60 protein-coding genes, 6 pseudogenes and 1 riboswitch (1 of these 67 running past the window's edge) are annotated in these 57671 nt (G+C 38.0%); of the genes and pseudogenes, 5 read left to right on the top strand and 61 right to left on the bottom strand.

The genetic code is table 11. The annotated features are described in order from the left end of the window. Window positions 1-135: the start of an RNA polymerase sigma factor gene (locus NDM98_RS23120; protein WP_251611878.1), read on the bottom strand. 654 nt of this gene lie to the left of the window's left edge; 135 of the gene's 789 nt are visible here — the first part of the coding sequence; the start codon lies at window positions 133-135; its stop codon lies beyond the left edge, outside the window. Between the two features lie 92 nt (window positions 136-227). Then, window positions 228-629 (bottom strand): Rrf2 family transcriptional regulator, encoded by a 402-nt coding sequence (locus tag NDM98_RS23115; RefSeq protein ID WP_251611876.1) that lies wholly within the window; start codon window positions 627-629, stop codon window positions 228-230. Between the two features lie 181 nt (window positions 630-810). Here NDM98_RS23115 and NDM98_RS23110 point away from each other — a divergent pair, with 181 nt between their 5' ends. Further along, window positions 811-1698, top strand: a complete 888-nt coding sequence (locus tag NDM98_RS23110) for an NAD(P)/FAD-dependent oxidoreductase (protein ID WP_308807803.1) — start codon at window positions 811-813, stop codon at window positions 1696-1698. Window positions 1699-1734: 36 nt separating this feature from the next. On the opposite strand, the gene NDM98_RS23105 is transcribed toward NDM98_RS23110, so the two are convergent. The 3 genes from NDM98_RS23105 to NDM98_RS23095 are packed head-to-tail and all read right to left on the bottom strand — an operon-like array spanning window position 1735 to window position 4210. Then, window positions 1735-3063 (bottom strand): TrkH family potassium uptake protein, encoded by a 1329-nt coding sequence (locus tag NDM98_RS23105; RefSeq protein ID WP_251611893.1) that lies wholly within the window; start codon window positions 3061-3063, stop codon window positions 1735-1737. Window positions 3064-3109: 46 nt separating this feature from the next. Next, entirely contained in the window at window positions 3110-3766 is a 657-nt protein-coding gene (locus NDM98_RS23100) for a potassium channel family protein (RefSeq protein ID WP_251611874.1), read from the bottom strand. A gap of 33 nt (window positions 3767-3799) precedes the next feature. Then, window positions 3800-4210 (bottom strand): adenine nucleotide alpha hydrolase family protein, encoded by a 411-nt coding sequence (locus NDM98_RS23095; RefSeq protein ID WP_251611872.1) that lies wholly within the window; start codon window positions 4208-4210, stop codon window positions 3800-3802. Between the two features lie 88 nt (window positions 4211-4298). Further along, window positions 4299-4458, bottom strand: a riboswitch (cyclic di-AMP (ydaO/yuaA leader). Between the two features lie 136 nt (window positions 4459-4594). Between NDM98_RS23095 and NDM98_RS23090 the strand changes: the two genes are divergently transcribed. Further along, complete coding sequence (locus tag NDM98_RS23090; RefSeq protein WP_251611870.1) at window positions 4595-5056, top strand: SAM-dependent methyltransferase; 462 nt, start codon at window positions 4595-4597, stop codon at window positions 5054-5056. Window positions 5057-5058: 2 nt separating this feature from the next. On the opposite strand, the gene NDM98_RS23085 is transcribed toward NDM98_RS23090, so the two are convergent. From NDM98_RS23085 to NDM98_RS23050, 8 genes and pseudogenes are all read right to left on the bottom strand, one after another. Then, window positions 5059-5250 carry a hypothetical protein gene (locus NDM98_RS23085; RefSeq protein ID WP_251611868.1) on the bottom strand — a complete coding sequence of 64 codons (192 nt, stop codon included), beginning with the start codon at window positions 5248-5250 and terminating at the stop codon, window positions 5059-5061. An 83-nt stretch (window positions 5251-5333) separates the two neighbouring features. Beyond that, window positions 5334-6063 (bottom strand): annotated as a pseudogene (locus NDM98_RS23080) (AAA family ATPase). Window positions 6064-6239: 176 nt separating this feature from the next. Beyond that, a complete protein-coding gene (locus tag NDM98_RS23075) occupies window positions 6240-7277 on the bottom strand; it encodes a LacI family DNA-binding transcriptional regulator (RefSeq protein ID WP_251611866.1) in 1038 nt (345 codons plus the stop codon). A gap of 95 nt (window positions 7278-7372) precedes the next feature. Next, a pseudogene (locus NDM98_RS23070) lies at window positions 7373-9023 on the bottom strand (alpha-glucosidase). A 29-nt stretch (window positions 9024-9052) separates the two neighbouring features. Next, complete coding sequence (locus tag NDM98_RS23065) at window positions 9053-9895, bottom strand: sugar ABC transporter permease (RefSeq protein WP_251611864.1); 843 nt, start codon at window positions 9893-9895, stop codon at window positions 9053-9055. 5 nt (window positions 9896-9900) lie between these two features. Continuing rightward, window positions 9901-11193: a carbohydrate ABC transporter permease gene (locus NDM98_RS23060; RefSeq protein ID WP_251611862.1), complete on the bottom strand. Its 1293-nt coding sequence runs from the start codon at window positions 11191-11193 to the stop codon at window positions 9901-9903. Then, the gene (locus NDM98_RS23055; protein ID WP_251611860.1) at window positions 11194-12030 is read right to left on the bottom strand and encodes a sugar ABC transporter substrate-binding protein; all 837 of its coding nucleotides are present in this window, start codon (window positions 12028-12030) and stop codon (window positions 11194-11196) included. It lies immediately after the preceding gene. Further along, on the bottom strand, window positions 11969-12454 hold the full coding sequence (locus NDM98_RS23050) for a sugar ABC transporter substrate-binding protein (protein WP_251611858.1): 486 nt from the start codon (window positions 12452-12454) through the stop codon (window positions 11969-11971). Before NDM98_RS23050 ends, NDM98_RS23055 begins: the two co-directional genes overlap by 62 nt. A gap of 212 nt (window positions 12455-12666) precedes the next feature. Here NDM98_RS23050 and NDM98_RS23045 point away from each other — a divergent pair, with 212 nt between their 5' ends. Then, window positions 12667-14061, top strand: a complete 1395-nt coding sequence (locus tag NDM98_RS23045; RefSeq protein ID WP_307728946.1) for a glycoside hydrolase family 13 protein — start codon at window positions 12667-12669, stop codon at window positions 14059-14061. Further along, window positions 14045-14422 (top strand): hypothetical protein, encoded by a 378-nt coding sequence (locus NDM98_RS24420; protein ID WP_307728945.1) that lies wholly within the window; start codon window positions 14045-14047, stop codon window positions 14420-14422. Before NDM98_RS23045 ends, NDM98_RS24420 begins: the two co-directional genes overlap by 17 nt. 67 nt (window positions 14423-14489) lie before the next feature. Here the strand turns inward: NDM98_RS24420 and NDM98_RS23040 are convergent. The 22 genes and pseudogenes from NDM98_RS23040 to NDM98_RS23705 form a co-directional block, all read right to left on the bottom strand. Next, window positions 14490-15222 (bottom strand): annotated as a pseudogene (locus tag NDM98_RS23040) (MerR family transcriptional regulator). A gap of 63 nt (window positions 15223-15285) precedes the next feature. Continuing rightward, the gene (locus NDM98_RS23035) at window positions 15286-15738 is read right to left on the bottom strand and encodes a hypothetical protein (protein WP_251611856.1); all 453 of its coding nucleotides are present in this window, start codon (window positions 15736-15738) and stop codon (window positions 15286-15288) included. Next, entirely contained in the window at window positions 15739-15933 is a 195-nt protein-coding gene (locus NDM98_RS23030; protein WP_251611854.1) for a helix-turn-helix transcriptional regulator, read from the bottom strand. It lies immediately after the preceding gene. An 85-nt stretch (window positions 15934-16018) separates the two neighbouring features. Beyond that, window positions 16019-16471 carry a GNAT family N-acetyltransferase gene (locus NDM98_RS23025; protein ID WP_251611852.1) on the bottom strand — a complete coding sequence of 151 codons (453 nt, stop codon included), beginning with the start codon at window positions 16469-16471 and terminating at the stop codon, window positions 16019-16021. Beyond that, on the bottom strand, window positions 16464-17699 hold the full coding sequence (gene fabF, locus NDM98_RS23020; protein ID WP_251611850.1) for a beta-ketoacyl-ACP synthase II: 1236 nt from the start codon (window positions 17697-17699) through the stop codon (window positions 16464-16466). The genes NDM98_RS23025 and fabF overlap by 8 nt, the downstream gene beginning before the upstream one ends. 18 nt (window positions 17700-17717) lie before the next feature. Beyond that, on the bottom strand, window positions 17718-18281 hold the full coding sequence (locus NDM98_RS23015) for a TetR/AcrR family transcriptional regulator (RefSeq protein WP_251611848.1): 564 nt from the start codon (window positions 18279-18281) through the stop codon (window positions 17718-17720). Window positions 18282-18326: 45 nt separating this feature from the next. After that, the gene (locus NDM98_RS23010) at window positions 18327-18962 is read right to left on the bottom strand and encodes an HAD family hydrolase (protein ID WP_251611846.1); all 636 of its coding nucleotides are present in this window, start codon (window positions 18960-18962) and stop codon (window positions 18327-18329) included. 255 nt (window positions 18963-19217) lie between these two features. Further along, window positions 19218-20066, bottom strand: coding sequence for a hypothetical protein (locus tag NDM98_RS23005; protein ID WP_251611844.1), 849 nt, complete (start codon window positions 20064-20066; stop codon window positions 19218-19220). A gap of 272 nt (window positions 20067-20338) precedes the next feature. Beyond that, on the bottom strand, window positions 20339-20560 hold the full coding sequence (locus NDM98_RS23000) for a hypothetical protein (protein ID WP_251611842.1): 222 nt from the start codon (window positions 20558-20560) through the stop codon (window positions 20339-20341). Continuing rightward, entirely contained in the window at window positions 20550-21626 is a 1077-nt protein-coding gene (locus NDM98_RS22995) for an NAD(P)H-dependent flavin oxidoreductase (protein WP_251611840.1), read from the bottom strand. The genes NDM98_RS23000 and NDM98_RS22995 overlap by 11 nt, the downstream gene beginning before the upstream one ends. 107 nt (window positions 21627-21733) lie before the next feature. Further along, window positions 21734-22285: a GrpB family protein gene (locus tag NDM98_RS22990; RefSeq protein ID WP_251611838.1), complete on the bottom strand. Its 552-nt coding sequence runs from the start codon at window positions 22283-22285 to the stop codon at window positions 21734-21736. A gap of 2 nt (window positions 22286-22287) precedes the next feature. Next, complete coding sequence (locus NDM98_RS22985) at window positions 22288-22857, bottom strand: LOG family protein (protein ID WP_251611891.1); 570 nt, start codon at window positions 22855-22857, stop codon at window positions 22288-22290. Window positions 22858-23728: 871 nt separating this feature from the next. After that, entirely contained in the window at window positions 23729-24328 is a 600-nt protein-coding gene (locus NDM98_RS22980; RefSeq protein ID WP_251611836.1) for a response regulator transcription factor, read from the bottom strand. Further along, complete coding sequence (locus tag NDM98_RS22975) at window positions 24325-25473, bottom strand: sensor histidine kinase (RefSeq protein ID WP_251611835.1); 1149 nt, start codon at window positions 25471-25473, stop codon at window positions 24325-24327. Before NDM98_RS22975 ends, NDM98_RS22980 begins: the two co-directional genes overlap by 4 nt. Before the next feature lie 43 nt (window positions 25474-25516). Beyond that, window positions 25517-26378, bottom strand: a pseudogene (gene desA / locus NDM98_RS22970) (Delta(5) desaturase DesA). A gap of 260 nt (window positions 26379-26638) precedes the next feature. Further along, complete coding sequence (locus NDM98_RS22965; protein ID WP_251611833.1) at window positions 26639-26827, bottom strand: DUF1272 domain-containing protein; 189 nt, start codon at window positions 26825-26827, stop codon at window positions 26639-26641. Between the two features lie 63 nt (window positions 26828-26890). After that, complete coding sequence (locus tag NDM98_RS22960) at window positions 26891-27745, bottom strand: STAS domain-containing protein (RefSeq protein WP_251611831.1); 855 nt, start codon at window positions 27743-27745, stop codon at window positions 26891-26893. Between the two features lie 67 nt (window positions 27746-27812). After that, window positions 27813-28304 (bottom strand): GNAT family N-acetyltransferase, encoded by a 492-nt coding sequence (locus NDM98_RS22955; protein WP_251611829.1) that lies wholly within the window; start codon window positions 28302-28304, stop codon window positions 27813-27815. A 113-nt stretch (window positions 28305-28417) separates the two neighbouring features. Beyond that, window positions 28418-29137 carry a hypothetical protein gene (locus NDM98_RS22950; RefSeq protein WP_251611827.1) on the bottom strand — a complete coding sequence of 240 codons (720 nt, stop codon included), beginning with the start codon at window positions 29135-29137 and terminating at the stop codon, window positions 28418-28420. Between the two features lie 281 nt (window positions 29138-29418). Then, the gene (locus NDM98_RS22945; protein ID WP_251611825.1) at window positions 29419-30135 is read right to left on the bottom strand and encodes a Na-translocating system protein MpsC family protein; all 717 of its coding nucleotides are present in this window, start codon (window positions 30133-30135) and stop codon (window positions 29419-29421) included. A 215-nt stretch (window positions 30136-30350) separates the two neighbouring features. Next, window positions 30351-30599 carry a hypothetical protein gene (locus NDM98_RS22940; protein WP_251611822.1) on the bottom strand — a complete coding sequence of 83 codons (249 nt, stop codon included), beginning with the start codon at window positions 30597-30599 and terminating at the stop codon, window positions 30351-30353. Window positions 30600-30615: 16 nt separating this feature from the next. Next, window positions 30616-30738 carry a hypothetical protein gene (locus NDM98_RS23705; RefSeq protein WP_285804129.1) on the bottom strand — a complete coding sequence of 41 codons (123 nt, stop codon included), beginning with the start codon at window positions 30736-30738 and terminating at the stop codon, window positions 30616-30618. A 196-nt stretch (window positions 30739-30934) separates the two neighbouring features. Between NDM98_RS23705 and NDM98_RS22935 the strand changes: the two genes are divergently transcribed. After that, window positions 30935-31183, top strand: coding sequence for a hypothetical protein (locus NDM98_RS22935; RefSeq protein ID WP_251611820.1), 249 nt, complete (start codon window positions 30935-30937; stop codon window positions 31181-31183). A 51-nt stretch (window positions 31184-31234) separates the two neighbouring features. Here the strand turns inward: NDM98_RS22935 and NDM98_RS22930 are convergent, their stop codons facing one another. From NDM98_RS22930 to NDM98_RS22805, 26 genes and pseudogenes are all read right to left on the bottom strand, one after another. Beyond that, window positions 31235-32251, bottom strand: a complete 1017-nt coding sequence (locus NDM98_RS22930; RefSeq protein ID WP_251611818.1) for a serine hydrolase domain-containing protein — start codon at window positions 32249-32251, stop codon at window positions 31235-31237. Window positions 32252-32410: 159 nt separating this feature from the next. Continuing rightward, window positions 32411-33649 (bottom strand): alpha-L-fucosidase, encoded by a 1239-nt coding sequence (locus tag NDM98_RS22925; protein WP_251611889.1) that lies wholly within the window; start codon window positions 33647-33649, stop codon window positions 32411-32413. A gap of 32 nt (window positions 33650-33681) precedes the next feature. After that, a complete protein-coding gene (locus NDM98_RS22920) occupies window positions 33682-34743 on the bottom strand; it encodes a Gfo/Idh/MocA family protein (RefSeq protein ID WP_251611816.1) in 1062 nt (353 codons plus the stop codon). A gap of 29 nt (window positions 34744-34772) precedes the next feature. Continuing rightward, window positions 34773-35639 (bottom strand): sugar phosphate isomerase/epimerase family protein, encoded by an 867-nt coding sequence (locus NDM98_RS22915; protein ID WP_251611814.1) that lies wholly within the window; start codon window positions 35637-35639, stop codon window positions 34773-34775. A 2-nt stretch (window positions 35640-35641) separates the two neighbouring features. Then, entirely contained in the window at window positions 35642-35923 is a 282-nt protein-coding gene (locus NDM98_RS22910; protein ID WP_251611812.1) for a Gfo/Idh/MocA family oxidoreductase, read from the bottom strand. 22 nt (window positions 35924-35945) lie between these two features. Then, window positions 35946-36635 carry a Gfo/Idh/MocA family protein gene (locus NDM98_RS22905; RefSeq protein ID WP_251611810.1) on the bottom strand — a complete coding sequence of 230 codons (690 nt, stop codon included), beginning with the start codon at window positions 36633-36635 and terminating at the stop codon, window positions 35946-35948. Continuing rightward, window positions 36632-36883: a Gfo/Idh/MocA family oxidoreductase gene (locus NDM98_RS22900; RefSeq protein WP_251611809.1), complete on the bottom strand. Its 252-nt coding sequence runs from the start codon at window positions 36881-36883 to the stop codon at window positions 36632-36634. The genes NDM98_RS22905 and NDM98_RS22900 overlap by 4 nt, the downstream gene beginning before the upstream one ends. Before the next feature lie 37 nt (window positions 36884-36920). Then, a complete protein-coding gene (locus NDM98_RS22895) occupies window positions 36921-37550 on the bottom strand; it encodes a Gfo/Idh/MocA family oxidoreductase (RefSeq protein WP_308807804.1) in 630 nt (209 codons plus the stop codon). Window positions 37551-37619: 69 nt separating this feature from the next. Continuing rightward, window positions 37620-38492 carry a sugar phosphate isomerase/epimerase family protein gene (locus tag NDM98_RS22890; protein WP_251611807.1) on the bottom strand — a complete coding sequence of 291 codons (873 nt, stop codon included), beginning with the start codon at window positions 38490-38492 and terminating at the stop codon, window positions 37620-37622. A gap of 6 nt (window positions 38493-38498) precedes the next feature. After that, entirely contained in the window at window positions 38499-39833 is a 1335-nt protein-coding gene (locus tag NDM98_RS22885; protein WP_251611887.1) for a glycoside hydrolase family 125 protein, read from the bottom strand. Window positions 39834-40157: 324 nt separating this feature from the next. Further along, window positions 40158-42419, bottom strand: coding sequence for a helix-turn-helix domain-containing protein (locus NDM98_RS22880; protein WP_251611806.1), 2262 nt, complete (start codon window positions 42417-42419; stop codon window positions 40158-40160). Window positions 42420-42696: 277 nt separating this feature from the next. Then, window positions 42697-44988, bottom strand: coding sequence for a glycoside hydrolase family 3 N-terminal domain-containing protein (locus NDM98_RS22875; RefSeq protein ID WP_251611805.1), 2292 nt, complete (start codon window positions 44986-44988; stop codon window positions 42697-42699). 21 nt (window positions 44989-45009) lie between these two features. Then, window positions 45010-45207 carry a glycosyl hydrolase-related protein gene (locus NDM98_RS22870; RefSeq protein WP_251611884.1) on the bottom strand — a complete coding sequence of 66 codons (198 nt, stop codon included), beginning with the start codon at window positions 45205-45207 and terminating at the stop codon, window positions 45010-45012. Window positions 45208-45492: 285 nt separating this feature from the next. Then, window positions 45493-47408 (bottom strand): annotated as a pseudogene (locus NDM98_RS22865) (alpha-mannosidase); the annotation flags it as partial. Window positions 47409-48172: 764 nt separating this feature from the next. After that, window positions 48173-49546: an alpha-L-fucosidase gene (locus NDM98_RS22860; protein ID WP_251611804.1), complete on the bottom strand. Its 1374-nt coding sequence runs from the start codon at window positions 49544-49546 to the stop codon at window positions 48173-48175. A 112-nt stretch (window positions 49547-49658) separates the two neighbouring features. Continuing rightward, window positions 49659-50195 (bottom strand): type 2 periplasmic-binding domain-containing protein, encoded by a 537-nt coding sequence (locus NDM98_RS22855; protein ID WP_251611803.1) that lies wholly within the window; start codon window positions 50193-50195, stop codon window positions 49659-49661. Further along, window positions 50143-51261, bottom strand: a complete 1119-nt coding sequence (locus NDM98_RS22850) for an extracellular solute-binding protein (RefSeq protein ID WP_251611785.1) — start codon at window positions 51259-51261, stop codon at window positions 50143-50145. The genes NDM98_RS22855 and NDM98_RS22850 overlap by 53 nt, the downstream gene beginning before the upstream one ends. Before the next feature lie 94 nt (window positions 51262-51355). After that, window positions 51356-52262 (bottom strand): annotated as a pseudogene (locus NDM98_RS22845) (carbohydrate ABC transporter permease). Between the two features lie 12 nt (window positions 52263-52274). Continuing rightward, on the bottom strand, window positions 52275-53204 hold the full coding sequence (locus NDM98_RS22840; RefSeq protein WP_251611882.1) for an ABC transporter permease: 930 nt from the start codon (window positions 53202-53204) through the stop codon (window positions 52275-52277). A 339-nt stretch (window positions 53205-53543) separates the two neighbouring features. After that, window positions 53544-54143: a YesL family protein gene (locus tag NDM98_RS22835; RefSeq protein WP_251611783.1), complete on the bottom strand. Its 600-nt coding sequence runs from the start codon at window positions 54141-54143 to the stop codon at window positions 53544-53546. 31 nt (window positions 54144-54174) lie between these two features. Then, window positions 54175-54642 carry an ASCH domain-containing protein gene (locus NDM98_RS22830; protein ID WP_251611781.1) on the bottom strand — a complete coding sequence of 156 codons (468 nt, stop codon included), beginning with the start codon at window positions 54640-54642 and terminating at the stop codon, window positions 54175-54177. A gap of 25 nt (window positions 54643-54667) precedes the next feature. Next, window positions 54668-55045 (bottom strand): VOC family protein, encoded by a 378-nt coding sequence (locus NDM98_RS22825; protein WP_251611779.1) that lies wholly within the window; start codon window positions 55043-55045, stop codon window positions 54668-54670. A 23-nt stretch (window positions 55046-55068) separates the two neighbouring features. Beyond that, window positions 55069-55602: a 5' nucleotidase, NT5C type gene (locus NDM98_RS22820; RefSeq protein WP_251611777.1), complete on the bottom strand. Its 534-nt coding sequence runs from the start codon at window positions 55600-55602 to the stop codon at window positions 55069-55071. 25 nt (window positions 55603-55627) lie between these two features. Beyond that, complete coding sequence (locus NDM98_RS22815) at window positions 55628-56035, bottom strand: NUDIX hydrolase (protein WP_251611775.1); 408 nt, start codon at window positions 56033-56035, stop codon at window positions 55628-55630. Between the two features lie 160 nt (window positions 56036-56195). Beyond that, a complete protein-coding gene (locus NDM98_RS22810; RefSeq protein WP_251611773.1) occupies window positions 56196-56489 on the bottom strand; it encodes a hypothetical protein in 294 nt (97 codons plus the stop codon). A 237-nt stretch (window positions 56490-56726) separates the two neighbouring features. Then, window positions 56727-57671, bottom strand: a 945-nt coding sequence (locus tag NDM98_RS22805) for a hypothetical protein (protein WP_251611771.1), incomplete at its 5' end; no start/stop codon positions are given.

Below are 57671 nucleotides of genomic sequence, written 5' to 3'. Positions count from 1 at the left end.
CATTAAGTCTTCTGCATCCCATTTGGAGCGAGTCACATAATGACAGTAGGAATGAAGAGACTGCAAATATGGTGAAACTAATTTCTCAAAGTCCTCGTGGTTTGTTTTCGGAGCAATTTGAACAAGCGGCCGCATGTTACCCTCCTTTAATTGTGACTTCACTTATATAGACGAAAAAACCGCTCAAAAAGATACGGTTTTAAAAAAATTCTTCTTTTATATAAAAACTACATTGATTGATTCGCTTGATCAGCTACATGACCAATCGTTTTAGATAGTAGATACTCATCCATTTTTTGTTCTGATTCTTCCATGACCGCTTCAATTAAGCAGCCAGGTGCATTTCTCTCGCAGCCTTTAAATAAAGGAGCATTGCCTTCAACTGCCTGTATGATGTCCAAAAAAGAAATGGTGTATTTATCACGACTTAAACGGTAGCCACCTTGCGCACCAGAATGTGATTCAATTAAGCCTTGTTTTGTAAGCTTCGTTAAAATTTTTGACAAATATGAAGGAGAGACAGATTGATGGTCTGCTAATTCTTGCACACCTACAATCAAATTTTCTTTTTGAGTAGCCAAATACAGCATAGTGTGTAGGGCATAGTTCGTTCCCTTTGAATAATTCATTGTTTTATCACCTAAGTCATTATGATTTACTTATAAGTATTATCTCAACAGGTTTTGAGAACGTCAACAAACATGAGCGTCTTATTTGTGCTTACGATTTATAACGACTATTATAGATATAGAGTATCTTTAATATATATGAAAGAAGGAGATTATATGCATTCTGAGAAGATCTTTGATTGTGCGATTATTGGAGGAGGACCAAGCAGGACTCAGCTCGGCACTTGTACTTGGAAGAGCTCGAAGAAACATTTTGTTATTTGACGATCACACAAACCGAAATCAAGTCACCCATGAATCACATGGTTTTATCACTCGAGATGGCACCACTCCATCCGAATTTAGAAGAATAGGTAATGAAGAATTAGCAACCTATCCCTCCATTTCTACTATTAACAGAACAGTAACAAGTATCCTACGATCTAAGAACGAATCATCCTTTATGATTACAGCATCTGGTGGACAAACGTTTTATGCTACAAAAGTCATACTAGCAGTTGGTTTTAAAGAGTCCCTTCCTCCAATTGACGGAATAGGTGGTTTATATGGAAAGAGTCTATTTAACTGCCCTTACTGCGATGGCTTGGAATTAAGAGATAAACCTCTTGTGATCATTAACGATACCGAACACGCCATGCATATGGCCAAACTACTTTATAACTGGTCTAAAGATTTGGTTCTTGCTACTAATGGTCATTCTTTGAATACCGAGGATAGAAAGAAACTTGAATCAAAAGGGATTTCAGTGGTAACGGAAAAAATCAGCCGTTTAATTGGAGAGGATGGTCAACTTTCTCATGTAGAATTTGAGAGTGGAACAACAATTAAGCGCTCAGGAGGATTTGTGGCCCCTACATTTATAGCTAATTCTTTAAAAGAACAGATTGGGGTCGATTTAACGGAAACTGGAGCCATAGAAGTGGATGACTTCGGCAGAACTTCTAAGAAGCATATCTATGCAGCTGGCGATGCTATTAGTCCTGCTTTATCACAGCTTATTGTATCTGCTGCCTCAGGTAATAAAGCTGGTGTTGCTGTGAATGTCGATCTTATAGAACTAGATTTTTAAGAAAAAAAGAACGCTCACTTGGGCGTTCCTTTCAGTTTATCCGATTAAAACATGGTCTTCAGGATAACCAAGCTTTGATTTCTTCTTCTTTTCAGCTAAAGCATAGGCTAAAGTGAGTGGTCCTAATCGTCCAATAAACATTGTAATCGTAACAATAAATTTCCCCATTGGAGAAAGCTCACTTGTTAGTCCCATAGAAAGTCCTGCTGTACTAAATGCAGAAGTAGCTTCAAAAAGTACTTCCATAAAATGTTCTTCATAAATTCCTTCAGTCACAGTAAGGAGGAGCGCAACGACAAAAACACAAAGCAGTGAACTAATTACTACCGCAAGAGCTCTCATAATAATCTCAACAGAGATTTTGCGCTCAAAAGCATGAATTTGTCCGCCACCGCGAAAGGTATTAAATGTAGCTAAGATTAAAACGAAAAAAGTAGTCGTTTTAATCCCTCCACCCGTTCCACCTGAGGAAGCTCCTATAAACATGAGAATGATTAAAACAAGTTGAGAAGCTGATAACATATTACTAATATCAATTGTATTAAAGCCAGCACTTCTTGAAGTCGCACTCTGAAAGAAGCCGGACCATATTCGTTCTGACCAAGACAACTGTCCAAAGGTTTGTGGATTCAATGTTTCTAACGCAAAAACAAGTAAGAAACCAATAGCAAGTAATGAACCTGAACTAACAAGAACAATTTTAGTATGTAATGAAAAACTTCTCCATTTTCGTTTTCTAATGAGCTCTACAATAACAATGTAACCAAGACCACCACTAACAAATAACCAAATGATCGTTAAGTTAACAACAGGGTCATTCACATAACTCGAAAGACTATCTGACCAGAGAGCAAAACCTGCATTATTAAAAGCAGATACAGAATGGAAAACGGCATGATATAATGCCTCTGCAAACCCCATATCTCCCATCCAACGTAAGGTAAGTACAGTAACAGCAACCGTTTCAAAAGCAAAGGCAATAAAAACAATATAGAGACAAAGCTTAACTAATCCTGATGAAGACTTAGATTGGGTTGTCTGCTGAATAATTAATCTCTGTTTTAAGCCAATTCTCTTACCAAGCATGATCGCTACAATAACACCCATTGTCATAAACCCTAAGCCACCAACCTGAATTAAAATCATAATAACTACTTGCCCAAATGTAGAAAAAACTGAACCAGTATCTACTACGACTAACCCATTTACACACACAGCAGATGTTGCTGTAAAAAGAGCATCTAAAAGACCAATAGACAAACCACTTGCTGAAGAGATTGGCAAAGCGAGTATACAAGTACCTATCAGTATCAGAAATAGAAAAACAAGCATGACAAACTGAGGTGGGCTCATCTTACTTGTCATTTGTTTAAAATCAATTTTCAATAGGTGTTTATCATTATAATCCACTTCATTCATATTTTCGTTCCAATGCACTAATATCTTCATTCGAACCAATTAAGAGTAATGTGTCCCCAGTCTGAATTTTATCTTCTGCTCTTGGTGAAATGTTAATCTCACCGTTCGATTTAATAGCCATAATATTGACACCATATTTTGCTCTGACGTCCAAATCATAAATAGAATAACCATTCATAGCAGCTGGAGCATTCATTTCCACTAAATTATATATAGGGGAGAGTTCGATATAATCAATTAAATTGTCCGAACTAAGTTGTCTACCTAGGCGTATACCCATGTCTCTCTCAGGATATACAACTTGATCTGCACCAATTTTGGTAAGGACTTTTCCATAGATGATATTTTTAGCTTTAACGGTTACTTTAGGAATATTCATCTCTTTTAGAAGAAGAGTTGTCAAGATACTGGATTGCAAATTCTCACCAATTGCCACCACAGCATGACTAAAATTCCCTGCACCAAGTTCTTTTAGAACAGATTCATCAGTTGCGTCAGCCTGTATTGCATGCGTCGCGATAGAAGACATGCCTTGCACTAAATCAATATCCTTATCTACGGCAAGTACCTCATGACCAGCCTCAACCAACGTTTTAGTTAAGCTACTACCAAATCGTCCTAGCCCAATAACAATAAATTGTTTTTTCAAGACATTCACCCCTAATTCAGTGCATAAGATTTTCTATTTACTCACAGGAACGATATGCAAATCAATGTCGCCCATTTTGCTAACAAGTCTGTTAACAAAATCACCTTTTTTTAGAAGCTCCCATCTTGATTGACTACACTGACCAATAACAAGCTGGGTAATTTGATTCTCGCGTGCCTTATCCAAGATGATTTGCGGCAGCTTATCCTGTCCTTTATACGTTTGAAAGATCGAGCTCATACGATTATCATCGACCAAATCTTGACATCCTAATCGATTAAGTTGATCTTTGTGTGTTTGTTCATCTTCTGACTGCCCACTTAAATATAATATATATAATGGAGAATCAAACATCTGTGACAACTGAACCCCTCTCTCGAGTAGCGGGTCCCCATTGTGATTCTCTGAGATATGACAAACCATAATTTTTTCTTCCATGTTCATGTTATAAAACCTCCTTATTAACTCATAACAGCACAAAAAAACTCCAAGAAAAGAGAGCTTCATCCGGGAGCTTACGCTTTTTCACCGTTTGTTCTCTCTCAAAACGCATACGAGGTTAGCTGTCGGATTCGGACTTGAGAGTACCCGTTATTCACTATCTATAAGTAGCAAATAATTAACCCCAGAGTTCAATTAGAACTCGTTGGTTCCCCCGTTATTTCACCTGAAATATTCTGCGTTAATCTTTTATTTCTAAAAATGATCATACGCCTCTTATCCGAAGAAATAAAGCTTTTTTTTTATTTTTTTTCAATCCGACATAAGGGAAATATTGTATAATGATAAGTATACTATATTGTGCATAATTTGAAGGGAGCTGATTAGGTGGTAACAATTGATCCAATAGGCGTTGTATCAAACAAAAGAGTGGAAGTAGAAGATGATAACTGGGGGAACGTACAATCGAGCATAATGATTAATGATTCATTTTCTGAAGAATCTCTCTTCGAAATTGAAACATTCTCACATCTTGAGATTATTTTTTATTTTCATAAAGTGGATAAAGAGAGAATTGAAAACGGCGCAAGACATCCTAGAAATAATGAAACTTTCCCATTAACAGGGATTTTTGCTCAACGAGGGAAAAACAGACCAAATCGATTAGGCTTAACGACGGTCCAGTTACTTGGAAGGCAAGGGAAGAAATTGATCGTTCGAGGTTTAGATTGTATTGATGGAACACCTATCGTGGATATCAAACCCGTTATGAAGGAATTTCTACCAAAGGAACCTATTCATCAACCTGATTGGTCACATGAAATAATGGAGGAATATTGGAATGAATAACTCTACACCAATATACCAATGCCTCCGAACAAGTTAAAAGCCAATAGAATAATAATGGTAATAACAGCTGAGGACAGTGCCCATTTTTTGATACTTGGTTCTAGTCCAAACAATGTATCAAGAATGCCATTAAGTATAAACACAATTAAATAGGTACCACCAAGTGTAGCAAGTATATACGGCAAATATAGCATTTTAAAGCCTCCTCTCCAGTTGGAATATTATACCTTTATCTCCACTTTAACACAATAAAAAATGTAAAAGAAGAGCTATTCTTTTACTGCTCTTCTTTAAACAATTCGAAAAAAACCCTCTCTCGATTCTGTAGAAAGTACTTTGTTAGCTGATAATGATCTGTCATTTCATATTCAACAGAGCTAATGGACTGCTCATCAAAGCTGAAGATCTCAGCATCTGGGTACCCGAGCAATATAGGAGAGTGAGTCGCAATGATGAACTGAGCCTGATCACTCGAAACAAGGTCGTGAATCACTTTTATAAAGGCTAATTGTCTAGCTTGGAGATAAAGCGGCCTCAGGCTCATCCAATAGATAAAGAGCCTTGCCATTAAAACGGTTCATAAATAATGAGAGAAAGGATTCGCCATGAGATTGGTGATGAAGAGATTTCCCACCATATTGTTGATATCTTCTTGGATCATCGAGTTCATCGAGATGTGTCGCAAAATGATAAAACGATTCCGCCCTAAGGAAAAATCCATTTGTGATTTTGGGCATCCAGGCCAAGCGGATATAGTCGCCAAGTACTGACTTTGAAGCGTGTACCTCAAAGCTATTATTTCGTCCTCCTCCTGCCGTATTAAACTCGCATTTATCGGCAATCGCTTCTAGAAGAGTTGATTTACCAGAGCCGTTCTCTCCTACAAAAAAGGTTACGGAATGATCAAGTTTAAGATCATGAAGCTGTTTAACCGCAGGAATTGAAAAAGGATACGTATCATAAGATGAGATCTTATTATGCAGAAGTGTAATTCTTTTAAGGTACATCTTCATCACCTACTTTTTTGAAGTTGTATTCTTTAATGCGAAACATTATTTATCCTTTTAACTTTTATCAATTACATCGGAAAGTACATTTATGTTTAAGGAGATACTTATGCAAGTGTATTACATCCATATAGCTAAATAGCCTGAAAATCCTCAGCGGATATTCAGGCTATGAATTATGTTGAGATTTCTTTATGTGCTCTGCTTGTCGCCCGACGAATCAGATGATGATCCACGATATGACTTGTAGGAGATGCTTTTGGATCAAGTATACACTGACGAAGCATTTGAGCCGCTTTGTATCCGAGCTCATGAATATGAATATCAAGCGTTGTAAGTGGAGGCGTTGACAACTTAGACATCAACACATTATTAAAACTAACAACAGACATATTATCTGGTACAGATACATTCATACTGAAGAGCATTCGTAATACACCTAAAGCCATTAAATCATCTGTGACAATCATTGCTGAAGGAGGATTTTTTTGTGACATAAGCTCTATAACTGCTTTTTCACCGCCTTCAAAAATTTCATCATGATAAACCATGAGCGATTCATCAATCTGAATAGCAGAAGTTTCAAGTGCTTCTATGTAGCCATTTTTCCGATCAATAGTCACAAAGGCATCTCGCCGTCCACCTACAAAGGCAATTCGTTTGTGCTTTAAAAGTAATAGATACTCTGTCACCATTTTAGCTGCTTTAACATTGTCATTATTAACAAAGAAGACCTTTTCTTTAAGCTGCTCTGGCGGCTGACCAACTACAACAAACGGAAACGATTTGTCTAAAAGAAAATCAATGACTGGATCAGCTATTGTTGAATACAGTAATATTATGCCATCAACTCGACGACTGTACACCATTTCTTTTACTTCTTCTAGGATATCTAGGTCCGTTTGGCTAGTGGATAAATACAGACCGTACCTCTGTTCATTTGCCTGAGTAGTAATCCCTCTAAGCACTTCTGGAAAAAAAGGATTATGAAATGGTGCATAGGTAGCACTTGGCATAATGACACCTATTACATTGGTATGATTATTCACCAGGTTTCTAGCATTAACATTTGGGTAGTAGCCAAGCTCTTCCATCACCGCCCGTACCTTTTCTTTTGTTTTGGTACTGATCGTTGAATTATTTGCAATAACACGAGAGACAGTAGATGGCGCTACATTTGCTTTTTTTGCTACGTCTTTTATGGTTACGGTCACTAATATTCCATCCTTTGCATTCAAACGGTCTTCAATCTATCCTTTTATAATGAATCATTAGCTATACTTTGTCTATAGTATGGTTGGTAAAAACACTATGACTTGTATACTCTTGCTTCATATGGCATAAGTTGATCAGACTTATGATTTTCGTAGTTACCAAATATATATTCACCCATGTTGACGTAGCCAAATTCCTTTGTTTCCTCTGATAGATTCACAATGATTGTATACGCTTCCTCTTCTCCACATCGCTTATACATGTATAGTTGCTCATCATTAAGCTCACAAAGTTCATAAGCTCCATAGATCAATGTTTTGCTATTTTTTCGTAATTCAATCATCTTTTTATAATAAGTCAAAATGGATTTACTGTTTTTTCGCTGCATATGCACATTAATGTCTTTGAAATTCGGATTGACTTTCAGCCAGGTTTGATCAGCCGTACTGAAGCCTCCATTTGCCTCATTCGTCCACTGCATCGGTGTCCGAGAGTTATCACGGCCTTGAGTCCAAATAACCTCCATTATTTCATTATGAGGTCTACCTTTACTACGTTCTTGTTCATAATAATTTCGCATGGACACATCATCATAATCTTCTATAGTTGGAAACTGTACATTTGTCATTCCTATTTCTTGACCTTGATAGATAAAAGGAGTGCCCTTCATTAAGAAATACAGTGTTCCAAGTGCTTTTGCACAAGCCTCCCAATAAACTGTATCATTGCCCCAAGATGAAACAGAGCGTGGCTTGGTCATGGTTTTCGATAAAAAGAGCATTCCAACCAATTCCTTCTAGCCCATATTGCCACTTTGTTAACGCCTCTTTTAGAGCCGGTACATTCAATCTTTGTTCAGCATCTTTATTCCATAGTCCAAGGTGCTCGAACTGAAAAACCATGTCAAATACCCCGTCTTTTTCTCCGACCCAGGCCCGCACATCATTCGAATCCTCCATGCTGACACCATTGGCCTCTCCTACAGTCATCACATCATAATGATCCAACGTTTCTTGCTTCATTTCCTGTAAAAACGTTTGAATGCCTGGACGATTCATATGCCCATCGAAAGACTCTACAAATCGATCTGACGTTTCATTCGTTAAATCTGGCAAACCTTCTATTTTCTTTATATGGCTAATGGCATCTACTCTAAAGCCGTCTATTCCTTTATCTAGCCACCAGTTCATTGTTTCGTACAAGACATTACGGACATCCTTGTTTTCCCAGTTAACATCTGGTTGCTTTTTTGAGAAAATGTGAAGATAATACTGTTTCGAGTGCTCATCCCATTCCCAAGCAGACCCATTAAAGATTGAGGCCCAGTTATTAGGCTCTGACCCATCCTCTTTTGCATCTTTCCATATATACCAATCTCTTTTTTCACTATTAATAGATGATCTTGATTCAACAAACCATTCATGCTCATCTGACGTATGGTTAATAACTAAGTCTATAATGATTTTCATTCCTCGAAGATGAACTTCTTCTAATAATTGATTAAAGTCATCCATCGTACCAAACTCATCCATTATTGCTTTGTAATCCCGGATATCATATCCATTATCATCATTAGGAGAGTCATACATCGGACTCATCCAAATGACGTCAATACCTAACCACTTTAGATAATCTAACTTCTCAATAACCCCTTTTAAATCGCCAATTCCATCCCCATTTGTATCATTAAAACTGCGCGGATAAACTTGGTAGCATACCGCTTCTTTCCACCATTGATTATTCATAATTAAACCCCTTTTATCATCATCTTTATTTATCCCTTTGTTGCTCCAGAAGAAAGTCCTGAAATCAAATAACGTTGTAAGAACAAGAAAACAATCGCAATCGGTACGGCAATTAATACCGTTCCTGCAGCAAATCGTGTAAAGTTGTTAGCGAATTGATCACTTACGAAGTTGAATAACCCAAGAGCTAATGTATAGTTTTCAGGACTGCGCAACACAATTCTTGGTAGGATAAAGTCCATCAGTGGTGACATAAAATTAAATAACGCAACAACTGCCAGGATTGGCTTTGCTAATGGCAGCATGATCGTGAAGAATATACGAAAGTGACCTGCCCCATCTAGCTTAGCTGACTCATCTAGTTCTTTAGGAATGGTATCGAAATAACCCTTCACTAGAAAAGCATTCATCGGAATTGCTCCGCCTACATAGATCAACACCAAACCTAGCAGAGAGTCGAGCAAACCAATCGTATTTAGAAGCACATAGATTGCAACCATCGCCATAATCACTGGGAATATCTGCAATACTAGAAAGAAGTAAAGCCCATTTTTTCTTCCAACAAACTTGTACCTAGAGAAGGCATAAGAAGTCAGACATACAATCACAGTAGCTGATATAGACGTGGCAAACGCGACAATTAAAGAATTGATATACCATTGTACATAGTTGCTCTGTTCGCTAAAAAAGAGCCATTTATAATGTTCGAGTGACCAATTTTCAGGAATAATACTTGCACTATATAAGTTCGTGCCTTCATTTAATGAAAGTCCAATTGTCCATAATAGTGGATAGCCAATGACAACAAACATTAATAAAAGAAACAGGTAGATTAACGTAACTTCAATGCGCGATTTTGTTTTCTGCTTCATATTCCTTATTCCCCTTCCTTAAATGTTCTGCTTTTACGGAACTGAAAAATAGCAAATACCGCTACAATTAGACCAATTATTATTGAGATCGCTGCAGCCATACTATATTGAGAGTTTTCAAATGCAAGACTATACACCCAAGAAATAAGAATATCCGTTCCTCCAACATTTTGCCCACGGACTGGTGGTCCACCTTCGTTAAATAAGTAGATAATATTAAAGTTATTGAAGTTCCCCGCGTATTGCATAATCAAAAGGGGTGCTGTCGCAAAAAGAACGTGTGGCATGGTGATAAAACGGAACTTCTGAAAACGACTAGCTCCATCCATATCCGCTGCCTCATACCAATCATCAGAGACACTCTGCAAAATCCCAGTAAATAAGGCGAAAACAAATGGAAAGCCAAGCCACGTCTGAATCATAATTAATGCAATCTTGGTCCAGAATGGATCTGTAAGCCATGGAATACTTGTATTAAAAAGTGGCTCTAATAGATCTCTGTTAATTGCACCAAACCCGTCGTTAAACAAAGCTGCAAAGATCAATATGGTAACAAAGCTTGGCACTGCCCAAGGCAAAATTAACACTGTACGAATCAATCGTTTATATTTAATTCGTTTGTCGTTTACGATCACCGCTAAAAACATCGCAAGCGCAATTTGAGAAGTGGTCGCTGCCGCTGTCCAGACTATCGTCCATGAAAGAACGGAGAAAAAGGTATTTCTCCAAATTGGGATAGTAGCTAAGTCCATAAAGTTTTGAAAGCCGACCCAATCTAATACACTTCTTGGAGGCGCATTAAATAAGTTGTAATTAGTAAAGGCCAACACAATCATAAATAGAAGTGGAAAGATTACAGCGATAAATAATAGAATTAATCCTGGCGTAATGAGAACATATGGGAAGCTTTTGTCCCATGAATGTCTAAATCCCTCTCTTATCGATAAAGGCTCGTATCCTTCTTCTCGCTGCCGGGCTATCTTGCGTGCATCTTTTATGTTGAGTATGTAGAAGAGCACTGCAAACATCGTTAAAAATACGGCTACAATACCTTGACCAATTAATGTCCTTGAATCATCAACACCGGGTAATGTGCCAAGTGTTGCGAGCCCCCAGAAACCAATGTTCAGAATGTCATAAAATACAATACCAAAGGCTACTGCCAATAATAAGAAACAAATCCCTTTTAGACGTTGCTTATTATAGATTTGGCCCAATCCAGGTACAATCGAAAGTAAAGCAGCAGTGAGTACACGACTTTTCTTATTTACTTGTAGTGAATGATGTTGAGGTTTCATTCATCTCCAAGCCCCCATAATTTCAATTTCATCTTCTATCATTCCTTGAGTTTCTAGTAACACTTCTTCCGCATCGTCCCCATTACTTATAAAGATCAGCGCATCACCGAGAGGTTCCCACACGGCTGAAACAGCAGGGATATTCGGCATAAACTGAGCGTATTCCAATTGCTCGACAAACCCATCGTATAATTCATTTTCTAGTTCAATGTCATCACGCGCCGGAATCTCCTGAGCGTACTCAAAGAAAATTTCAGAGCTTTCCTTACTCGTCATAAACAAAGCCAGTTCTTTTGCCCAATTTATATGGTCACTGTATTGATTAACCATCCAACCTTTCACTCCAGCAAAAGATTTGAGTCTTTCTCCATCAATCATTGGAAGAGGAGCTGTTTCAAGACTGTCCCCTAAAGCATTGCGATAATCATTAATGTTCCAAGGCCCAGATACAACAGCCCCTACATTCCCTTGTAAAAATAAACCATTCATAATATCTGCATTTAAGTTTCTTGGTAGATAGCCTTTTTCATACCATGATCTAATTAATTCAGTTCCTTCCACTGTCCCTTGATTCGAAAGACCAATATCCCCAACATCATATCCTCCGTTTTCTTCACCGAAGAAATATCCTCCGTATGCTGCTAAAAAAGGATAAGCAAAAAATGCATTCTGAGCTTCGAGTAGAAATCCATACTGATCGTTTGCAGGAATCGTTAGTTCTTCACCAATTTGCTCGAGCTCTTCAAGCGTCTCTGGTGCTTCAGAAATGAGTTCGTTATTGTACATTAATGCGTAGGTTTCTACTGACGCTTGGAATGCCAATTTGGGCTCCATCATAGCTAAGAGCCTCTAAAGAGCCATCTATATAACCCTCTTTCTGCTCCTCAGTTAGATCTAATTCAGCTGCAACTCCTTGAAGATATGCGTTCCCAGTCATATCGTTAGGCTGAAAAAATAAGTCTGGCCCTCTACCTGAGGGTGCATCGAGTGACATTGCTTCTAGTTGATCGAAAAGACCAAAAGGTACTAAATGGACATCAATACCTGTTTCCTGTGTAAATGCATCCGCAATTTCCTTGTATGCTTCTAAATACGTCTCAGTATCATGAACCCAAACTTGTAAAGAATCAGGCTTATTTGCTTCTGTCGCTTCATCAGGTACTAATTCCTCTACTTCATCTCCCCGCTCCGGTCCACAAGCAGTTAATGTTAGAGAAAGACCTACAACTACAGGTATAAAATAGCTTTTAACGTTACTCATTTTCAAACCCTCCTCTATTTTTATGTAAAACCTTACAACTTACGCAAACGTTTGCATAAAACAATGAAAGTGTTTTCATTAACTATAGATTAGTATAGTATCTAGTTTTTATTTTAGCAATATATTTCAAGAAAACGTTTGCATTATTTCGTTGACAGTCGATCTGGCTTGTTCTAAACTTTAGCTATTCTATTGATATGGAGGTACTATTCATGATATTTACTGCTATTAGTCATCTACAAACTCCTGCTGAACTTTATTCTATCGACAAAGAATCTGTTTGCGTGCGTATAAAAACAGCCAAAAATGATGTTCTTCAAGTGACAATCATACATGGCGATCCATATGTATGGGATCAAGACATTTGGCAGTCTTCTGAAACATTTATGTCACTCATTGGCTCTGATGATCTTCACGATTATTGGACAGTCACCCTTCAATTGCCACATTACCGCTTACGTTACGGATTCATCCTAACCTCAACGGATGAATCTGTTGTTTATACAGAGCGTGGCTTCTATCAAGAGAAACCTAAACATGTTTCTCCTTATTTCTGTTTACCCTATCTCCACGAGAATGAGATATTCTCTCCTCCAAGTTGGGTAAAAGATACGGTTTGGTATCAAATCTTTCCGGAACGCTTCTCAAATGGGGATTCCACCATTAATCCAGATAACGTCTTACCATGGGGAAGCGAAAAACCAAAAGTCGATTCATTTTTTGGTGGTGACTTACAAGGAGTAATCAATCATCTGGATTACTTAAGCGGTCTCGGCATTAACGGAATTTATTTCACACCCATTTTTAAAGCGTTCTCAAATCACAAATATGACACGATCGATTATATGCAGATCGACCCGCAATTTGGCGATGAGCAGACCTTAAAGAAACTCGTACAGGAATGTCATAAACGAGGGATACGGGTCATGCTAGATGCGGTTTTTAATCACAGCGGGTATTACTTTAAGCCATTTCAAGATGTACTCAAATATGGAGAGGATTCTCGGTACAGAGATTGGTTTCACCCACATAGCTATCCATTAGATCCTCATGCACAGAAACCTAATTACGAAACATTTGCCTTTGTTGGCATGATGCCAAAATTAAATACAGCTAATCCAGAAGTGAAGGAATACTTACTTCAGGTTGCCCGTTATTGGATTGAAACGTTTGATATTGATGGATGGCGCCTTGATGTGGCTAACGAAGTTGATCATGAATTTTGGCGAGACTTCCGCCGCACTGTGAAGGAAACAAAAGAGGATGTGTATATTCTAGGGGAAATCTGGCATCAATCCACACCTTGGCTTGCGGGAGATCAATTTGATGCAGTGATGAATTATCCTTTAACAGATGCTATTCAAGATTTCATCCTGCGTGGTGAGACTGCAGGTTCATTTAAACAGACTATTACTAGACATTTATTCAGCTATCCTCATCCTGTTAATCAAGTTCAATTCAACTTACTCGACAGTCATGATACAGCTCGTGTGTTAACAGAAAGTAATGGCAATAAAAATCAAGTGATGCTTCAATATCTTATGCTCTTCTCTTTTCCTGGTTCTCCATGCATTTACTATGGAGATGAGATTGGTATGGCTTGGTGATAATGACCCTGGTTGCCGTGCATGTATGATTTGGGATGAAAATAAACAAGATACCGTTTTATTTAACTTCGTGAAGGATCTCATCCAATGGCGCAAAGAGCTGTCCGCAATGGGAACGTATGAAACCATTCAATTTTATGACTCTGGTATTAATGATGTACTGCTTTATTCAACCCATACAAAAGAGGAAACCCTTCTTTTTGCTATTAACCGAAGTCAAACAGAGCAATCGATTTTGATTCCGGAAGTGCTGATAAACCATACACTTGTTGACCACACAAGTGGAGCTAGCTTAGACAGTCATTCTCCTTTAATTGTAGATAAGGAAAGTTATCGTTTAATAAAAAAACGATCGCATTAAACGTAAAAAGCTGCTTGTTCCCAAAAGGGACCAAGCAGCTTTTAATGTACCTTTTTAAAAACCTTAGTTACTTATTCTGTGTGGCATATTCCTTCATCGCATCACGCATAAACTCAGACAATCCAGCACCAAATTGGTCAATGTTCTTAGTAAAGCGCTCATCAGCTACATACATCTCTCCTAAACCTGCAAAAGCATCTAATGAATACGTACCAATGTTTTTTAGAAAGCTGTACCATTCATGAATCGCTTCTTGTGCTTCCTTGCTGCTTGGATCTAGGTGGCGCACGGCTGCTAAATCACGGTAGATCTGATTCATTTGGTCTCCAAGCTCTTTCTCTTTTCCTTTCACATGAGCGGCGGCATCATCTACAACTTGATCTCCCCAAGCGCTCACGTGCCTCATCCTCGTGTTTGTTCCAACCTGTAAAATCAAATCCTGAAAATTTTTCTTTGTTTGACATCTGAATCTCACCCTTCTTAGATCTAAGTGTCCTCTCAATGGTTACGATCATTTGATCAATTTGATTGCGGCGCTCTGTAAGCATTTTTCGGTGAAGCTGCAGAGCTTTCTCCTGATCAAAGTCTGGACTACTCATAATTTCTTTGATTTTTTTCAGAGGGAAATCCAACTCTCTATAAAAGAGAATGTGCTGTAAGTCATCAATATTGTTCTGTGAATACAAGCGATAACCTGATTCGGTCACTTCATCCGGACTGAGTAACCCAATCTCATCATAGTGGTGAAGTGTGCGCACACTTATACCTACCAAATTAGCTACCTCTTTTATCTTCAACATCTGACTCACCTCCCTCAAAACCAACAATAAGCTATCACGTAACGTGAGAGTCAAACCCAAAATTTAATCTAAGATTTCTTTATTTTTTCGATAAGATCTTCTAAGAGACAGATAATTTAGTGTAAACAAGAACATTGATGCAATAAGAGCTAATATGCTACTACTTAACCAATCACTGTTATTCATAAATAGAAATGACAAAAGTAAAAAAGTAAATAAAAAACCAATCGATCTAACTGAAATCACTTTTACTTGCTTCTGGTAGTCCTCATGTCGGGCGATGTCCGTAAATTCAATTCCTGAGAATGTATACCGTAGAGTTGTATACAAGCAGTATAATCCTAAGCCAATAAGAGCAACTAGTTGAGGTGTTAAGAGGATCGGAAGCAAATCTCCTACTAATAAAATTCCCACTAAATAAAGTATTAGTACAAATGCGCCTTCTGTTAAAAAATATAGAATTTGCTCTCGTTTATATTCATCATTTGGCAATAAAAAAGAAACCCAAGATCTCATCTATTCTACCTCCCAAAATAATTGATCTAGTGTTTTATCCAGCTTTTTTGCAATTGCCACACACAGTTGCAAGCTTGGATTATATTGACCTTTTTCAATTAATCCGATTGTCTGTCTTGTTACCTTAACAGCCGCAGCAAGCTGCTCCTGTGTTAACGACTTCTCAACTCGAGCTACCTTTATTCTGTTCTGCAACGTTTTCACTCCAACTCAAAAAGCAATATATAGATTACATAACGTAAACTATATATTGCCTTTTAATAGATTGTCAAGATCTGTATTAGCACTTCTTCTCAAAAGACACAATCCAGAGACCCTCTGGCATATACGTTTTTGTCTTTTGCTTAAACCCTTGCTTTAGATATGCTCTCACCGCTTGTTCATTATTTAAAGCTGTTGAAACTTTTATCATTCTGGTCTGTTGATTCAGTGAGCTTACAAATGTTAAAAGCTGAGTGGCGATTCCTTTTCTAAAGTAGTCTGGATGAATCATTAATCGTGTAATATGAATGATACGTTCATTCCAATCAATCGAAATGACGCCTGCTAAATCCTTGTTTTGATAATACCCGTAAAAGATTTCCTCACTTTGCTGAATATCCTGCGCACGTTCACGCAATGGTGGAAAATCTTGCACACCAATGATGTCTGCTTCCACCTGATAAGAGAGCATCTGAAGCTCCCAGACTTTTGTAGCCATCTCAGCTAAATCAATCTCAATTTCCTTAATCACGATATTTCTTAAAGGCTACCACAGCATTATGTCCGCCAAAGCCAAAACCATTAGACAAAGCATATTCAATGGATATGCTCACTGCTTGGTTTGGTACGTAGTCTAAATCACATGCTTCGTCTGGTGTCTCATAATTAATGGTTGGAGGAGCGATGTCTTGTTGAACAGCATGTAAGGTCGCAATTGCTTCAATTCCGCCTGCTGCACCAAAAAGATGACCAGTCATGGACTTTGTTGAGCTGACTTTTAATTGGTATGCTGCATCGCCAAATACCTGCTTAATGGCTTTTGTTTCAGACTGATCTCCTTCAGGTGTGCTTGTCCCATGAGCATTAATGTATTGAACATTTTCTTTGTTGATACTACCCATCTCAAGTGCTAACTTCATGGCTCGCTCCGCACCACTTGGATCTGGTGAGGTGATATGATAGGCGTCCGTTGTTGAGCCGTATCCAACGATTTCTCCTAATATCGTTGCTCCACGATTTAAGGCATGCTCATACTCTTCAAGAAACAGGATTCCCGCGCCTTCAGACATCACAAAACCATCGCGGTTTTTATCAAAAGGTCTACTGGCTAATTCAGGTGAATCGTTTAATGTTGACATTGCTCTCATTCTTGAGAAGCCTGCATAGGCAAGTGGGTTAATTGGTGCCTCTGCTCCACCAGCGAGAATACCATCAGAGTAACCATGCTTAATATTCAAAAACGCTTCACCAATCGCGTGGTTAGCGGTCGCACAGGCGGACACTGGTGAAAAGCTTGGTCCTTTAAAGCCCGTTTTCATTGAAACAATTCCCGTGGCCATATTTCCGATCATCATTGGCACCATGAATGGCGAAACTCTTCTTGGACCTTTCTCTAAAAGAGCGGAATGATTTTCTAAAGTAGTATCAATTCCGCCAATTCCAGAACCAATATAGACACCCATCCGCTCACCATTGACCTGCTCTAAATCTAGCTTAGACTGCTTAAGTGCTTGCATCGATGCTGCATACGCAAACTGGGCAAACCGATCATATTTGCCAATCTCTTTTTTCTCCATGTACTCTTCGGGTTTAAAATCAGTGATATATCCACCAATCTGAGTTGCAATTCCTTCATATGCTTCAGACTCAATTCGTTTAATACCTGATTTGCCCTGCTTTAAATGACTCCAAAATGCCTCTACAGTATTTCCAAGTGGCGAAATAACACCTGTTCCTGTTACAACAACTCTGCGTCCCATGTTTGCACCTCTATTTTTCTATTTTAAAAGAAGTCTAACCTGACCTAATATCTTCTCTAGCACCGTTTCATTTATGGCACGTTTATATTGCAAGCCACCTTTTATTGTTGAAAGCAATAACCAAGACAAATCCTCTAGGTCCTCTTTTGTTGTGCCTTGAATAGCTCCCTCATTCTTAGCATCCCTCAATAATTCGACCATACTAAATGCCTCTAATTGACTTAACCTTTTAACTTCTTCCTGTAAATCATTTGTTAACTCGTTCATATCTGCTTGAAAAGCCGTCACCGGACAAATTCCAGTTGAAGAGATATGTTGCATCCGTCTTAAAATAAATGCATACGGTCGATCTTTCACTTGGATAGATGAATGATTGAGTTCATCTGCCAACTCCTCTAATCCTTCACGAAGATGAGAGCAAACAGCCAAACCTAAGTCTTCTTTTTTTTCAAAATGATAATGTATGCTGGCTTTGGTTACTTGTAATTCTTTCGATAAATCATCGTAACTAAAGTTCATATAACCCATTTCTTGAATCTTTTCCACTGCTAATTTAATGATTTGTTCTTTTCTATTTTTCATTTTTTTATACTAACTTACTAGTAGGTAAGTGTCAATGAAGTATGCTTACTCTATACCAAAGCTTGTGAGTAATTGAGTTGTTTTGTTACATACAACATCTGGTTTCTGAGTAAAAGTTGGCTGGTAGTCTGGTAACCAGTAAACACCAACCGTGCGAACACCTGCATCAATGCCTGCCAGAATATCTGCATCACTATCACCAAGGTAAATCGTATCCTCATTTGTAACTCCTAGCCTTTTCATCGCTTGTTGAATCCCTTCTGGATGAGGTTTTGCATTAGTCACATCGTCTCCTGTTATCACCACATCAAAATACGATGTCATCTTCAGAGCTTCTAATGATAAATCTAGGCTCCGCTGTGCTTTGCCTGTTACAATGCCTAATTGATACCCTTTCCTCCTTAAATCTCCTAACAACTCAATGATTTCCGGAGAATGAGGTACCAATTTATCATGCGTTTCAGAGTAAACAGTATAATATAATTCAATCGCACTAGATGAGTCTGTGTGCTTCAGATTTTCCCGAATAATACCTGTCTCAGATGGTCCAAACATGCTTATGATGTCCTCATTCGTTAATTCTCTCTCATCAAACCTGCGAAATACTTCTTGAAAAGCTTCAAAACAAACAGGCAATGTGTGCGCGAGTGTACCATCAAAGTCAAATAAGATTGCCTTCATATGATCACATCCTTTTTAGTTTAGTTATGCGAATAGCGCTTTTGCTTCTAATAACCACGCTATAAGACGCCAACGTTTGGATATATATGCCGTTTTCTTTTTGCGAGTAATGCTTTTTTAGATTTGATTAGCAGTCTTAGCAGGTGTAGCGATCCAGAACATCTTTTCCCGATCTCCCTTAGCTATCTACTTTTCAACAAAGCCACATTTCACATCCATCACCGTAGCGTTTATACCTTGCTTGTTCTCCCTCATTCATCCACTACCTGAATTCTGCGACATGATTGCTTCAGCATATTTTTTTAGGTTTGGTAAGTATTCTCTAATCTCGGCTACTCGTTTGTCTAGATCATCTGTGCTGGTTATACCTAGATCTGCTAATAAAGAATTAAAACCAGGCATGTGCAAAAGCTTTGGTGCATCAAGTGCAAATATTTGATGGCAGCGTGCATAGGTTGCAACCATCCAGAAAACGGCTTCTCGATGAGACCCGGCTTTAATAAGCTCGCAACTTCCATCAATAGCGATTGATCTAGCCTCTTTTGTGATGTCTGAACTAAAAAAAAGCGGTGTTTTGGCAATAGATACAGCTGCGTCAAATGTTGTTTCCAGCTGATTAAGATGAGAGGAGATTCTGTCTGAACTAAGCTCCCGGCAACCTAGAAAGTCCAAAAGCTCCTCGTATACATGGTCCAAATCGTAGGTCCGCAAAAGCTTTTTTACATTCAGATATCTCAATCGAACCGTTGGATTTTGAAGATCTGCTACGAGCAAAACATGAGTCATAACACCTGCAGCAAATAGCCACGCCATCACCTGATCTGCCCACTGTGTTTTGTTTGAGTGACTATCTAAATTATTGGTTATTCGCTCTAGAGCATCCTCACATCTTGCTTCTACCCACATTCTTTTTGGGAAGAGATCTGCAACCTTTGCTTGGATTTTTTGTAACTCGCCTGTGGGATCTGAGAGGATCATTTTGCTCTTTAAGCTATTTGCAAGATGGTAGGAACCAAGTATCCTCTCTGAATTTTGAAACTGCGCCCAAGGAAGGTACGTCACATCTAAAAGCACACCCTGATAGACAATCTTACCGGGTTTCATTGGGATATCCGCTTGATTTAGAATAATCAGAACATCTAGATCAGAGCTCTTGGGTAACTTAGAATGGTCCTCCCTATATACAATGGAGCCAGCCAGATATGCACTATGAAAAGTCGGTAGTTCAGTAGATACTTGAGAAATCCATTCTGTCGCGATCTGTTTTGCTTTTTTTTACATTCATGATGTTATCCACCTTTATCGTGAATTATCGAGACCTAAGCACATGATCCTCCCAATACCCTTCAAGCTGAAGCTTCCCTACCTTTGTCCATTCAGGCAGACCTGATAATGTTCTGTTGTTCATGAGTAAAATCATAAAAATTTGATTTTAAGAACTCTAAAGGTGCTCTCTCCACTCCAATGACATCGGGTTTCACACGATCAAAAAATGCTCGATATACAGCAGGTTGACACGATTTTGAAACTAATTGATTGGCATGTCCAACACCTAATATAACTAATGTTGTCTTTTTTTGATTAGGTTTAGATACCATTCCAAACCTCCTCCGCTTCTTCCATTACTCGCTCAATTAGTTCTTCTGCTGATTGTAAAGAAGCAAGCATTGGGCTTTGCCCCGACCATAGTGACATAAATTCACGATTGTTTTGATTGGAAGACGCTGCACGAATTGACTTAGTTAACGCATTTTGAATTGGAAAAACAGGAAGGTCATGTTCATGTTTCTGCATCATTCGTATAAACGTGTTATTGATTCCTCTCGCCTTTTTACCTGAAAACGCACTTGTTAACGTTGTTTGACTGTCCGTTGCTTTGGTCACGGCCTGCTTATGTATATCTGTTGCTCCACTCTCCGTACATGTTAGGAAAGCCGTTCCCATCTGAACAGCAGCTGCTCCTAAGCAACGAGCCGCCATTAATGCTCTACCATCCATAATGCCACCTGCAGCGATAACAGGAATATTAATCAGACGAACCGCTTGTGGAATCAGTGCCATTAATCCAATAAGACCCTCATCCTCTGTATGCAAGAAGGTACCTCTGTGGCCACCTGCTTCACTACCTTGCAAAATGACCATATCCAATCCAGCTCGCTCGATTTCAATCGCTTCTTTAACTGTAGTAGCGGTTCCAATCAGAATGATATGTTGCTGTTTTAATCGATGAATCACATCACGAGATGGAAGACCAAATGTAAATGTACATACAGGCACTTTCTCTCGAATGATCAGATCTATTAATTGGTGGTAGTTGTCATCGTCACATTTGGCCTCAGGTAGTGAAACTTGATGTTGTTCTATGTGCAAACTTTCATGAATTGGTTCAAGTAGAGTTTTGGATGTATGTAGTGCACAATCCTCTATCTCATAAACATTTGGAACAAAGAGATTCACGCCAAACCAATTTTTAGTCTTTTTCTTGACTGCTTTAATTTCCTTAAGGAGTGCATCTGGATCTAAATACCCTGCGGCTATCATACCAAGGCAACCATTGTTCGAAACGGCTGCTGTTAACTCCGGGGTAGAAATCCCTCCTGCCATTGGGGCTTGAATGATTGGATGTGTCAGATGTAGGCGCTCGTACAAGCTTGCTTGCTTCATTTGGGTCTCCCCTTTTTTATGATTTTATGTCGCTAGCTTCTCGTGTTTTTGTGATTTAATCAATACTGGTACTTTGATTAGTAATGAGCTCTCCTTGCAAAAATTAACTAAACGTATCGCTTTAAAACTTTCTGGATAAATTCAGACTTTGCTTCCGTATAGGCTTCACGATCACCAGCAAATTCGTGTGCAAGTCTCTTTTTTAATGTCGCATATTCTGCTACTAGTTTCGGATTGTTTCGTAGCGTATTGCGAAATTGTAAGTGCTCGTCCCACCTTTCAGACCCCTCTTGAACTATATGTAGATGAGCCACTCGTTTGTTGTTATGTACTTTCACAAAGTATTTTCTCCATTCCCGTTGGTCAAGGCTTGGAGGGACATAGTTCCAATCATGTTCACTTAATACGGCCACCATTTCATCTGATCGGCTAAAATCTTTTACTTTAGTCATAATGTCAATAATCGGTTTGGCTTGTAGCGAAGGAATAGATGTACTACCTATATGCTCAATGTCTATAATCTCAAATGGGTCGAGAAGAGAAAGCAACTGTTTCTTCTCTTCTTCGCCTTTTATTTGCCATTCCGGGGTTGGTTCTTCTATAACAATTGTCTCTTCTGCCCAGACAGGCCACTTGCTTCGATCTTCATGTTCGTTCACACCTAATTACCCCACTTAGATAATTCAAGCGGTTGAAATTGATGGAGCTTTTCCAACAATTCCTCAGCACTATTCTCTGTAATAATTAATTCCTGATAGGCTGGTCGCATAAATCCTTGCTCGATGGTGTGCTCAAGCATTTGTAATAATGGATCATAAAAATTATTTACATTTAAGAAGCTGCATGGTTTATGGTGATAACCAAGTTGAGACCAGGTGAAGACCTCAAACCACTCTTCCAACGTACCAGCCCCTCCTGGCAATGCGATAAATGCGTCAGATAGATCAGCCATCATTGCCTTCCGCTCGTGCATGGTTTTTACGATGTGTTGCTCTGTTAATCCACTATGAGCAATCTCAACATTCATTAACTTTTCAGGAATAACACCAATTACTTCACCACCAGCTTCTAAGCATGCATCTGCAACTGCACCCATGCAGCCCACCTGAGCTCCTCCGTATACAAGTCCTATTCCTTTGTCAGCAAGTAAGGCGCCTAATTTTCTAGCTTGCTCCATGTAGATAGGATCTGACCCTTCACTTGAACCACAAAATACTGCAACTCTTTTTATTTGATGCATAATAATCGCTCCCTTTTCTCTCTATTAATAAGTTGATTTTCGTACCTTTGCTGATATAAACATCGTCATTCCACAGATTACAAAATACGCGGAAGTGTAAAGAGCAATGGCATCCAAGTTACCTAGAATGCTTTCAAGATTCGATCCCCACAAATGTAACTGGCAGCATAAAAGCGAGCAGAAAAACAAGGTATCTATGCCGCTTCAAAAGCATGCTTAAAACGATCAAAATCACAGGAAAAATAATAAAAATAAACAACATTAGGATTGCCTTTATTGAACACTCCTTCTTATTATTAATAGATCATTTTTCTCGTTAAGTATAAGTATTCATTAGTTATCGATTTCTTTCAACATTAAAGCGGTTTTCTTTTCTCAAAAATTGTGAAAAAACTGGTCTGATAAAACTAATCTGTACAATAAAGTAGCAGGCGGGGATTGTTGGAGTTTCGTCGCTTCCAGGATGGGGCACTCTTTCCACGGGGATGGCGCCCATCCGCTTTGTGAGAGCGTCAGTATTTTTAATAGATTATTAGAATTAAATTTAGTGTTTATCTGTAAAAAAAGAGATAGTAGTGTACGAATGAATCAACATGCACGAGCTTAGGTCATAACGAAACAAATAAATATCAAGTGGAATAATTAATAATTCGAATTAACTTGTACAATCTACAGTAGATCTTCATTACTCTGTAAGTAATTCAATCCCGCTTACAAATCATCAGCTTCTTACGGGTGTTCGTCCGATAGGCTAGCCCTACTCTCTTCTTTTTGATGAACAAAAAACCAAACCATTATGTGAGTGAACTCATGATGATTTGGTTTTTTATAGTGTTCATTCATACATAAAGGGACGGCTTGTTTAACCAAACCATCCCTTCTCCTTAGAATGTGTAACTGCTTCAATTCGGTTTTTTACGTCTAATTTTTCTAAGATGACTGACACGTAATTACGAACTGTGCCTATTTTTATATCAAGTTCAATAGAAATTTCTTTTGTGCTTTTCCCATCTGCAATGAGTGAGAGTACTTCTTTTTCGCGTTCCGTTAATGGATTGGTTTCACGGAACACATCATCCATCAGTTCAGGAGCGTATACTCGTTTCCCATCTACCACATGACGAATCGCCTGGGCTAGTTCATCACTTGAACTATCCTTTAATAAGTAGGCACTCACTCCTGCATGAAGGGCTCGTTGGAAATAACCTGATCTAGCAAAGGTGGTGAGGATCACCAATTTGCAATCATAGGATTTTAACTCTTCAGCTGCTTCAAGTCCTGTTTTTTCAGGCATTTCAATATCCATAATACATACGTCAGGCTGATATTTCTTCACATAATCTACGGCTTCCTGCCCAGTTTTGCCTTTTCCGACGATCTCCATGTCATCTTCTAGGTTAAGCAACGCTTCAAGTGCCCCAAGCAGAAGCTGTTGGTCTTCAGCTATATAGATTTTAATCATGAGTTCTCATCCTTGTAGATTATTTTTATGTCATACGGCACCTTTATTCGAAGCTCTGTTCCATTTGATGTATCAACCTCAAGACTGCCATTTACAAACTCAAGACGTTCCTTCATTCCGGCTAGTCCATTTCCTTTTTCAAAATAATTTCCCGTCGCTTTGAAGGTGCCATTATCTCGAACAATCAATAAGAGTTGATCCTCTTTAGCTTGGATAAACGCTTCGCAAGTTGTTGCATTACTATGCTTCACAACATTTGTAACGGCTTCTTTTAAAGACATTGCTAAGATATTTTCCGTAATTAGATTGACGTTTGTTAATACTTCACGATCTTCTTCATGCCATCCCCACGCAATATGGGCTGCTTTTAGCATTTGCGCCGATAGCGTCCGCTCATCTCGTAACCTAAGGCCTTTCATTGAAGAAACTAGTTTCCTCACTTCATTTAATGAAGTTCTCGCCGCTTGCTGTACCTCTTTGATTTCTATTGCTGCCTGTTGCGGATTCTTATAAATTAACTTTCTTGCAAGCTCACTCTTCAAACCAATCATTGAGAGACTTTGACCTAACGTATCATGAAGATCTCTTGCTATTCGCTGCCTTTCCTTCACTTTAATCAGTTCAGCCAGTTGCTCGTTAGCATCCTCAAGCTTATCTTCTAATATATCTCGTTCGTTTTTATTATGAGTGCTAAATGGAAGCAGTATCACGCTGATCCAAGCAATAATGACAAAGGCTAATTGTGGCAAAAACAGATTAGGTTCATTAATAATGCCATAGTTAATGGAAAAAGATGTTGTGCCTAAGTGGATGAAGTATAACAGATAAAAAGACCGCTTATCCCTTATATTACCAATAAAGTAGGCAATAAAAAAGGCAAAAAAGGTATACCCAAATAAAAAAATCGTTGACGTAGAGACACCCATCAAAATAAATGTCCAAAGGTAGATTATCCATCCCTTTGAAAGAAACGCGATTCGATAAAAAATAAAGAAGCTGACAGTTAGTATGACACTTGCAATCATGTCCACTTCAAATGAAAATTGAAAAATATAATAAAAGGGTAGAATGAAGAATACCGCCCATATATAGGGCGATATTCCGCTGTAAGTATGAAGATTAAATTTTTGTATTTTCTCTAACATGAGGACCATCCTATCGATTTGAGGGAGATATTCATCAGTTGGATTACTGAGCCTGTTTTAATGCTTTGTAACCGACAAATCGTTTTTCTGTAGAATCCCAGAGTCTAAATTTTAGTGATTGAAGACTTGTCATTAATGTAACAGTTGGAATGTTTTTTAGTTGTTCCGTTTCATTATGAGCTTCCGCAAGCTTGTAGTTTGGAATTCTTGGACTAAGATGGTGCACATGATGATAGCCAATATTTCCTGTCAGCCACTGAAGTAAAGGTGGCAATTTATAATAAGAGCTTCCTTCCACTGCTGCTTTTACATAATCCCAGTTCTCATCTTCCTCAAAATACGTATCTTCAAATGTATGTTGTACATAGAATAACCAAATTCCCAACATACCCGAGATAAAGAAGATCGGACCTTGAATGAGTAAAAATGCTTGCCAAGCCAACAAGCCAGCATGTAAATAAAGCAAAAGCAACGATCAAACCATTTGTAGTGTACGTATTCATTCGTTCCTTTAATGGAGCTCCCTTGCGATTAAAACGGTTCTTAATTAGAAACAAATAAATTGGTCCTAAACCAAACATCACAATTGGATTTCTATATAGCCGATACATCAGTTTTTCCCTTTTTGATGCCGCTTGATACTCTTCAATGGTTAAAACCCATATATCTCCTGTGCCTCGTTTATCAAGATTACTACTAGTTGCATGATGAATAGAGTGATCTCTTTTCCATTGAATGAATGGGAATAATGTCATTACTCCTGTAAGTGTTCCAAGAAAGTGATTCACCTTTTTGCTTTTGAAAAATGATCCGTGACAGCAATCATGAAAAATGATAAAGATACGAATCAAAAAGCCTGATGCGACAATTACAAGTGGCAAAGATAGCCAATAGGAAACGTCCATGAGTAGATAAGCGCCGATCCAAAGGGCGATAAATGGAATAAATGTATTCATTAATTGAGTTATACTATTTTTATTTTCACCTTTAGCGTATTTCATAACTTGCTGAGTTAATTTTTTTGTTTTTTGAGCGTGATCTGTATTAGTCATAGAGCATTCTCCTCCGTTGCTTGCTTATACACTAACTATAAGTCAGCAACAGATTTGGCGTAAGTAGTAACCATCATGTAGGGAGTATGACAGATGTCATACTCCAACCCAAACTAGACAAATTTTCTTACCATTCTTCTTGGCCTTCTCACTAGCTCTCCGCCACAGTTAGGGCAGGTATTTTTCATTTCCTTTGTACAATCTGGACAAAACGTACACTCATATACACATATGTAGGCATACAAATGATCTTTTAGTTTTTTCTCGCAACGTTCACATTTATTTTTCATTTCTAAGGTCATATCAAAACCTCCTAAGATGTAAAAAAAGAATCGCACCAAACAAGTGGCGATTCAAATTTTCTATTATTTTTCAATTAACCTGTAACCAATCAAATCCAACGCTGCTTGAATGCTATTAACCGTTTTGACACCCATTTTTGAGAGCTGATTATTGTTTGATTCCAGCTGTGCAAATTTTGGAGTTATTCCTGTAATGATAACCTCTATTCCCATGATACGCAGGGCTTGTACAATATTATATAAAATCGTTGGAAATACTTGATCTTGTACTGCAAGCTTGGACAGATCAAAAAGGAAATAATCAATTTCTTTCTCCGCCCCATATTGCATCGCTTCATTCATGATTCTTTCTGCACGTGTTTCATCAACGATGCCTTGCAGAGTAAGAATCGATACTTTTTCAGTTATAGGAATAATAGGTACACTTAAATAATTTATATGTTGTCTAGTTTGATCTAACTCAATTAGATAGGAAAGAATCTCTGCACTCGTATGAAGATAGTCAATGTCGTCTTGAGTGAAGTTCTTTTCCTCTTGATCCATAACACAAAGTGTGCCAAATATATTCCCGTCTAAATCCTTTAGTGTAACGCCAAGAAAACCCTTTACACCTAATTGAGAGGTTACTTCGAGCTTCTTTGTTATTTCGTCTTTATTTAAATCCGAAGTGGTCATTACATCCGCATCATCTAAAATGATGAGCCGGCAGTATGTATCACCATATTCAACAGAATATCCTTCAGGGATAGTTTGTGCATCTTTATTAAAGGAGCTAAGGACAGTCATAGCGGACTCTCCTCTTTTTGTCACATAAGCTGTATTCACATTAAGTCGATCACTAATTAATCGAAACATCTTTTTAGAAACCGTTTTTAGTGAATAAAGCTTTTCATCTGTGAGTTTCATACTCTGAGACAAATATACCACTCCTCTTACCTATAATTTACTAGATCAATTGTATCATAAAGTATTGGAGTAACATATGTTACTGAAAACTAATCCACTCTTCTCTCAAAACACCATATCGGATTGAATCATAGTAGATACCATTATTGAGACGGCATTTTCGCAGTCTCGCTTCCTGTGTCATTCCGAGCTTTTCTCCAAGCCTCATCATTCGTTTATTTCCTGACCATGTTGTAAAACCTACTCTAACTAGTGGCAGGGTTTCAAACAAATGAGTAATCCAAGCTTTAAGAAATGGTGTCCCGTATCCCTCATTCCAAAGGTTGGAGTCGTAAATGATAATACCTACCTCTAGCCACTTTGAAGGTTCATGCTCCCAATAATATGACACCGTCCCGATTAACGTATGATCTACAAACAAACCATACACATCATTCTTCTCAAGATAACGATCGCGTACGTCGGTTTCAAATTTCCCATAGGAAAGTGCCTTGTGTTCATAATAAGGAGCATCCCACTTTTTCCATTCAGGGTTTGAGTCCTTGTATGCAAGCTCCCAGTATCTTTTCATATCTTCGCTCTTAAGTGGCCTCATACTCGTATGATCAGTAAGTGTTATCAAACTCTCAACTCCATATGGGTTATTTTTACTTTTAGTGTATCATATACAAATAGCAAGATGGGCTATTTGTAAAATTTCGTATGGTCTGAGTGTGTCTTCTGATCACGATCACGGTTTTCTATCGTTTCTTCCTGAGTCTCTGTATTACCTTTACCTTCATTAGACTCAGTTTGCTTATGCGTAGGATCTGTGTGGTCTTGCCTTTCCTGCTGATCGCGATCACGATTTTCTATTGTATCTTCTTGGGCTTCCGTGTAACCCTTAGGCTCATCTTCTGAATTCTCTTCTTGTTCAAGTCTAGTCTTCCTGTAATCGGATCGTTCACCATGCCGAATTAAATCAAAGATTGCTCGCCCATTTGTCGGTTGACCATCTGGTAGATAAACAGGAATGACATCAAAAAAGATGTAATAGAAAATATAAAACAAAAATGTATTCCAAAACATATTCGCTTCTAAGACACCATTAGCTAAGAGTGTATTTATTAAGAGGCCAAGCAAAAGTGGGCCAACAATAGGTGACGCATAGATCATGCCATGCCAAAAACGATTACTTGGATTCAACTCCTCGTACTCTATCCAGCTATACATAAAAAAGTACTTTCTTACCTCAATCGTTGGCAACGTAAATAATATTGGTCCACTTCCAACGATCAGCTTCTTTTCTTTTGCCCCTAGAATTGTAACAGCTAAATAATAGCCAGATTCACGAATAATTGAAGTGAGTGGTAAAATAATGAGTGCCGCAATAATCAAACGAAATAAATCATCTAAACCGAACATAAACGCCCCTTCTATCTATTTCCTTTGTAAATAGTTGAATAACATTGGTCACACTTTTTATAGTGCTGATCTTTTACGAGTTTCTGAACATAAGCCTCATCATGTGTGCTCTCTCTGCTTGCTAGGGTTGTTGTATGAAACCCACAAGCATCTCGGACAAAGGAGGATCTGTGTATTAGTTTCTGCGTTGTATCAATTAAAAATTTCATCGTATAATTCCCCTTTTTTAGAATATAAAAAAGCCGAAAAGGAGTTTAATCCCTTTCGGCTTACGTTCAGCTCTAATTGTCTGAAGCGTTGCTACCTTGGCTTTTAGTTGGCTTTAAAATAAAGATGATGTAACTAATATCTTCTTGGAAGTCCCAATCAACAAAGATATCCATAATCTCTGCATTAAAGATGTCATTAAAGTCACCAGTTTCAAGAAGACTTTTTTCAAGATGTCTTTTTGTTAGCTTAAGTGGCTCTTCAAATCCCGAACGAATCAATTCCTTTTCGATTCGAACAAGGATACCCGTTCTTTTGACCACTAACGTCCGCTCATTTAAAAAACAAGAATCAACTGAGTCAGGCATTCTCTCTGCCTGTTTGCTAACCTGATCGATCTCTCGATGGATAGCCTCTTGGTTTGGATATTCCTCTACCAATTCATCAGAGGTATTGTTCTCATCCATAACACCTATGATAATTCCTGAACGATTATGTAAAGACCAATCGTAATAAAGCTCAGAAACGTTTATATGATGTGTTGCATTTAGGGTTGCTTTAATCTCTGGAAGTAATTCATTCATTAAGAGGTCTCTGATTTCTTCGACCTTTAGATCTTTTTGCTGAGATATTAATACGCGCTCCATCGGCGAAAGAAATTCTCTAAGGTGCATCGTGATATATGGTTTTTTTATAGACACATACACTGAGGACGGTCCTTTACCAAAATTATCTCGTAGTAACTTCCCTACATAACTTGCAATTTCAGCTTGTACAGTCACTTTATCCATAGTAACAATCCTTTTTTAGAGACAAGAACATTATTTTTCTCGTCCTCTTTTAGTATACTAGTCATCTTTCAATTTTAAAAGGGATTCCACCTATTCTTTGTCAGTATGACTTTGTTAGAAACTTTAATACCCCTTTTCCATCAAATTACTCCTACCCCCAAAATAACGCACCAAAAAACCTTAAGACAGAATAAAGAATGCCCTAAGGTATTTAGTCACTTTCGTGGGAAGCCATTAAAAATTTCTCCGAACTTCATATTATAGATATCATTCACGACGGTGTTAACTTTTCCCTTTTCAGATAGGTGTCCTTCTAAAACGATTTCAACACGTTGATTATTATCTACTAAAACAGCTTGAACTACGAGTGCATCTAATAATATCCCAGTAATGACGGCAATTTGTTGTGGTGACAAACTATATTTATTGAACACCTTATCAAACTGGTTACCATCTTTCCCCATGAATCAAGTCCCCCTTTTACGTTGAAATAATTTCATCACTTCCTAATGTGGCATCAGATCTCCCTGCACCTATACTAAACAGAATAAAGATAACGACAACAATAAAAAACAATGCTCCTGATTTAAAGGAATCACCCATAGATACTCCTCCCACTAATATAGCCTTATGTACCATATGATGTAGAGTTTAATTAGTGACACATAACCATTAAAAAGAATGGTCATGTCGCTAATAATCATTCAAGCTTCTTTGACGAGAATTTTTTTGAAATTCTCAGTTTGATATGAAATCTAACAGGGAAATTAATTAGTAAGACTATTTAGGAGGAGATCATTTGACTGCCATAAAAAAAAGGCAACAGCTTAGAAACAAACTATTAGAAGAATTGTACCAGCATCATTTTAATCACACTGGAAAACCGTTACAGATTGTTGTGACTGAAACAGAAGCAGAAGAGGAACTTGCTTACAAATACCTTGAGGACAAAGGCTATCTTCACACAGAGAGACAAGGACGTGACAATCTCCATATCGAGTTAACAACAGCTGGAATTGATTACGTGGAGCAGCAAGCTAAAGCCTGATTAGCAAAAGCCATGCCACCCAAACTAGGGATGACATGGCTTTTTTCTGCTTTATTTTAGAACTTCTTGAATTTCTATAATCATATCATAAGCTCCGTCTGATAAATTCGAGCAAACAATGACACTTAGCGATGACTTTGGATAATAAACAGCTCTAAAATTCACACCTGGATCATATCCCATCATGATGTGCCTGTTAATCGCTTTGTTATCCATCTCTATATAGTGCCCATAGCCATAATAGAAGTCTTCATCAACTTCAACATGTGGTGTCAGGAAAAGGTTAGACAGATCTTTGCTAAGGAGCTGATTGCTTATAATGGCTTCCCAGAAAACTTGCATATCATTTACAGTGACAAAAACGCCACCATCTGATGCACTTTTAGCTGGTAAGCTGTACACATTTGTTCGATAACCACCATCTGGCTTCTCGATGTAACCCATAGCCGTTCGCTCAGGTAACGAATCCAACTCAAAATAACCAGAATCGTTCATACCAAGTTGATCAAAAATATACTCCTGAACAAAATCACTAAATGTCTGGCCACTCACTTTTTCCACAATTAGCCCGAGCACAATGTAACCTGCATTATTATATTGAAAAAGAGCACCTGGTGATGACTTCATTTTTTCATTTTGAAACAATGGTAGGAAATCCTTTAAGTCTCTAATTAGATACATTGGATGTTTCACCCAAAGCTCTTCAAAATCATCCATCACATCTTCATCAAAGTAATCAGGTATGCCCGAGGTATGTGTTAACAAATGATGAATGGTGATCTCTTTATCAAAGGTAGGAAACTCCTGATTCAAAAATTCCGACAACTTTGAGTCAAAAGACAGTTTTTCCTGAGCAACTAGCAAGCATATTGCTGCAGCTGTAATTGGCTTAGATCCTGAAGCAATACCATAGCGCGTTTCTTCACTATTTTTTATTTTTTCAGATCGATTGGCATAACCATAACTTTTTGTGAAAGAGTCAGACCCCAATTTAGCGTAAACGGTTCCTGAAAATTGCACTTCCTGTTGTTTTGCATCTACATGTTTTTCAAGTTTTTTCGTATCCATATACATTCTCCTCATTTATCTTTTTTGATTGCAGCTCTATTTGATTTCACTCAAAAAAGATAAATCAATAAAGCGTTCACATTTGATGGATTCTAAACATGTGGCACCCCTCCTTTGTTAGTTTTAGTATAGCATGGTGCGCTTTCTTATTTAGATTTATTACTTTACACTCTCTGTATTAATAACCGAAAATTCGACTATTTCAGGTACACCTATCGTTTCGGTAACTACTAGTCTCATTTTATTAATACAAACCAATTTGAAGGTTTGTATTCGCTTATGTCCTATTGCAGTACCTTCTGCGATCGTTTCCCACGCATCATTACGTTCGATTTCTACCTTGTACTTCCTTACTCTTTCACCAAGTAAGATGTTCTCTTTTATAATGACGCCATTTACTTGCGTACTTTTTCCTAATTCTAAATGTATCTTGTTCCCTTTGCCGGTTGTTCTTGATATCGGGTTTGAATAGTTCATTCTGATTCTCTGACTTAGTTCCTCTACTCTCACCATATCAGCTTCTGGAATAAGACCTCGATTGTCTGGCGCCACGTTTAATAATAGGTTGGCACCTCTGCCTATGGATTTTTCATAGATTTCTACCAAATTCTCAAGCGACCTTAATCGGTGCTCATCATTCTCACGCCAGAACCAATGATCTCCTCTAATTGGAACATCACATTCTGCGGGCATCCACTCAGGCGTCCCGGGAAGCCATTGCACCTCATCATTAGAAAACATACTTACTTTAGCATGCTGCCTTGTGTTCCAACAAGGATAAGGAGCAACACCTTCTTCATTGCCCACCCACCGAATCGTAGGCATGCCCATATTAAAAATCATTGCATCAGGCTGATATGCTTTCACTAATTCTATTATTCTATTCCAATCGTATTCACGTCCCTCAGAGCCCGCCCCATCAAACCACACTTCTACGATTGGACCGTATTGAGTTAGTAATTCCGTCAACTGTTCACAGTAAAAATCGTCGTATGCATCTTTATCTTTATAACATGGTTCGTGACGGTCCCATGGGGATAAATAAATACCAAATGGCATTCCTTGCTCCCTACAGGCTTCTGCACATTCTCTTACAACATCACCATTTCCATCTTTCCACGGACTATTTTTCACAGAATAATCAGTTGTATTTGTTGGCCATAAACAAAACCCATCATGGTGTTTAGCTGTTAAGATAAAGTACTTGAAGTCTGCATCCTTAGCCACTTTGACCCATTGTCTAGCATCCAAAGAACTGGGATTAAACGTCTGGGGGGAATCCGTTCCATCTCCCCATTCTTGATTACAAAATGTATTCATACCAAAGTGAACATAAAATCCCAATTCTAGATTTTGCCAAGCTACCTGCTGTATCGTTGGTAGTGCAAGGTCCTCCATTTTCATTTTGTCCTCCTATTGTTAGGCTTTACTTAAAATGTAACCTCAGATCCTGTTTCACTTGATTCATAAATAGCAGTCAAAATCTTCATGATTTCAACGCCATCTTCTACAGGACTAATTGTTTTTGCTTTTCCTTGAACACATTCAACAAAGTGATTAATCTCATTTTGAAATCCTTTAACAAAATCAAAAGTAAGTGTATCAATTTGTGGCGTTGAGTTTAGAATCGTATCATGTCTCTCTGTCATGATCTCTAACTTAGGTTCAATAGTCGCTCCACCTTTTTCCCCAAAAAGATTTACTTCCATTACCTCTTTTTGAGCGTGTAAGGTAAAACTCACATCCACCAATAAAGAAGCACCATTATCAAAGCGAATGAGTGCATTAGATAAATCCTCTACACTGTTTTTACTAGAATCATAGTCTGCTGCTTTGTAATATGACTTATGTTCGATGTTCGCTCTGTTCCCCAATTTGTGATACGTATTTCCAGTTACCGATACAACTTTGGGCTTACCCATTAGATACCAGCATAAATCAATAACATGAACCCCTAAATCAATAAGCGGTCCCCCACCAGAGCGTTCCTTATCTGCAAACCATCCGCCCGGATTTCCTAGTACACGTAAACAAGATGCTTTTGCGTAATAAATCTCACCTAAATCACCAGAATCTATAAATTTCTTTAACACTTGTGTATTCGTAGCAAAGCGGCGAACAAAGCCTACTTGGAGGATCTTACTCTCACTTTCATTTACGGCTTTTTGCATTTCCTCTGCCTCTTTAACTGTTTTACATAGAGGCTTTTCTACTAATACATGCTTGCCAGCTCGCATGGCAGCAATCGATATTTCAGCGTGAGAATCGTTCCACGTACAAATACTAACAGCATCAATTTCATCTAACGCTAGTAACTCTTGATAATCTGAGTAGAACTTATTTGCTCCGTATTTTATAGCTTTTTCTTCCGCTCTATTGATGTTAAGATCACAAACCGCATATATTTCAACGTCGCTATTATTCTTATAAGAATCAAAATGCATCTCGGAAATGGATCCTGCTCCAATTACACCTATTTTGACTGGATTCATTTTATGTAACACCCCTTCTACTGATTTTTTTACAGCGCGTCCCACACTCTTCGGACATTATCCATTGAGATACCCGCCGCTTTTTTGCATTCTTCTATTCCTTCAAACTCTATGGAAATATAGTCATCATAGCCAGATTCTTTAATGACTGAGAGAATATCTTGTAAGGGAATATCTCCATGCCCGGTAATAGCACCCCTCAGGTAATTTCCTGCTGTTGACCTAAACCATCCTTCTCCCGGATCGTAAGAAGAAGCCCGACGAAGATAAAAATCTTTTACATGAACCATTGAAGCTAAGTGAATATTATTCTTCACGGCAGCTAAAGGATCCTCATCCACACATAAGAAGTTACCTGTATCCAGTGTTGTTTTAAAATTTGAACGGTCTACATGGTGAATAAGACGTCTTATCCGATCACTAGCTTGAACATAATAGCCATGATTCTCTATGCTGGTAGTAATATCAAACTGTAATGCATAATCTGCAATCCTTTGACAGCCCTCTATTAACCTAGGTAAATCTTCTTCAAATTGTTCAATGGTTGCTTCTGCTGGTGGTCTAAAAGAAACATCATGTCTCATTCGTTTCACACCAAGGACGCTCGCAATGTCCACTTCTCGTTTCATTCGTTCTATTTCATTCTCAAAGTCCTGCCTGTCTCCTTTTATAAGATCTGCTCCTATTGCATAGTTAGACAGTTCAATATTTAAATGAGCGGCTTTTGAAACAATCATTTCTACTAAATTGGGCTGATCTGTTAACGAATAGCCAATAGGTACAATTTCTACATGTTCTCCTCCATTGTCTGCTGTCCACTGTAGAACATCTAAAATCGACATTTCACCCGAGTTAATCGCTCCCACTAAACTGTAAGAGCTCATTCCTAGTTTCATGCCTACACCCCTTCATGTCGCTTAAGAGTAATGGGGCGTTTATCGTTGTCCGCTTCGTATGCGGCTTTGACAACCTCTAACGTCCTTAATCCATCTTGCCCACTAATAAATGGAGCGCGACCTTCTTTTATACAGCTAATAAAATCTTCAACTAGTTTTTCATCCATGTCTTCTGACCATGGCTTATGTTCTATTTTATTACTTGCATCATTGTATAGAATTGAGTGTTCCTTCAACGCATCTACGGATAGCACCCCATCCGTTCCGACAATTTCTAATGTCACATCTCCCCAGGTGGGAAACGTTTTAGGTCTTGACCAAGCTTGGATCTATAGACACAATAACACCAGACTCCATTTCAAGTAGGACGAGACCGCAATCTTCTACTTCAATGTCGTAAAAGCGGGTGTCAAATTCAGCATACACCGATTTGACTTCGTCCTTTAACATCCATCTTAGTAGATCCATTATGTGAACAATGTGATCTGTCGCTGAACCACCACCAGATAATGCTTTATCAATAAACAAGCCGCCTGGCATTTGACCATGATTCGTTGCATTAACTGCTAATACTTCTCCAAGTTCTCCGGCTTTAATGATGTCATTTACATGTTGAATGGGAGAGGCAAATCGGACTGGGTAAGCGACCTGCAGAATAACGTTCTGTTTTTTACATGCTTCAATCATCTCAACGGCGTCATTCATTTCTGTCGCAATTGGCTTCTCACATAAAATATGCTTATTGTAGCTGGCTGCTTTCAAAACATGATCCCGATGATTTACATTCTCTGAACAGACAATCACTGCCTGAATATCTGTCTCTAACATGGCATCCAACGAGGAGTAAAAGTGCGTATTATATTGAGTAGCTAGGTTTTCACCTTTTTTAACATCCGCATCCCAAATGCATGTAAGTTCAGCTTCATTGTGTTTGTTTAAAGCTGATGCATAACTGTGTGCATGCATGTGTGCAAAGCTAATTATTCCTACCTTCACTCTTTGTCACCTTCTTTCAATTGAATGGGCATACCCGTTAACACAGATTTCTTTGCGGCCTCTGCTATAGTTATTGCATGAATACGTTCTTCTTCTAAAACGGGTGGAAGATTCCCCTCACGGATTAAAAGAACAATAGACTCCATCTCTTTTTGGTTTGATCGACTAGAAATCGACGGCACTTCTTTTTCGCTTTTTAATGCCTTAATTTGGATAGGGATTGAGTCACTACTATTGTATGTGAGCATACCTTTCTCTCCGGCTAATTCAAATCTATAAATCTCATCATTTCCGCCCCAAGCTTAACTCCATATGGATAAATGAATTGTTTTCCATTCTTAATGAAATTAGGCTATATTCTACAAGAGGTTTATCTTGATGCTTACTCAAAACATGCTTCGCCATCACCCTCTTAACTCTTCCAAACGTTTGCACTAACCACTCGAATTGAAAAACACCCATGGTTAAGAAGATATCTTGATTTACTCCAGGATGTGGTGTCTTTACAGACAGTCGATTGACTCCCGATTTTCCAAGCGTGCCACTTAAAAACTCGTTTTTTGCATGTATATATTCTTGTGAGAAATACAATCTATTTCGACTAATGAGTCTTACATTTTGATCCTTACACTCTTGAATGATTGCCGCTGCATCTTTACTCGTTTCAGCTAAGGGAGAATTCGTTATAATGTATAATTCACTTTTGTACAACTGGCGGATCATGTCTTTCTTTTTAGCAACTGGAACACACAATTCAATGGCATCAATATCCTTTAAGAGTAAATCTGAAAGTTGTTCCCTTAAGGTGGTTTCACTAACCTGTTCAGATATAGATACCACAGCTGAAATTTGAACATCTTTTATCTTTGACCAAGATTGAAGTTGAGAGTTCACTTCATGTTCACTTCCGACGATCGCTAGATTAATCAGAGCTATTCACCTCTTTTTTATATACGTAACATGTTACCTGCAACATTCTTTAGCTTACGCCTCTTCCCAAAGCCTCTTTACATTTTCAAGTCCAATTCGACTTCCCATTCTACATTCTTCCATCCCCTCAAACTCTAGAGTGAGGTATCCATCATATCCTGATTGTTTAACTCGTTTAATAATCTCTCTTGTGTTCACATCACCTTGACCAAATATCGAGCCTCTTAAGAAATTACCATTTGCTGATTCAAACCACTTTCCTTCACCAGGGTGCTCATTGCTTGGTCGAATATAAAAATCTTTGACATGAATGAGGGAGGCATAAGGAAGATTTTTACTTACTCCTACGATAGGATCCTCATCCACACAAAGGAAATTCCCGACATCCAACGTCGTTTTGAAATTAGGACGATCCACTGCTTGCAGGACACGTTGAACTCTATCGCTATGCTGAACAGCCATACCATGATTTTCGATTGTTGTCGTGATCGCAAATTGAGCTGCGTAATCAGCGATACGTCGGCTACCTTCTACCATTTGAGGGAGAGCATTTTCAAAGTATTCGATCGTTCTTTTTTCTGGAGGTAGAGTAAATGCCGTCACATCATGCCTCAAGTGTCGAATATTCATATGATCTAGTAGATCAACATGCTTCTTTATTCGAGCAACCTCTTCCTCAAATTCTGCTTCAGTGGCTTGAACAAAATTTGCAGGCATCGAATAATTCGAAATCTCCAAGCCAAGTTCTGCAGCTTTCTCCTTTACCGAAGTTGCAAGTTCTATATCATCTACAAGACTAAAACCATAAGGAACAAGTTCAACATGCTCACCACCATGATCAGCGACCCATTGGAAAACGTCTAGAATTGTCATCTCTCCTGCTTCAATCGCCTCTAATAAACTATATGTGCTTAACCCTACCTTCATTTCTCTTCACCTCTTATTAATATTTTTTTCTAGGTTTAACTTCTTATAGAAAGGACTTCCCTTAACACTATACTGGCAATAATAAAGTAAGAACTCACTAAACATAGAATTTGCCCATGAAAACCATGGTCTGGTATATTGTTCCGGGTTGTTTACGTCAAAACCCTCATGCATCAAATGTTGATTTGCATCTGTTTGTTTAAAAAGCGAAAGAATCTCATCTCTTTCCTCAAGATTAGAAGCGGTCATCCCTTGAATAGCTAGTGCAATGTGCCATATATAGTTCTCTGGTGTATGAGGACTTCCAATTCCTTTGGCTGCAGTTCCCTCAAAATAGTAAGGATTATCCTTACTTAAAATAAAAGCTCTTGTATTTAAGTACGTTGGATCGTCTATCTCGCAGTATCCTAGGTATGGCAACGAAAGCAGACTAGGAACGTTGGCATCATCCATTAAGTTGTAGTTTCCAAGACCGTCTGTTTCGTAGGCATAAATGGTTCCAAATTTAGGATGATCGACTTTTCCATAGGTTTGAATGCCTTGATTTATTTCGTCAGCTAAATGAAGTGCTGTATGTGTAAGCTCGTCATCTCCAAGTACCTGCTGGGCAATTTCTGCAAGCTGACGCAAACAAACAACCGCAAACATATTAGATGGAATGAGATAGCCGTATTGACAAGCATCATCACTTGGGCGAAAACCACTCCACGTCATACCTGTATAAGTAACTGGAGCACCTTTCCCTTCATGTGATAATGTATCTTGGGGCGGGCATCCGTCTCTCTCAAAATGATAATCTGAATGTTCACTATGATTCTGTTCTATTTTCCAGACATTAAGTATGCTTTCTACGGCTTGATGAAATGATTTATTAAAATGAGAGGTCCTACCAGTTGATTTCCAGAACAGATATGCTAACTGTATGGGATAGCATAACGAATCAATTTCATATTTTCTCTCCCACATAAGAGCAGTCATATCGGTTTTATCATTATGATATCGATTGCCATTACTCTCCTCATTAAATGCATTCGCATAAGGGTCGTGATTAATATAGGATATCTGTTTGGCTATTACCCCTTCAATTAGATCCGCCATATTTGTATCTACTTCTGCCAGTAACAAATATGGACGTACTTGGGCTGTTGAATCTCTTAACCACATAGCAGGTATATCACCTGTAATGACAAATGTTGTCCCATCCTTTTGAGAACGAATAGTTGTTTCATACGTGTTTGAAAAACACTTTTCAAACATTCTCTGAGTTTTCGGATCATCCGGAAATAGACTTTTCACTTCTTCAATTAAGGAAACCATGGAATCAGGTAATGGCATCTTCATCATTCTCACACCCTTAGTTCGAAATTTAATGTAACTGCTTACAATACTAAATAGTTTTTAATGTATGATCAATATGTAGCATGTCTAATACATAGCCAGAATCATCCAAACGTTCTGTTATTTTTCAGCAAAGTCGTATGGTTTACGGATGAAAGTATGTCATTTCGCCTTTTATATGTTTTCCATCGTCATTTCAGTTTTGAATGGTAACTGCCCATTTTTTTGATAAAAGGCATAAAAAATCCGAACATTATTCTTAACGTTCGGATCTCTACAGGCTCACTCTCTCGTTATGTACTTGTCATTCTGTTTGTGTACACAGCCTCATCTATGGAGCTTACGGTACTGTCCAGGTGTAACTCCTTCAATTTTCTTAAACTTACGAATGAAATTGGCGACATCCTTATAGCCAACTTGAACCACAATATCCTTAATAGGTTCATCTGTGCCCGTTAACTGATTTTTAACATATTGTATACGTAAGTCTTGAATAAACTGGGTAAAGGTTACACCAGTTTGCTCTTTAATAAATCGACTAAGGTAAGATACTGATAGGAAAAACTCCTGAGCAACATAATCTAACGAAATTTCGTACATTTTATAATTTCTTTGTATAAATGTTAAAACATCTTCCCTTAATTTTACGTTATGACTGTCTTTTTTAATTTCTACTTCATTACAAATGACCTCAACCAAATGATTTAGTTGTTTATGTAACTGGTTAATGGATTCAAAATCAATCAAACTATTAAGATTCGTAACATGTTTATTAAAACCTAATTCTGAAACCGTTTTTAGTGTGGTGTTAATAATATCAAAACAAATACACTTCATTTCATTGATAGAGAGCTCTTTCTTTTCTAACGCACTAAACATATCAGTTAACATTTCAGTGGCAACGATGTTATCGCCTTGCTTTAAGCTTTGCACGTATTTAATCTGCTCTTCCTTCAGGTACCCTAGTAAATGCTTTGATTCTGTTCCAATATCTTCGAAGTAAATAACACTGCCTTGAGGTTTTGAGAATGTATATTCTACAGTAGCAAGTGCCTCGATATAGGATCGATTAATTTTTGTAATATTGTTGTATGGGAGACCCACACCAATTGTTGGGAGATGAACAAAATAATTCTCCATAAATGTCTGAATAGCTCGTACGATCTCCTCTCTCAACACATTCACATCATCTGATGAACTTGTTGCGAAACTCACTACAATCGCAATAGAATCAGAATATAGTAAGTCAACACCATACGCTGATGCGTCATTTAGTTCAATGTTTGCAACCATTTGAATCACATTGTCTTTTTCATTGATATTCTCTTCGCAAAATGTACCCGTTTCAAAATGAACAATTGCTACAAAAAACTCTCCTTCTTTAAAGGATATGTTTAGGGTCTCCATAATGGATCGGATCTCTTGATCATCTCTATAATTCCCTTTTAACAGCCTAATAAGAAATTGCTCTTTAGCAAATGGCTGATGCAAATCAACCGTTTCATTTAAGAGTTCGTGATCTTCATATAAGGTAGTGAAGGATTTTCCGATCGTTTCCAGCTCGTTTTCACCTTTTAGAAGCGCGTTTGCTTTGTTTCCTTTGTTTGCAATATTAAATAGATGCTTTATCGGCTTGTATTGATTTTTTCCAAATAAAATAGCAAGAATTAGTCCAACAATAAACAACCCAACCAAAAAGGATGAAATAAAAAATTGCATATTAAGCAGCTTACCAAAAAATTGATTAGGGTCCATAACAGTAACAAATCTCCAGCCACTTATTTCAGACTGAACCGAAACGGTGGAGTAATCTTTCCCTTCTATCTCAACCGTATCTACTCCAGTATGTCCATTTAATAAGGATGCGAAATTTGCTGTCTTCACAGAATCATCGCTAATGGTTGAAGCAATGGTTTGTCCTTCCTCGTTAAAGACATAAACATTACCGTCAATTTCACCCAGTATATTTTTTATCATATTGATAATTGTGGATTCTTCAATAAAAAACATGACAGTTCCATGTGGGTTCTCGGAATTAGGTGCGATCGGGACAAAATAGACAATGAGATTCTCATGAACTTCTTCGTTAATCACTACATCATTTACCACACGAATCAAAGGCATTTTTGTCTGCAAATCATTTATTAAATGTTCTTTTCCCAGTTGTTCAATTTGATAACTATTTTGCAAAAGGGCATCAATGGAATAAGATCCATGTGTAGAATATAATGTTTCGTTTCTATGATAATAAATAAACAACTCTTCTATAATGGCACTATTCGCTTTATACTTTTTTAACTCGTCCGTTGCTTCTCCACTATAGTAGCCGTGGCTTACCATATAAGGTGTTAAGCGAGCATCAAATGAAATTCGCGCTGATAATGTATCTAACTCAGACAACCGCTCATCCGTCATATTTCTGACCTGCTCCAGGTTATAGATGTTAGAATGCTCAATTTCTTCTCTCAAGCTTGATACTGCATTTAAATAGATGACCACACTCATTACCGTAAAGGGTACAAGAAATATTAGTAGATAGGAGATAATATATTTATATAATAACTTAGATCTAAATTTACTAAGCGCCATTTAACTCCCCCTCAACTTCTTCTATAAACACGATGAAAACACCCGGAAAAGTAAGCCTTTTCATTTTGTTGTTCCTGAAAAAATAGGGCGTGACTAGTTGTGAGAATGACTTTAAATGAAACCTACTACTTTTCTAATATATTAAGGAATTGTATAGTTTATATGATAGCGAATAAATGCATAAACAAGCAATAGGGATTTACACTCTTATTTAGATTTTGCGTCATTAAAGAATGTAAATCCCTCTATTTTTTCTTGGTTGCCTTTTTCCGTAGTATTAGTTTGTAATGGTTATATACGATTCGAGAGTGTCTACTGAACTCGTCCCAACCATTATCTTTACATCACCGGGCTCAAGTACAAAGTTCATTTTATTGTTCCAAATTGATAAGTCTTCTTTCCCTAATACGAGTGATAAGGTTTGTTTTTCTTGCGGTTTGAGCAATACTTTCTTGAAGGCTTTTAACTCCTTCACTCTGCGGGTAGTGCTAGCCTCTAAATCTTTTATATACAACTGTACCACTTCAGCGCCTGTAACCGAACCCACATTCATCACGTCTATTTGAACTTCAATTTTGTTATCATTATCTAGTTCTGAGCTGAGTATCTCTTTTTGTGATATACGTAAATTAGTTAAGTCAAACTCGGAATAACTCAAGCCATATCCAAATGGAAATAGAGGTGCTGCATCCATATCTAAATAGTTCGGTTCTCTACCTTGGTCCTTGTAGTTATAGAAGATAGGAAGCTGCGCACTTGAGCGAGGGATAGATACAGGAAGCTTCCCACTCGGATTAACCTCACCAAATATAATCTCACTCATAGCCGTGCCACCTTCTTCGCCGGGATACCACCCACAAATAACGGCCTTACATTCTTCAACGACGTCAGCTATGGCATGTGGCCTGCCTTGAATTAAGATAGCAACGATTGGTGTACCTGTCTTGACTAACTCTTTAATAAGCTGAGCTTGAACTCCTCCAAGACTCAGATCAGCAACATCTACGCCTTCTCCACAATCCATATCTGTTGGATTATCGTGCATGATCGCAGCTCCATTTGTATCAAAGGTGATATCAAAATTACGAGCACTGCTGCCCCCTATCACAACGAGTGCCACCTCAGCTTCTTTTGTAAGTGCAATCGCTTCGGCAAACCCATCCTTAGAATCTCCCCTCACACTGCAACCCTGTGCAAAAGAAACCTCGCCCTGACTACGTTTTACAATTCCATCTAAAATGGTCGTACCTTTGTTTTCTGCTTGAATCGACGTGTAGTCTCCAAGTTGATGATAAATTTGATTTGCGTTAGGTCCAATCACAGCAATCTTTTTCGTTTTTGTATCTAATGGTAGGATCATGTCTTCATTTTTTAATAGTACAATTGATTCACGCGCAACCTGGACATTTACTGCTTTGAATGCGTTATTAGTAATGACTTCTTTTAATTGCCCTTCATCAGTGTATGGGTTTTCAAACAGGCCTAATGAAAATTTCAACTTTAAAACACGCCGAACAGCGCGGTCAATATAACCTTCTTCTACGACACCACTATTTACAGCATCAGCTAATTTTGTGAAGGAGAGATCCCACAAACTTAAATCTACACCTGCTTTTAGAGCTAGTGCTCCCGCCTTTTCGTAGCTTCCCGTTAAAAGATTAAGACGATCATTCGCTGTTCCATCAGCCATTACAATTCCTTCAAACCCCCATTCTCCTCTTAGAATGTCGGTAAGTAACGTTTCATTTGCATGACATGGGATGCCATCAATCTCGTTATATGCAGCCATACACCCATAAGCTCCTGCAGCCACGCCTGCCTTCATTCCAGGCAGATGAATTTCGCGCAATTCTCTCTCTCCTATAGCAACTGGTCCTGCATTAAGTCCTCTTTCACCTGCTCCTTGTGCGGCAAAATGTTTAAGAATGGCCGCTATTTTGTGGGTGGACCGTTGATGTGCCCTTCCTTGTAATCCATAAACTGCTGCTGTTGTCATTTTTGCAGCTAAAAATGGATCTTCGCTAAAACATTCCTCAGATCTACCCCATCTAGGATCCCGCAATATATCCAGTGTCGAAATAAGTCCTAAATGAGCTCCTCGCGACCGAATCTCTGAAGCGATGTGACCATATGCCTCTTCCATCAGCTCAGGATTCCAGGTTGATCCTGCCCCCAAGTTTGTGGGAATCATTGTTCCATCTAATGCTTGATGGCCATGTGGACATTCTTCGGACAATAGTACAGGAATGCCTAGTCTTGTATTTTCAATGATATAACGCTGCACATCATTTGAAACCTTAGCGTTTTCCTCTGTTGGAATTCCATTTTTATACGTTACAGCAGACCAAGGATCGGATCGAAAAAGTCCATAAATGGCGCCAATTCCATCACCAAAATTCACCTCTTCTTTAAAAGCATCTGTTAGTTCTATACCACTTATCGTTTTTGTATAAGCATGCAAGCCATACATCTTTTGATTAAGTTGACCAACTTTTTCTTTTAAAGTCATCTGCGATAGTAAGTCCTCTACTCGTTCATCAATTGGAATGAATGGGTCCTTAAATTTCATGAAAAACGCTCACCTCTTCATTTAGTCAACTTTTACCTCATTTACTTTGATTGTTTTTACTTCAAATGGAGTTACAGCGGTGGATAACGTCTGGTCAACGATAGTAAGTGCTGAAGTTTCTTCCTCCAATAAATTTGTCTCATACGCTTCGTTTATAGAGTCGTTGATGTAAATATCGAGAGATTCTCTACTTCCACTAGATTCATAAACTCTCAACACAATACCTTCTCCGTCATCCGAAGGTTTTACCGTATCTAAGATCGTATGTTTAGCAGCAACACGAATAAAGCTTTGCTTAGTAGGCAACTGCCCTTCATGATTATCTGTAAGTACATATGTGATTGGATGATTAAGCTCATAGCCCTGACGTGTTACTTTGGCTGCAATCCAATTGTCTTCATGTGGTAAAAGCGAATACGTAAATTCATGCTCTCCTTGATCTGCATGAGGATCTGGCCACTTAGGTGCCCTTAGAAGAGATAGACGGAGCGTATTTCCTTTAACGTCATAACCATACTTACAATCATTCAAGAGACTTACACCAAAGTTCCCCTCAGATAAATCTGCAAAACGATGTCCACACACTTCAAATTGCGCCCTTTCCAGCTTGTATTAGAATGAGTCGCTCTTTCTATCGCTCCAAATGGAATTTCAAAAGTAGCTTTATTAGTTTGAATATCAACCGGAAAGGCAACCTTTAAAAGCTTATGATCTTCATACCATCTAACCTTTGTTTTAAAGTCAATTCTTGCAGAATGATGATAGAATAGAAGATCTTGCTCAATTTCTGAACCTGATATCTTCCATTTAAATCGAAGTTGATCTTTAGTCTTTCCATTTAAAATGACTTCTACTGAGAGTAGTTTGGGCTTTTCGACTTCCTGTTGAGCAAACCGTGGGTCGATGTCCCAGGCATCCCAATAGGTTGGCTGATCATGAAACATTTGAAACTGATTGGCTGACTCTTTTTCCTTCAACACATCTCGATTAGCTTTCTTATCAAATAACCTAGAAAGCTCTCCATGTTCGTTCCATTCAACCTTATAAAACGATGTTTCCCACTTCCCACTAAAGCTCGGTACTTCCTGATCCTGAACTTCTGCTGCTCTCGGTCGTAACCAAACTGTACAGTAACCCATTTGTGGAATGTCCGAAATATAGAAAGAAAGCTCTACCTGATCATTTGCAATCAGGTTCACATCACTTTTTAACAACTGATCCTGCTCATCATACACATCAAGATTTAGAAGCTCTATGCCTGCTCTTACCGTTATAACCTCAGACCTGTCCCACGATAAACTATTAAAAATGATAATTGGTTTACCGTTTCCTTTTGTATTGATTTCCTGGACAAGAGTATCGATCGATTTTTGTTTTATGTCTTCGCCCATAGAAAAGATTTGCTCATAATCTTCTTCTGATTTTACATAGACCTCTGGAATGGATGTGCCAGGAATGATGTCATGGAACTGATTAAACAGTAACTGTTTCCAACCTTCTTCTAAGTCAGCTGACACCTTAATCTTTGTAAAAGCATTGGCAAGACTGGACCAAATTTCTGCATCACGATATAAGACTTCTGCTTTTCGATTCCATCGCTTGTTTCTTGCATGTGTTGTGTACGTTCCTCTATGCAATTCAAGATACAAATCCCCTACCCAGATAGGAAGATCTGGATTTGCTTCATCAATCCCATCAAAAAATTGATGGGCAGTACTATGTGAAGTCGTTGGCAATCCAGGTAAATTAGCTGAGCGCTCTACATACTCAAGCATCTCTTTTGTCACTCCGCCTCCACCATCTCCGTGCCCATAGAGAAGCATCTGTTCGGCGTGAACTGTCTTTTGTTTATAACTGCTCCAATGCTCATTTATCTCCTTAGGATGTGTATGCTCATTTATTCCATGATTTAAGTAGGAAAGGATAGTTGTCCCATCAATTCCTTGCCAATAAAAAAGATCGTGTGGGAACTGATTGGTATCATTCCAATTCATTTTGGTGGTCATGAAATAGTCCAGTCCTGATTTCTTTAATAATTGAGGAAGGGATGCACAGTAGCCGAATGTATCTGGTAACCATTCAATACGTGGTTTCACCTCAAATTCATCTTTAAAGAATTTCATTCCATAAAGTAGCTGCCTGACTAATGACTCTCCTGAAGGAATATTCAAATCAGGCTCAACCCACATCCCACCAACGATCTCCCAACGTCCGTCACGGATATGCTTTTTCACTCTTTGATAAAGATCTGGGTAATGTACTTTTATAAAATCGTAGGCTTGAGGTTGACTTTGTGCATAACTAAAGCCTTCATATTGATCTAGTAATGTGCTCATTGTAGAAAATGTTCGACTGGTTTTTCTCACTGCCTCTTTTTTTGGCCATAACCATGCTAAGTCAATATGGGACTGACCAACCATATGTAAGGTTCCTCTTTGATTCTTATCGAGGTCTTGTAGATTCTGAATTAATTCGGTTTCCTTCTCGCGCACCTTATTTGAATCGTGTAACAGTACCTCTTCCGAAGTATTGGTAACCCAGTCCTTTACCTGTGTTAACTCTTTAACGATCTTCAATCTGTTTAGGTCATCTTCTCGCAACAATAGGGCTGATTCCAAATAAACTTTCATAGTGTAAAAAAGACTTTCTAACGCTTGATTTGGACTGATACATTTACTCTCTAGCAAATAAAGTGGTGCTGGAGCAAACTCTGCTGGTTCATTTTGATAATTTAATTGATCTACAACTTGCGCAGTTGGGTTAAAGAGTTCAATTTTTACATGATATTTATTTTTACCTTGGTTATTATTCTTAGGAAAAAGAACAAAGCTTCGATTGCGGTCGATCCCATGATACGGTACTCCATCTAGGTAGACTAAGCCTTCGTGATTTGTTGGAATTCCATGCTGACCCACCTTAATCTCAAGTCCAACAGAGTGATCTTTGAACTCATTAGGAAGTATAACTTCAGTCTCTAAGAAAATGGTTTCGCCAGATGTAATGAGTAGATCCCCCACGTCAATTGCGTACATCTCAGTATCTTTATAATCGTATTCGTCTGGACTCTTATAATTGGCTCTGATTGCCCTCCAACCACCTACATCAAAAGAATCCTTCTGAATCAATGATCCTACATAATTGATACACCTTTTTATGAACTGCAAGTTAAACAACTCCTTTTACTTCAAGTAAGTTTAAATACATATGCATAAGATACTTTTTTGTTTCTCTCTAAACGAGGAAGCTGAACGGAAAGCCCTTCACTAGACTTTTTGAATGATAGATTCTCTTGCACATCCAACCAATCTATTTGATCTACAGCTCCACTATAAGGAATGGTGATCTCGTGTGGAACAGAATTCATATCATCTTCAATTAAATAAAAGCCGTACACTGTCTCCCCTTTTCTGGTGAATGCAACGTTACTCTTGAAATAGGGGGCAATCGTTCTTGTACCATAAATGGCCTCACCAAATAATGATAACCATGAGCCAAGTTCTTTCATGCTTGCAATGGCTCCTCTTGGCAACCTACCATCAGGCTGAGGCGCGACATTTAATGCTAGATTTCCACCTTTAGCCACGATCTCAATTAATAAATGAACGAGCTCTTGCCCCGTTTTGTATTGATCTTCATAACGGAATGAGAAGGCACTGCCCATCGTAATGCAACTCTCCCAAGGTACATCAATTGGCTCCTTAGGTACCATTTGTTCAGGCGTTATAATATTTTCATATGGCCCACCAACCGTTCGATCCGCTGTAAGTAACCAGGGCTGTGTCTTTCTTGCTTGTTCTACAACTTCACCCAATCGAATATCTTGATTGTTTTTCGCTGCAACCCAACCTGCGTCTAACCAGAGCATTTCAATTCTTCCGTACTCGGTTAACAGTTCAAGCATTTGATTATGTGAGAACTGTACAAATTCATCCCATAGCTCTGGTTTCTCCAAAGGATTGTAGCTAGGTCCACGCCACATGTTCTCTACTCGTTCTTGATTTTGAGCCCAGTACGATGGAACATGCCAATCTGCCTTAGAAAAGTAAGCCGAGATAGGAAGACCTTTTGCTCGAAACGCATCAAATAGCTGCCTACATATATCTGCATTCTTATTTGTGTGGAACGGACAATCCTTGCCTGTTATTTTGTATTCAGTTGTTTTTGTATCCCACATGGCAAAACCATCATGATGTTTTGTAGTAAAAACCAAATACTTAAACCCATTCTCACTTGCTAAATCTGCCCATTCTTCAGGTTGAAAACGCAGTGGATTAAAGGTTTTATTAAGATCTACATACTGCTGCTTAAACGTCTTCATATCTGATTCCCAATCAATATCCTCCCTTGACCATTCTGCATCATCATCACTTAATGCCCATGATTCAACCAAACCTAGCTGAGAATAGGGTCCCCAATGCATCATTAATCCTAGCTTTTGATCCTTGAACCATTCAAGTTGCTCTAGAAGAATTTTCTCTTTTGGTTCAATCCATTTCTTTTCGTTACTATAGTTATGAACTCCATTGGCAACATCTAATAATTCTTGCTCTTTTGTCATGTTATTCTCCTTTAACTAAGTATGAATGTGGCTATTCAATCAAGAATAGATAAATGAAAAAGCCCGTATTCTACTTAGCATCAAGTATGATACGAGCTCTTCTTACATCAAATTAACTACTAGCCCAACGATCGTAAGCCTCTTGATAAATGTCAATGTATTGTTCAATATTCATGCTTTCAATCGTTTCAACATATTTGTCCCAGTTTGACATAGGCTCAACACCTGTTATAAACCTAGCCTCTAATTGCTCAACATACGACTGAAGATCGACTTCAATTGTATTTACAATTTCCTGTTCTTCACTTGTTAAATAAAGCAAAGGAATTGGTACTTCTCCAAAAGCATCTACCTTTTCAGCTGTTTCATCGTCTAGAAATTTGTCAAATTCTGATATCTCGACTCCTTCAACACGAGTAACTATAGTTGGTGTTGGGATACCGTATGCAGGAGTTAACGTTCCTCGGTAATCCTCTGAACTTTCAAACTGAGCGGGTAGTTCAAGGTCAACTCTATCGCCATTCTCGTCGATTTCATATAAGTAACCCTCTGGTCCCTGGTTTAAGAATTCAGAGCCTTCCTGTGAGTAGAAATAATCAACCCAAGCGAATAGAAGCTTCTGGATACTCATTATTACTTGTAATGGCAAATGTTCCTCTAGTAATTCCTGGATTTATAGGAATTAGTGGCTCATCAGTTATAGGGCTAGATAATGGATGGAACATAGGATTATTTGTTGCCTCTTCCTCTGTTTCACCTGTTGTAAAAAATGAGAACCAATCCGGGAATAATCCAAGTCTATTCTCTTGGCCTTTTGCTTTTTTCTGTTCATCAGATTGAGAAAACGTCTCTGGATCTAATAAACCTTCATCATAAAGCTTATTCATGTAGGATAAATATTCTTTATAATTCTCTGTTTGTGGAGCGTAACGAATCTCTCCATCAACTTCCTCAACACCCCATGCCTTCATACCGAATGCACCTAAAAATGCCAAACGAGTACTATTCATTTGTACATCTAGTAATGGAATCTCATCATTTTGTCCATTTCCATTAGGATCGTCATTTTTAAATCTTACTAATAGCTCATAAAGCTCATCTGTTGTTTTTGGAACTTCCTCGACTCCAAGAGCATCCAACCATGCCCCGTTATACCACATCGGTACTGACCAACCTGAATGAGGATGTTGGTTAATGACAGGCAATGAATAAATATGTCCATCAACTGTGGTTATCGATCTGGCGATATCCGGATTTTCATCTAGAAGACTTTGGATATTTGGCGCATATTCCGCAATCAATTCCTCTAACGGGATTAAGATACCTTGTTTGCCATAGTCTACTTCCATACCTGGAGTTAAGTTCCCCGTTCCCGCTCCATAAATAATGTCGGCTACATCACCACTAGCAAATGATAAATTTAATCTTGTTGAAAAATCACTCATAGGAGGAGTTGTATAATCAAATTCGATATTAGTCATTTCGCTATATTCCTGTAGGGTAGGCATATCCTTCCACTCAGCCAGTCCAGTTCCAGGGGCCATTAACGATATTGTTATTTTCTCATCAACAATTGGAAACCCCTCTTTATTCACTTCAACATCAGGATTTGACGTCGAAGAATTGCCATCAGTACCTGCCTCATCTGAACTACATGCCGCTATTAATCCTAGACAACCAACCGCTGTTAAACAAAGTTTTAATGATTTTTTCATGCCTTATCCCCTCTCTATTTTTGGTCTACCACTAAGCCTTAACAATCACCTCTGCGAATTGCTTAGCTCACCTCCATTTGAAATAAATAATGGTCTACCCTTTTAATGAGCCTATCATCACACCTTTAACAAAAAAACGTTGTAAAAACGGATAGACGATAATAATAGGTAATGTGGATACAATCATAACTCCATATTTAACAATTGCTGAAAGCTGTTGTTTACTGTGTAAGGCTTCTGCCATTTCTCCAGTCATTCCAGTGTTGTTAGAGGACATTTCATTTAAGACAAGAATTTCTCTCAACACCATTTGAAGCGGATACAAATTTCGATCTGACAAATAGATCAAGGCATTAAAATAACCATTCCAGTGACCAACCCCATAGAATAAAGCCATTACGGCAATAATTGGAGCTGATAATGGTAATATGATCTTCATGAACATCTTAAAGTTAGAAGCTCCATCAATAGTCGCTGCTTCTTCTAAACCTCTTGGAATAGTTGATTGGAAAAATACTCTCGCAATAATAATGTTCCATACAGCAGCCGCATTCGGCAGAACCATTGCCCATATCGTATCAATTAAGCCTAGATCCCGTACGACTAAGTAAGTAGGGATGAGACCTCCACTGAAAAACATTGTTAAGACAAACATTGCCGTAAAAAAACCTCTACCAAAGAAATCCTTTCGAGAGAGTGCATACGCTGCTGAATAGTCACAAGTAAGTTAATAAATGTACCAAGAGCTGTATAAAAAATAGTATTTAAATACCCTCGCCAAATTTCACTATTTTGAAAGATCATATTGTAGCCTGCAAAAGTTATGTCTACTGGATAGAGCCACATTTGGCCAGTATTAACGGATGCCTTGGGCTACTGATTGAGGCGCTAATAATGTAAATAAGAGGATAAATAACAGCCAATAAAGCAAAAGTTAAACATAGATATACAAACCCTTTAAACAACTTATCTGTTTTTGTTTCTTTAATTGCTGTGCTCAAGTTTGATCCCCCCTACCAAAGACTTGTCTCACTCGTTTTTCTTGCGATTTGGTTTACAACGATTAGTAGTATTGCATTAAGAACCGCATTAAACAAACCGACCGCAGCAGCAAAACTATATTGCGCATCTAATAATCCTGCTTTGTAGACAAAAGTAGCGATTACATTAGAAGATTCGAGATTCAGAGGATTTTGGAATAACAAGATCTTTTCAAACCCTAAAGCCATGATATTCCCTACATTCATAATGAGCAGGATAACCATGGTCGGAAAGATAAATGGAATATTGATGTGCCAGATACGTTGCAATCGATTAGCCCCTTCCACAATGGCGGCCTCATGATGCTGAGGATCAACCCCTGAAAGTGCAGCTAAATAAATGATCGTGCCCCACCCTGTACTTTGCCAGACTCCTGAAAAGACATAGACCGTCTTAAACCAAGCAGGATCAGTCATAAACGCAATCGGTTCAAAACCTAGAAATTGAATACCATGATTAATTACTCCCGTAACAGGAGAAAGAAATGCAATGACCATACCTGCAATAACAACAACAGATATAAAGTGAGGAGCATATGTAACCGTTTGAACAGAACGCTTAAAAAAGTTATCTTTTACTTCATTTAATAATAACGCCAAAATAATAGGTAATGGGAAGCCAACAATAAGTTCATATACACTAATGCCTAACGTATTACGAATGAGGTCCCAAAAATAATACGATTCAAAAAAACGTATAAAATGTTTAAAACCAACCCACTCGCTTCCAGTAATACCCGCTACTGGAGTAAAATCTTTAAATGCAATTTGCAATCCATAGAGAGGCATATAATGGAAGATGAAAAAATATAAAAAAGCCGGCAATATAAAAATGTATAGTTGCCAATTTTGTAAGATCTTTCGATTCTTTTTAGGCTTACTTTTTTTCATATTAGTCTTCATGACAGCTTTCTGATCGGGAACACCATCTGTATGTAAACTCATCAATTTCCTCCTTCTTTTAAATTATTCCAATCGTAGCCCTGAAGAGAAATTGTATCAATATGTGATATTCTCAAACTATTTATTAAAATCTGATATTTTATTGAAATCGCTTACATTTAAAGCAGTTTGAAGCCTCAGCAATATGTCATATCTATTGTGATGTGTAGTATATTACATTGGTAATTCTACCTATAAGTAAGGGGTTATTGACCTTATTCATAAAAAAAAGAAGCTACTCCATATAGCTTCTTCTCTTCTTCTTATCCTGTTATTGTGTACATTCAGTAGAAAGATCATTTAATTTTTAACTGTTTTCGTTTCACCGATATGTACTTTCTTTTCTTCTACGTGTAAGCAAGCTCTATATGCAAACCAAACCATTGGTGTTGCTATAAGAGATGAACCCGCAAAAACGAAAAGAACTGGTACAAAACTAAATACAAAATACAGCAGTACAAAACTAACAAGAATTGCGATTGTCTCCATTGGTCTAGCCAAAGCAATAAATAAAGACTGTTTAAAATAAGAGAAAAAGGTTAAATTGTATCTTACAAATATAGGGAATAGATAGATAGCTGTAATTGAACATAAAAAACTAATAATGAGAATTAGAGCATGGAAATAAAAAGATTGAATGATATCCTGTGAGATTTGGAGATCCATGTATAGAAAAAGTGCAACCAGCACCAAAACAAAACCTAATGCATTCGATTTCTTAAATTGAGTTTTATAGGCTGAGAGAAAGGTCTTATATATTGGAATATCAAAGTCTTTGTCATACCACTTATGTATGACTGAGCATAAAGCAGTTGTTGCTGTGTAATACCAAAAACAATGAGACCTAACAATGTAAATGCAACCCATAAAAAATGAAGATACATGACCTTTGCAAGCCAATTACTGATATCATAGAACACTTTTAGGAAGTTCATTCCTTCTCTCCTCTTCTTTTTGATTGCGCTTTTACATCAATCAACTCAAAGGTTTGGCAAACGAGATTCATCGTTTCTTGAAATTCAATTCCTACCTCATGTGATTTCTCATAGAAGTATCTTTTATGGATATCGTACCAATTCTTATATGATCCATCACCCTCAGCAATCGCAAATGCCTCAGTTACTTCATTCATAGGAACAACATCTACCCGTGTTAGTTGAATAATAGCTAGTGGACAATCTGTACTGTCGAGAATGATGCTGTAGTCACCTGGTTGAGGAATTCTTTTCTTTTCTAATTCATAAAAGATAGCCCCATAGCAAGTTGCGGTTTTTGTCCCATTTAAAACTAACTCTGCTAAATAATCCGGATCATCACCGAATTGACCAGCGTCCACACTTTGAGGAAGATCTTCTTTACCCCAAAACTCCCGCCAATAGTTCGTTGCTAATTCGTTCAAAAGAATTCCTCCTTTCTAGTACTCATCATACAAACAAACTAATCAAATTCCCATCAGGGTCACATACAATTGCATATCGTTGTCCCCAAAAGGCATCCCAAGGCTCTTTGTGGCTTTTATATCCTTTTTCGATAATCTGGTTGTATAGATTGTCTAATTCAGTAGGGCTATCGCATAAAAATGCTAATTCAATCCGATGTCCTGTTGCCTCATCCCATGAACCATAGACTGATGTAGCAACCTCAACTGTATCAAAAGCCAATCTGACACCATCTTGGTCTACTTCAGCATGAGGCTCATCATTTAAGCTCTCGGGTATTTCAAAGCCGAGTGTACGATAAAAGTCCAGGGATGTTTTCATGTCCTTAACCACAATGCCTACCATATCTAATTTAATTGTCATACGAATCAGCTCCGTTTTTGAGATTAGTTGTTTGTTAAAAAGTAACTGTGCACTTCCTGCCAATCATTCACGCGAACATGACCTGTCTCGTGAATATTATGAGGTGCAGAATATAAGATGCCTTGTCCAGAAAAGGTTTTAAAATGTCTAGCATTATCATCAATTAAATAGTCAGCCTTGATGATGCTTTTGTTGCCACAAAACACAATATTCATATCGCTTAGAAACGGGAAGTGCTGCTTCAACCAATCATATTTTGCTGTGAATGAGGTTGGATATTCCATTGCAGCCGTTGTAATAAACACTTCATATGAATGAGTTAATTCTTCTATAACCTGTTGGCTATCTTTCATCACTTCAAGATCGCGGAAAAAAGTTGGTTCTTTTATGTATGCTTTTATATGATCTTCTAACTCGGGTCGTAATGATTCTAGTGTACATCCATTTAAATCTTGAATGGTAATAGTATCTTTGTACTCTTGATTGTATAGAGATAGGTGCTTTGGAATAAAATCCGCCATCACTTCATCCATATCGATTGCAATTCGTTTTTTCATGTTTTCACTTCCTCATTGTTTCTTTTTAAAAAGGTATAAAAAAAGGCTCTTCTTGATTAGCAAGGCAAAGCTCAATTCTTTGTCTGAAGTTCTTCCATTTTACCATATCAAGTGCTTGTTCTAGAGGAAAATAACCAACCTCTTCACTCTCAATGGATGTGCGACATTCGCCACCAATAGGTTTCCCCAAAAATAAGGTATTACATATGCTTTTCTCTACATTTTGAAAAATGCCACAAAACTTTGTGACCTCAATGATGATCCCGCTCTCTTCCTCTGTTTCACGAATAGCTGCGGTTTTAATCGATTCTCCTTCCTCAACTTGACCACCTGGCATTTCCCAGCCTCGTCTTGGATTTTTCACTAATAAAAGCTCATTTTTATCGTTTAGAACAATAGCGGCTGCTGATACAATATGTTTTGGAACACTCACACTAATCACTCCTCTACTACTCATTCTACACCTTTCTCAAACATTCCTTTCTACACAATTAGATAATAAACCTAAAAAAAGAACATAACGATTTGTTATGTTCAGAATGGTTATTAATTAGCTCTAGATAAGCCATAACACAAAGCACTTCAATAAACCTTTATAAGCCGTTATTTATAGTACGTAAGAAAGTTTGGATTCCATTGTTGTAATGTTTTTTCTTACAACAATGTTTTTTACAACAATGTTTTTTACAACACTTCTTATCAGGACGTTTGATGTGACAAATTGGTAAACAGTACATATGCTTACAGTGTTTCTTCTTTTTCTTATCCTTTTTATCTTCTTTTTCTTTCTTATCTCTCTTATCTTCTTTTTCTTTCTTATCTCTCTTATCTTCTTTTTCTTCGATTTCTTCTACTTCTTCTTCTGTCCAGAATTTAATCTCTTCCATGAGATCACCCCTTTCACGATAGTATATGTAGGACAAAGGCTTTTGCTCGTCACTTAAGCGTTCTTGTGCTAATAACTACGCCTTATTTTTTTCAATTTCATCATAAAAAGAGCTATTCCCTATTAGCCTATTTGGCTGTAAGGAATAGCTCTTAAGTCTCTTTAAGTCCAATGAGTAAAGAAACCTTTTATTCTTTTGATTAATTGACTCCACTGCTCTTTAACAGTTGTCTCATCCTCACGTTTTTTCAGCTCTTGATAGGTCGCAAAGCCAATGAGGATCGCTCCTCCAAGCCATGAGATAGACCCACCAAGGGATACTCGACCAAAACGTTCTCGTAGCGTATAAGGTATTCACCAATAACGCTACAACACCTGTTACAAAATAGGCAGCATATTTAAGATAAAATCCAACCAGAATTGCAAGTACTGCCAAAATACTTAACGTTAAACTTCCATACAACGTCTGATTCGCTAAAGTAGAGAGACTCATGACAATAAAACCAAGCACCACCGCAACCATCTCAACGGGCGGTCGCCAGGAGTCTTCTTTTGCAACAACGCGTAATAAGAGGCTCACCAGTACCATAAAAGGAACGGTGTATAGGAATACAATATATTCATCCGCAACTGGCAATAAGGAAAGCAATAAAGAGTACGGATAATAAAAACCACCTAGTAGAGTAAGCCCCTTAATATAACGGACATGTTTACTCGGTTCTTTGATAAATAACAGAACAAGATAGGCGAATAATACAGTAGCGAGAATGAGCTCTAGTTCTGTTCCAATTGATGTATCAGAACGCAGCTGCAAGCTGGCTGCTGCTACTAGTATTGTACTAATGATTTGATACGTATTCACTCTCTTGTGTTGAATAAAAGACCAACCAATATAATGAACACCCGCAGCTTTTCCTGCGAATGCCAATCCTACTAATAGAAGAACCGTAACAATGGTCTCCACATTTCCTAACAGCACTGCAAATGCTGCAAATGCGTATGGAATAGCTGTAAAATCTGCTTTTTTCCACTTCTCTTCAAGATAATAAACTGTTGCTGCAGAGATTAGTAGGACGATAGCTATTTTCACAATTCCGAATTGATTTGCCTCCGTGAGCAATATCGCAAGTGGATAGACATTTAAAATGGACAGACCAAATGATTCCTTTTTTGTTATAAGAAA

The sequence above is a fragment of the Alkalicoccobacillus plakortidis genome, assembly GCF_023703085.1.
GTDB lineage: Bacteria > Bacillota > Bacilli > Bacillales > Bacillaceae_D > Alkalicoccobacillus > Alkalicoccobacillus plakortidis.
The sequence above is the reverse complement of the archived record's forward strand: the minus strand, read 5'-3'. Positions and strand labels throughout refer to the sequence as shown.

Coding starts and splice junctions, on each gene's coding strand:
- NDM98_RS23115 (WP_251611876.1), bottom strand. CDS start 629: ATGAATTATTCAAAGGGAACGAACTATGCCCTACACACTATGCTGTAT.
- NDM98_RS23105 (WP_251611893.1), bottom strand. CDS start 3,063: ATGACAAGTAAGATGAGCCCACCTCAGTTTGTCATGCTTGTTTTTCTA.
- NDM98_RS23095 (WP_251611872.1), bottom strand. CDS start 4,210: ATGAACATGGAAGAAAAAATTATGGTTTGTCATATCTCAGAGAATCAC.
- NDM98_RS23085 (WP_251611868.1), bottom strand. CDS start 5,250: ATGCTATATTTGCCGTATATACTTGCTACACTTGGTGGTACCTATTTA.
- NDM98_RS23065 (WP_251611864.1), bottom strand. CDS start 9,895: ATGAAGCAGAAAACAAAATCGCGCATTGAAGTTACGTTAATCTACCTG.
- NDM98_RS23060 (WP_251611862.1), bottom strand. CDS start 11,193: ATGAAACCTCAACATCATTCACTACAAGTAAATAAGAAAAGTCGTGTA.
- NDM98_RS23055 (WP_251611860.1), bottom strand. CDS start 12,030: ATGATGGAGCCCAAATTGGCATTCCAAGCGTCAGTAGAAACCTACGCA.
- NDM98_RS23050 (WP_251611858.1), bottom strand. CDS start 12,454: ATGAGTAACGTTAAAAGCTATTTTATACCTGTAGTTGTAGGTCTTTCT.
- NDM98_RS23045 (WP_307728946.1), top strand. CDS start 12,667: ATGATATTTACTGCTATTAGTCATCTACAAACTCCTGCTGAACTTTAT.
- NDM98_RS23035 (WP_251611856.1), bottom strand. CDS start 15,738: ATGAGATCTTGGGTTTCTTTTTTATTGCCAAATGATGAATATAAACGA.
- fabF (WP_251611850.1), bottom strand. CDS start 17,699: ATGGGACGCAGAGTTGTTGTAACAGGAACAGGTGTTATTTCGCCACTT.
- NDM98_RS23015 (WP_251611848.1), bottom strand. CDS start 18,281: ATGAAAAATAGAAAAGAACAAATCATTAAATTAGCAGTGGAAAAGATT.
- NDM98_RS23010 (WP_251611846.1), bottom strand. CDS start 18,962: ATGAAGGCAATCTTATTTGACTTTGATGGTACACTCGCGCACACATTG.
- NDM98_RS23005 (WP_251611844.1), bottom strand. CDS start 20,066: ATGAAACCCGGTAAGATTGTCTATCAGGGTGTGCTTTTAGATGTGACG.
- NDM98_RS23000 (WP_251611842.1), bottom strand. CDS start 20,560: ATGGTATCTAAACCTAATCAAAAAAAGACAACATTAGTTATATTAGGT.
- NDM98_RS22995 (WP_251611840.1), bottom strand. CDS start 21,626: ATGAAGCAAGCAAGCTTGTACGAGCGCCTACATCTGACACATCCAATC.
- NDM98_RS22980 (WP_251611836.1), bottom strand. CDS start 24,328: ATGATTAAAATCTATATAGCTGAAGACCAACAGCTTCTGCTTGGGGCA.
- NDM98_RS22975 (WP_251611835.1), bottom strand. CDS start 25,473: ATGTTAGAGAAAATACAAAAATTTAATCTTCATACTTACAGCGGAATA.
- NDM98_RS22965 (WP_251611833.1), bottom strand. CDS start 26,827: ATGACCTTAGAAATGAAAAATAAATGTGAACGTTGCGAGAAAAAACTA.
- NDM98_RS22955 (WP_251611829.1), bottom strand. CDS start 28,304: ATGAAAAGATACTGGGAGCTTGCATACAAGGACTCAAACCCTGAATGG.
- NDM98_RS22950 (WP_251611827.1), bottom strand. CDS start 29,137: ATGTTCGGTTTAGATGATTTATTTCGTTTGATTATTGCGGCACTCATT.
- NDM98_RS22945 (WP_251611825.1), bottom strand. CDS start 30,135: ATGGATAAAGTGACTGTACAAGCTGAAATTGCAAGTTATGTAGGGAAG.
- NDM98_RS22940 (WP_251611822.1), bottom strand. CDS start 30,599: ATGGGGAAAGATGGTAACCAGTTTGATAAGGTGTTCAATAAATATAGT.
- NDM98_RS23705 (WP_285804129.1), bottom strand. CDS start 30,738: ATGGGTGATTCCTTTAAATCAGGAGCATTGTTTTTTATTGTTGTCGTT.
- NDM98_RS22930 (WP_251611818.1), bottom strand. CDS start 32,251: ATGGATACGAAAAAACTTGAAAAACATGTAGATGCAAAACAACAGGAA.
- NDM98_RS22925 (WP_251611889.1), bottom strand. CDS start 33,649: ATGGAGGACCTTGCACTACCAACGATACAGCAGGTAGCTTGGCAAAAT.
- NDM98_RS22920 (WP_251611816.1), bottom strand. CDS start 34,743: ATGAATCCAGTCAAAATAGGTGTAATTGGAGCAGGATCCATTTCCGAG.
- NDM98_RS22915 (WP_251611814.1), bottom strand. CDS start 35,639: ATGAAACTAGGAATGAGCTCTTACAGTTTAGTGGGAGCGATTAACTCG.
- NDM98_RS22900 (WP_251611809.1), bottom strand. CDS start 36,883: ATGCTCACATACAATAGTAGTGACTCAATCCCTATCCAAATTAAGGCA.
- NDM98_RS22890 (WP_251611807.1), bottom strand. CDS start 38,492: ATGAAGGTAGGGTTAAGCACATATAGTTTATTAGAGGCGATTGAAGCA.
- NDM98_RS22885 (WP_251611887.1), bottom strand. CDS start 39,833: ATGAAGATGCCATTACCTGATTCCATGGTTTCCTTAATTGAAGAAGTG.
- NDM98_RS22880 (WP_251611806.1), bottom strand. CDS start 42,419: ATGGCGCTTAGTAAATTTAGATCTAAGTTATTATATAAATATATTATC.
- NDM98_RS22875 (WP_251611805.1), bottom strand. CDS start 44,988: ATGAAATTTAAGGACCCATTCATTCCAATTGATGAACGAGTAGAGGAC.
- NDM98_RS22860 (WP_251611804.1), bottom strand. CDS start 49,546: ATGACAAAAGAGCAAGAATTATTAGATGTTGCCAATGGAGTTCATAAC.
- NDM98_RS22850 (WP_251611785.1), bottom strand. CDS start 51,261: ATGAAAAAATCATTAAAACTTTGTTTAACAGCGGTTGGTTGTCTAGGA.
- NDM98_RS22840 (WP_251611882.1), bottom strand. CDS start 53,204: ATGAAGACTAATATGAAAAAAAGTAAGCCTAAAAAGAATCGAAAGATC.
- NDM98_RS22825 (WP_251611779.1), bottom strand. CDS start 55,045: ATGACAATTAAATTAGATATGGTAGGCATTGTGGTTAAGGACATGAAA.
- NDM98_RS22820 (WP_251611777.1), bottom strand. CDS start 55,602: ATGAAAAAACGAATTGCAATCGATATGGATGAAGTGATGGCGGATTTT.
- NDM98_RS22810 (WP_251611773.1), bottom strand. CDS start 56,489: ATGGAAGAGATTAAATTCTGGACAGAAGAAGAAGTAGAAGAAATCGAA.